The 57671-nt window shown below is 63.4% G+C and carries 50 protein-coding genes and 1 tRNA gene (1 of these 51 running past the window's edge); 6 read left to right on the top strand and 45 right to left on the bottom strand.

The genetic code is table 11. From position 1 onward, the window contains the following. The 10 genes from miaB to glyA all read right to left on the bottom strand — a co-directional run. Positions 1-900 carry the 5' portion of a tRNA (N6-isopentenyl adenosine(37)-C2)-methylthiotransferase MiaB gene (gene miaB / locus CKO15_RS05245; RefSeq protein WP_200193223.1) on the bottom strand. The gene continues 495 nt to the left of window position 1, outside the view, so only the first 900 of its 1395 coding nucleotides appear in the window; the start codon lies at positions 898-900; the stop codon falls past the left edge of the window. 100 nt (positions 901-1000) lie between these two features. Then, positions 1001-1510 carry a phosphatidylglycerophosphatase A family protein gene (locus CKO15_RS05240; RefSeq protein ID WP_200193221.1) on the bottom strand — a complete coding sequence of 170 codons (510 nt, stop codon included), beginning with the start codon at positions 1508-1510 and terminating at the stop codon, positions 1001-1003. 192 nt (positions 1511-1702) lie between these two features. Further along, positions 1703-2680, bottom strand: a complete 978-nt coding sequence (gene thiL, locus CKO15_RS05235; RefSeq protein ID WP_338036001.1) for a thiamine-phosphate kinase — start codon at positions 2678-2680, stop codon at positions 1703-1705. Further along, entirely contained in the window at positions 2680-3132 is a 453-nt protein-coding gene (nusB, locus tag CKO15_RS05230) for a transcription antitermination factor NusB (protein WP_200193219.1), read from the bottom strand. The genes thiL and nusB overlap by 1 nt, the downstream gene beginning before the upstream one ends. A 3-nt stretch (positions 3133-3135) precedes the next feature. Continuing rightward, positions 3136-3606, bottom strand: coding sequence for a 6,7-dimethyl-8-ribityllumazine synthase (ribH, locus tag CKO15_RS05225; RefSeq protein ID WP_200193217.1), 471 nt, complete (start codon positions 3604-3606; stop codon positions 3136-3138). A gap of 173 nt (positions 3607-3779) precedes the next feature. Further along, on the bottom strand, positions 3780-4934 hold the full coding sequence (ribBA, locus tag CKO15_RS05220) for a bifunctional 3,4-dihydroxy-2-butanone-4-phosphate synthase/GTP cyclohydrolase II (RefSeq protein ID WP_200193215.1): 1155 nt from the start codon (positions 4932-4934) through the stop codon (positions 3780-3782). Between the two features lie 22 nt (positions 4935-4956). Further along, positions 4957-5634, bottom strand: coding sequence for a riboflavin synthase (locus CKO15_RS05215; RefSeq protein WP_200193213.1), 678 nt, complete (start codon positions 5632-5634; stop codon positions 4957-4959). A 2-nt stretch (positions 5635-5636) separates the two neighbouring features. Continuing rightward, complete coding sequence (ribD, locus tag CKO15_RS05210) at positions 5637-6785, bottom strand: bifunctional diaminohydroxyphosphoribosylaminopyrimidine deaminase/5-amino-6-(5-phosphoribosylamino)uracil reductase RibD (protein ID WP_242464578.1); 1149 nt, start codon at positions 6783-6785, stop codon at positions 5637-5639. After that, on the bottom strand, positions 6775-7254 hold the full coding sequence (gene nrdR / locus CKO15_RS05205; protein ID WP_200193211.1) for a transcriptional regulator NrdR: 480 nt from the start codon (positions 7252-7254) through the stop codon (positions 6775-6777). The genes ribD and nrdR overlap by 11 nt, the downstream gene beginning before the upstream one ends. Before the next feature lie 167 nt (positions 7255-7421). Beyond that, positions 7422-8675, bottom strand: coding sequence for a serine hydroxymethyltransferase (glyA, locus tag CKO15_RS05200; RefSeq protein WP_200193209.1), 1254 nt, complete (start codon positions 8673-8675; stop codon positions 7422-7424). Positions 8676-8803: 128 nt separating this feature from the next. On the opposite strand from glyA, the gene CKO15_RS05195 reads away from it, so the two are divergent. Then, entirely contained in the window at positions 8804-9757 is a 954-nt protein-coding gene (locus CKO15_RS05195; RefSeq protein ID WP_200193207.1) for a calcium/sodium antiporter, read from the top strand. A gap of 71 nt (positions 9758-9828) precedes the next feature. Here CKO15_RS05195 and CKO15_RS05190 read toward each other — a convergent pair whose 3' ends face one another. The 6 genes from CKO15_RS05190 to CKO15_RS14365 all read right to left on the bottom strand — a co-directional run bounded on the left by CKO15_RS05190 (position 9829) and on the right by CKO15_RS14365 (position 17975). Continuing rightward, a complete protein-coding gene (locus tag CKO15_RS05190; protein WP_200193205.1) occupies positions 9829-10242 on the bottom strand; it encodes a DUF4870 family protein in 414 nt (137 codons plus the stop codon). Positions 10243-10427: 185 nt separating this feature from the next. Beyond that, on the bottom strand, positions 10428-12095 hold the full coding sequence (gene ettA / locus CKO15_RS05185; protein WP_200193203.1) for an energy-dependent translational throttle protein EttA: 1668 nt from the start codon (positions 12093-12095) through the stop codon (positions 10428-10430). A 125-nt stretch (positions 12096-12220) separates the two neighbouring features. Beyond that, positions 12221-13492 carry an O-acetylhomoserine aminocarboxypropyltransferase/cysteine synthase family protein gene (locus CKO15_RS05180; RefSeq protein WP_200193201.1) on the bottom strand — a complete coding sequence of 424 codons (1272 nt, stop codon included), beginning with the start codon at positions 13490-13492 and terminating at the stop codon, positions 12221-12223. Positions 13493-13540: 48 nt separating this feature from the next. Then, entirely contained in the window at positions 13541-15592 is a 2052-nt protein-coding gene (locus CKO15_RS05175) for a methyl-accepting chemotaxis protein (RefSeq protein ID WP_200193199.1), read from the bottom strand. Between the two features lie 70 nt (positions 15593-15662). Next, the gene (gene kaiC, locus CKO15_RS05170; RefSeq protein ID WP_200193197.1) at positions 15663-17159 is read right to left on the bottom strand and encodes a circadian clock protein KaiC; all 1497 of its coding nucleotides are present in this window, start codon (positions 17157-17159) and stop codon (positions 15663-15665) included. 63 nt (positions 17160-17222) lie between these two features. After that, positions 17223-17975 carry a methyl-accepting chemotaxis protein gene (locus CKO15_RS14365; RefSeq protein ID WP_274600118.1) on the bottom strand — a complete coding sequence of 251 codons (753 nt, stop codon included), beginning with the start codon at positions 17973-17975 and terminating at the stop codon, positions 17223-17225. Positions 17976-18415: 440 nt separating this feature from the next. Here CKO15_RS14365 and metH point away from each other — a divergent pair, with 440 nt between their 5' ends. Further along, positions 18416-22102 (top strand): methionine synthase, encoded by a 3687-nt coding sequence (metH, locus tag CKO15_RS05160; RefSeq protein ID WP_200193193.1) that lies wholly within the window; start codon positions 18416-18418, stop codon positions 22100-22102. Between the two features lie 210 nt (positions 22103-22312). Here the strand turns inward: metH and CKO15_RS05155 are convergent, their stop codons facing one another. The 22 genes from CKO15_RS05155 to CKO15_RS05050 form a co-directional block, all read right to left on the bottom strand. Beyond that, positions 22313-22918 carry a superoxide dismutase gene (locus CKO15_RS05155; RefSeq protein WP_200193191.1) on the bottom strand — a complete coding sequence of 202 codons (606 nt, stop codon included), beginning with the start codon at positions 22916-22918 and terminating at the stop codon, positions 22313-22315. 191 nt (positions 22919-23109) lie between these two features. Next, entirely contained in the window at positions 23110-23805 is a 696-nt protein-coding gene (locus tag CKO15_RS05150) for a TVP38/TMEM64 family protein (protein ID WP_200193189.1), read from the bottom strand. Between the two features lie 84 nt (positions 23806-23889). After that, a complete protein-coding gene (locus CKO15_RS14510; RefSeq protein ID WP_200193187.1) occupies positions 23890-25605 on the bottom strand; it encodes a SpoIIE family protein phosphatase in 1716 nt (571 codons plus the stop codon). A gap of 97 nt (positions 25606-25702) precedes the next feature. Further along, positions 25703-26008 carry an STAS domain-containing protein gene (locus CKO15_RS05140; RefSeq protein ID WP_200193185.1) on the bottom strand — a complete coding sequence of 102 codons (306 nt, stop codon included), beginning with the start codon at positions 26006-26008 and terminating at the stop codon, positions 25703-25705. Positions 26009-26103: 95 nt separating this feature from the next. After that, positions 26104-27354 carry a methyl-accepting chemotaxis protein gene (locus tag CKO15_RS05135; protein WP_200193183.1) on the bottom strand — a complete coding sequence of 417 codons (1251 nt, stop codon included), beginning with the start codon at positions 27352-27354 and terminating at the stop codon, positions 26104-26106. 3 nt (positions 27355-27357) lie between these two features. Beyond that, a complete protein-coding gene (locus CKO15_RS05130) occupies positions 27358-28419 on the bottom strand; it encodes a protein-glutamate methylesterase/protein-glutamine glutaminase (RefSeq protein WP_200193182.1) in 1062 nt (353 codons plus the stop codon). A gap of 16 nt (positions 28420-28435) precedes the next feature. Then, positions 28436-29032, bottom strand: a complete 597-nt coding sequence (gene cheD, locus CKO15_RS05125; RefSeq protein ID WP_242464585.1) for a chemoreceptor glutamine deamidase CheD — start codon at positions 29030-29032, stop codon at positions 28436-28438. A 61-nt stretch (positions 29033-29093) separates the two neighbouring features. Beyond that, positions 29094-29912: a CheR family methyltransferase gene (locus CKO15_RS05120; protein ID WP_200193178.1), complete on the bottom strand. Its 819-nt coding sequence runs from the start codon at positions 29910-29912 to the stop codon at positions 29094-29096. A gap of 143 nt (positions 29913-30055) precedes the next feature. Beyond that, positions 30056-32236, bottom strand: a complete 2181-nt coding sequence (locus tag CKO15_RS14505; protein WP_200193176.1) for a methyl-accepting chemotaxis protein — start codon at positions 32234-32236, stop codon at positions 30056-30058. A 14-nt stretch (positions 32237-32250) separates the two neighbouring features. Then, a complete protein-coding gene (locus tag CKO15_RS05110) occupies positions 32251-33033 on the bottom strand; it encodes a ParA family protein (protein ID WP_200193174.1) in 783 nt (260 codons plus the stop codon). Between the two features lie 20 nt (positions 33034-33053). Then, on the bottom strand, positions 33054-34442 hold the full coding sequence (locus CKO15_RS05105; RefSeq protein WP_200193172.1) for a methyl-accepting chemotaxis protein: 1389 nt from the start codon (positions 34440-34442) through the stop codon (positions 33054-33056). After that, complete coding sequence (locus CKO15_RS05100) at positions 34442-34972, bottom strand: chemotaxis protein CheW (protein ID WP_200193237.1); 531 nt, start codon at positions 34970-34972, stop codon at positions 34442-34444. The genes CKO15_RS05105 and CKO15_RS05100 overlap by 1 nt, the downstream gene beginning before the upstream one ends. Before the next feature lie 228 nt (positions 34973-35200). Further along, entirely contained in the window at positions 35201-37456 is a 2256-nt protein-coding gene (locus CKO15_RS05095; RefSeq protein WP_200193171.1) for a chemotaxis protein CheA, read from the bottom strand. 46 nt (positions 37457-37502) lie between these two features. After that, a complete protein-coding gene (locus CKO15_RS05090; protein WP_200193170.1) occupies positions 37503-37865 on the bottom strand; it encodes a response regulator in 363 nt (120 codons plus the stop codon). A gap of 110 nt (positions 37866-37975) precedes the next feature. Next, positions 37976-38272: an STAS domain-containing protein gene (locus CKO15_RS05085; RefSeq protein WP_200193168.1), complete on the bottom strand. Its 297-nt coding sequence runs from the start codon at positions 38270-38272 to the stop codon at positions 37976-37978. Positions 38273-38522: 250 nt separating this feature from the next. After that, positions 38523-38864: an Hpt domain-containing protein gene (locus tag CKO15_RS05080; RefSeq protein ID WP_200193166.1), complete on the bottom strand. Its 342-nt coding sequence runs from the start codon at positions 38862-38864 to the stop codon at positions 38523-38525. Further along, on the bottom strand, positions 38854-39429 hold the full coding sequence (locus CKO15_RS05075) for an isochorismatase family protein (RefSeq protein WP_200193164.1): 576 nt from the start codon (positions 39427-39429) through the stop codon (positions 38854-38856). Before CKO15_RS05075 ends, CKO15_RS05080 begins: the two co-directional genes overlap by 11 nt. 130 nt (positions 39430-39559) lie before the next feature. After that, the gene (locus tag CKO15_RS05070; protein ID WP_200193162.1) at positions 39560-40483 is read right to left on the bottom strand and encodes a metal ABC transporter permease; all 924 of its coding nucleotides are present in this window, start codon (positions 40481-40483) and stop codon (positions 39560-39562) included. After that, complete coding sequence (locus CKO15_RS05065) at positions 40484-41260, bottom strand: ATP-binding cassette domain-containing protein (RefSeq protein ID WP_200193235.1); 777 nt, start codon at positions 41258-41260, stop codon at positions 40484-40486. It lies immediately after the preceding gene. 82 nt (positions 41261-41342) lie between these two features. Continuing rightward, on the bottom strand, positions 41343-42293 hold the full coding sequence (locus CKO15_RS05060) for a metal ABC transporter solute-binding protein, Zn/Mn family (RefSeq protein ID WP_338036000.1): 951 nt from the start codon (positions 42291-42293) through the stop codon (positions 41343-41345). Between the two features lie 64 nt (positions 42294-42357). Then, positions 42358-43959, bottom strand: coding sequence for a glucose-6-phosphate isomerase (pgi, locus tag CKO15_RS05055; RefSeq protein WP_200193160.1), 1602 nt, complete (start codon positions 43957-43959; stop codon positions 42358-42360). After that, positions 43956-45320 (bottom strand): UDP-glucose dehydrogenase family protein, encoded by a 1365-nt coding sequence (locus tag CKO15_RS05050; protein WP_200193158.1) that lies wholly within the window; start codon positions 45318-45320, stop codon positions 43956-43958. Before CKO15_RS05050 ends, pgi begins: the two co-directional genes overlap by 4 nt. A gap of 314 nt (positions 45321-45634) precedes the next feature. Between CKO15_RS05050 and CKO15_RS05045 the strand changes: the two genes are divergently transcribed. Continuing rightward, positions 45635-46267, top strand: a complete 633-nt coding sequence (locus CKO15_RS05045; RefSeq protein ID WP_200193156.1) for a thioredoxin fold domain-containing protein — start codon at positions 45635-45637, stop codon at positions 46265-46267. A 191-nt stretch (positions 46268-46458) separates the two neighbouring features. On the opposite strand, the gene trxB is transcribed toward CKO15_RS05045, so the two are convergent. Beyond that, complete coding sequence (gene trxB / locus CKO15_RS05040; RefSeq protein ID WP_200193154.1) at positions 46459-47448, bottom strand: thioredoxin-disulfide reductase; 990 nt, start codon at positions 47446-47448, stop codon at positions 46459-46461. 402 nt (positions 47449-47850) lie between these two features. On the opposite strand from trxB, the gene CKO15_RS05035 reads away from it, so the two are divergent. Beyond that, a complete protein-coding gene (locus tag CKO15_RS05035) occupies positions 47851-49902 on the top strand; it encodes a S9 family peptidase (protein WP_420842118.1) in 2052 nt (683 codons plus the stop codon). A 3-nt stretch (positions 49903-49905) separates the two neighbouring features. Here CKO15_RS05035 and CKO15_RS05030 read toward each other — a convergent pair whose 3' ends face one another. Further along, complete coding sequence (locus CKO15_RS05030) at positions 49906-50385, bottom strand: RDD family protein (protein WP_200193152.1); 480 nt, start codon at positions 50383-50385, stop codon at positions 49906-49908. Positions 50386-50629: 244 nt separating this feature from the next. Here CKO15_RS05030 and wrbA point away from each other — a divergent pair, with 244 nt between their 5' ends. Together wrbA and CKO15_RS05020 are read left to right on the top strand one after the other, a co-directional pair. Beyond that, positions 50630-51232, top strand: coding sequence for an NAD(P)H:quinone oxidoreductase (gene wrbA, locus CKO15_RS05025; protein WP_338035999.1), 603 nt, complete (start codon positions 50630-50632; stop codon positions 51230-51232). Positions 51233-51303: 71 nt separating this feature from the next. Then, the gene (locus CKO15_RS05020; protein ID WP_207123889.1) at positions 51304-53349 is read left to right on the top strand and encodes a methyl-accepting chemotaxis protein; all 2046 of its coding nucleotides are present in this window, start codon (positions 51304-51306) and stop codon (positions 53347-53349) included. Positions 53350-53587: 238 nt separating this feature from the next. Here the strand turns inward: CKO15_RS05020 and CKO15_RS05015 are convergent. From CKO15_RS05015 to CKO15_RS04995, 5 genes are all read right to left on the bottom strand, one after another. After that, positions 53588-53663 (bottom strand) — tRNA-Lys (locus CKO15_RS05015). 231 nt (positions 53664-53894) lie between these two features. Beyond that, a complete protein-coding gene (gene ybgF, locus CKO15_RS05010; RefSeq protein ID WP_200193148.1) occupies positions 53895-54776 on the bottom strand; it encodes a tol-pal system protein YbgF in 882 nt (293 codons plus the stop codon). Beyond that, on the bottom strand, positions 54769-55356 hold the full coding sequence (gene pal / locus CKO15_RS05005; protein ID WP_420842117.1) for a peptidoglycan-associated lipoprotein Pal: 588 nt from the start codon (positions 55354-55356) through the stop codon (positions 54769-54771). Before pal ends, ybgF begins: the two co-directional genes overlap by 8 nt. A gap of 292 nt (positions 55357-55648) precedes the next feature. Then, positions 55649-56965: a Tol-Pal system beta propeller repeat protein TolB gene (gene tolB / locus CKO15_RS05000; RefSeq protein WP_338035998.1), complete on the bottom strand. Its 1317-nt coding sequence runs from the start codon at positions 56963-56965 to the stop codon at positions 55649-55651. A 153-nt stretch (positions 56966-57118) separates the two neighbouring features. Then, a partial coding sequence (locus CKO15_RS04995) for an energy transducer TonB (RefSeq protein WP_200193142.1) occupies positions 57119-57671 on the bottom strand: 553 nt, incomplete at its 5' end.

Here is a 57671-nt window from a genome sequence, read left to right as displayed (position 1 = left end):
CAGGCTTGGGCGAGCCTTGCGGATCTCGGCAACCAGCGCTTCGTACTCAGCCGCCCGGTGTCCCCGCTTCATCCGCTCCAGGATCGCATCCGAGCCACTCTGTACCGGCAAGTGCAGGAAATCGGCCAACTCGGGAACTTCACGATACGCCTCAATCAACCCGTCGTGAAACTCGACCGGGTGCGAGGTAGTAAAGCGGATTCGGTCGATCCCGCCTACCTGCGCCACCGCCTCAATCAGCAAGCCCAGATCGGCGCTGCTGCCGTCGCGTAGCCGTCCGGCGTAGGCATTGACATTCTGTCCCAGCAAGGTGATCTCGCGCACGCCCTGCACCGCCAACGTCTCCACCTCGGCCACCACATCGGCGAGCGGGCGGCTGATCTCCTCCCCTCGGGTGTAGGGCACGACGCAGAAGGCGCAGTATTTGCTACACCCCTCCATCACCGAGACGTAAGCCGTCGGCCCCAGCGCACGCGGCGCGGGGAGATGGTCGAACTTCTCGATCTCGGGAAACTCGATATCGACCTGCGCCCCGGCACCGGCACGCACCGCCGCGACCAGTTGCGGAAGCCGGTGTAGGGTCTGCGGGCCGAAGACCAGATCGACGTAGGGCGCGCGCTCCAGGATGGCTGCCCCCTCCTGACTCGCCACACACCCTCCGACCCCGATCACCACATCGGGGCGCTGCTCCTTGTAGCGGCGCCAGCGCCCAAGGCGTGAGAAGACCTTCTCCTGCGCCTTCTCGCGCACCGAACAGGTGTTCAGCAGCAGCACATCGGCGCTCTCCGGATCATCGACACGCCGCATACCGGCCTCTGTCACGAGCAGATCCGCGAGCCGCTCGGTATCGTGCTCGTTCATCTGACAGCCTTGCGTCTCGACGTATAACGTATCACTCACCGGAATCTTGTCTCCTCAAGGCAAACATCCCACCTTTGATCGCACAAACTGTGCTCACATCGACCTTCTCGAATTCGTGCCATCCCAGACGGGCCGTGCATCACACCGCCCAGAGCCCGCTGAGCAGCAAAAAGAGCAACGCCGCAGCGACACCCGCAGCGATATCGTCGGCCATGATGCCCAAACCACCCCCAAGGCGCCGATCTAACAGACAGATAGGCCACGGCTTAAGGGCATCAAAGAGACGAAAGAGGACGAAGATCACCGCCACATCGAGCAGCAGTTGACCGCTCCCGAACCCTAAGACCAGCGGCAGCGCTGCGATCAAGAAGCCGGCAATCTCATCCCAGACAATCGCTGGGTGATCGTGCACGCCAACATCGGCCGCCGCCCGCCCGCAGATCCACACTCCGGCCACCACGGCAACGCCGCTCAGCAACAAATAGAGAGGCAGCGGCGCCAGATAGAGCAGCGCGAAGAGCGGCAGTGCCGCTACAGTGCCGAAGGTGCCCGGCGCCCACGGCGCCAAGCCTGAACCGAAACCGACGGCGAGCAAGTGCACCGGATCGCGCAGACGAAAGGAGGCAGCAGTTGCAGGAGAATGGCTCATGGAATCGCGTCGCTCCCCGATCTCATCCGATCTTCAACAAGAGAGAAGCCCCCACCAGGCACCGAGCCTCCCCCTTCACCAAACCTGCCGACGTTGCAGCTATCACCATGCCCGAGGAAGCCTCTAAAACACCCTCGAGAGAGATCAACTCGCGCCCACCACTCCTTAGTAGCGAACATTAGTAGCGAACACTCACACCCCGGCGGCAAAGTGATCATAGCCATCAGCCTGCAGAGCACAGGTATTGCCCGCGCCATCGACTCCACGCAACCCCGGAGTCGACTCCACCGCTCCGATCCGCGTCAGAGTCGTGCCAGCCTGCTCCGCTAGCCGCTCGACTTGCTGAGCACTCAGTGGCGATGTCGTAAAACAGAGTTCGTAATCGTCGCCACCGTGGAGCAGCGCTGCCAACTCACCCCCTTCAGCGATAAAGGCCGCCGAACGCGGCAACGCCTCAAGCTGCAAGGTCGCCCCTACGCCACTCTCCTCAAGCAGCCGCGACAGGTCAACCGCCACGCCGTCAGAGAGGTCGATCGCTGCCGTCGCCACACCTCGCAAAGCGCGCCCGGCGGCAACCCGCGGCTCGGGGCGAAAGAGCCGCGCCGCTAGCACGGCGGCATTCCCCGTAAGCGGTAAGCCGGCACGCTGGCGCCACCGCTCCAACCCTAACGCGGCATCCCCTAGCGTCCCGGTTACCCAGATTTCATCCCCAGGGTGCGCCCCCGCCCGCCGCAACCCTTGACCGTGCGCCACGCAGCCGATCACTGTAACCGTTACCGACAAGGCGCCGCGCGTCGTATCACCTCCGATCAGCGCCACGTTATAGCGGTCAGCCAGGCGCTTAAAGCCTTCAGCGAAACCCTCCAGCCACTCCGGCTCGGCCTGCGGCAAGCTCAGCGAGAGCACCGCCCACAGCGGCTCACCCCCGACCGCGGCAATATCGCTCAGGTTGACCGCCAACACCCGGTGCCCAAGCGCCTCAGCCGGGATATCGGCCGGGAAGTGCACCCCTTCGACCAGGGTGTCGCAGCAGACCGCCAAGCCGCCCTCGGCCGGCGACTCGAGCAGCGCCGAATCGTCACCGATTCCGACCACCACGCCTTCACGGCACGCCGTCAGCCCCTGAAAATAGCGCCGGATCAGCGCCGCCTCGCCGCCCCCTGCAAGCACTAAGCACGCCCCCTCGCCGCACGCTCGACGGCACGCCGCTCGATCTGCCCAGCCAACCGATCCAGCACACCGTGGACGTAGCGGTGCGACTGCTCCGCTCCAAACCGTCGCGCTAACTCGATGGCCTCATCGATCACCACTCCGCACGGCACATCGTAGCGCGCCACCAGCTCATAGGCGCCCAGGCGCAAAACGGAACGCTCGACAGGATCGAGCTGCGCCAATGGCCGATCAAGCAGCATCGCCAAACGCCCATCGAGCTCATTAGCCTGCGCGATCACCGCATGGATCGTCTCGCGAAAGTACGCCACGTCACTCTCACCCAGCCCGTTGTCGATGAACTGCTGTTCGATTTCCGCCGCCCCCTGCCCGGTGACCGCAAACTGATAAAGCGCCTGCACCAGCCTTGAGCGCGCCAGGCTGCGCGCGTGCCGCTCCCGTCCTTTATCCATTGATCAATGCTCGAGTTGTCGCAACAAATCGACCATCTCAAGAACCGAGAGGGCCGCCTCCGCGCCCTTATTCCCTGCCTTCGTGCCAGCACGCTCAATAGCTTGCTCCAGGGTATCGACCGTCAACACCCCGTGTGCAACCGGCACCCCGGTCACCATCATCGCTTGAGCGATCCCCTTTGTGCACTCGTTAGCGATGTGCTGATGGTGATCGGTGCCGCCACGGATCACCGTACCGAGGGCAATGATTCCGTCGGCACGGCCGCTCTCAGCGACTCGTTGCACAGCCAACGGCAACTCAAAAGCACCGGGCACACGAATCACCTCAATCTGCTCTACCGGGACACCGTGGCGCCGTAGGGCGTCGGCCGCCCCGGCGATCAAGCTCTCGACGATAAACTCGTTAAAGCGTGCGGCGACGAGCGCGAAGCGCGCATCCGGCAGCCCGGTCAGATGTCCTTCCGTAATACGCATCAGCCAACCCTTCGATGATTATAGTTTCACGCTACAAACAAGCGCCTCCGGGCGCAAGCGGCGAGCACACCGCCGCGGTGATTGCGCCTCTCTCTCCCGCCTCGGGCGGCCGTTGCGCAACCCGGCCTTACCAGGCGCAGCCGCCGCTAAGACGCCGCCGCTAAGACTAGGCGCTAAAGCTCCGGCGACTCCGGCTGCACATACTCGGTGACTTCCATACCGAACCCTGAGAGCGCGTGCATCCGCTTCGGCGCACTGAGGACCCGCATCCGACGCACCCCTAGATCGGTCAATATCTGTGCACCGATACCGTAGGTGCGCAGATCGGGCGAGGCGGCATGTCCCTCGTCATCACTGCAACGCCCGGCTGCCTCGTCATGATAGCAACGGATGTGCTCAAGAATCGCCGTACTGGGGTCGTGGCTGCGCAACACCACGATCACACCGGACTCGGCCGCTGCGATTTGCCGCAACGCCGAGCGCAGTGGCCAACCGCAGCGCGGCCCCGTCGCACCGAGCAGATCGGCCAACGGGGTCTCGACGTGGACACGCACCAACGCCGGCTCCTCGGCCTGTAACGGCCCTTTGACCAAGGCAAAATGCAACGCCCCACTGACATTGTCGCGGTAGGCGTGGAGCTCGAAGTCACCGTATTCGGTCGGCAGCTCACAGCGATCAGCGTACTCGACCGAGCGCTCATTGCGCACGCGATAGGCAATCAAATCGGCCACGGTGCCGATCTTCAACGCATGCTCACGGGCAAACGCCATTAAATCGTCACGGCGCGCCATACTGCCATCGTCGTTGAGGATCTCGACGATGACAGCGGCCGGCTCGAGCCCAGCCAACCGGGCCAAGTCACAACCGGCCTCGGTATGTCCGGCCCGGGTCAAGACCCCGCCCGGCTGCGCCATCAGCGGAAAGATATGCCCCGGCTGCACCAGGTCTTCAGGCCGCGCTCCCGGGGCCACCGCCGCCTGCACCGTGCGCGCCCGATCAGCGGCGGAGATCCCGGTCGTCACCCCCTCGGCCGCCTCGATCGAAACGGTAAAGCTGGTAAAGCGCTCCTCACTGCCGTTCGGACGCACCATCAGGGGCAATTGCAACTGCTCACAGCGCTCTTGGGTCAGAGTCAGGCAAATCAGCCCACGCCCGTAGCGTGCCATAAAATTGATATCTTCCGGGCGCACCAAGCTCGCTGGCATCACCAGATCGCCCTCGTTCTCCCGGTCCTCATCATCGAGGATCACCGCCATACGCCCGCGGCGCAGATCTTCGACGATCTCCTCGATGCTGTTGAATGTCACCGTCTCTGCCGTAGCGTCCATGGGCACCACTGTGTAGAAAACACTATTTAGAAAGACCGCCAAAACCGGCCCGCTGCAGGCGCTCCAGCGTCAAACCCGAGTCTCCCGCCACCGCGTCACTGTCCGATGCCGCAACAAAGAGCAGCCGCTCGACGTAGCGGGCCACCAGGTCGACCTCGATATTGACCGGATCGCCCACCCGCCGCTGCCCCAGATTGGTCGCCCCCAGGGTATGCGGGATCAGATTGATCTCAAATTCGCGCCCAACGACCGTATTGACCGTTAGACTGACCCCAGCGATGGCTATCGAGCCTTTGACCGCAACGTAACGCTCAAGCCCCTCCGGCAGACGGAATCGCCACCGCTCTGAGCCACCCGCCGGCTGCCGGGCGCTCACCTCGCCGACACCATCGACGTGGCCGGTCACCAAGTGGCCGCCGAGCGGGGTGCTCGGCGTAACCGCGCGCTCCAAGTTGACCTGCGCCCCCTGGCGCAACGTCGCGAGCGTTGTGCAGCGCAGCGTCTCATCGGAGATATCGGCTCGAAACTGCGTCTCGGTTCGCTCGGTGACCGTCAGACAGACCCCATCGACCGCGATGCTGTCGCCACAGCGAACCCGCTCCAGCCCCAAATTCGGCGCGGTGATGGCAACGCTGCACGCCCCGTCGCGCGGCGTCCACTCACTGATCTGTCCGGTCGCTTCGATGATCCCGGTAAACATCTTTACTCTTCTCCAGCAGCGCTCTTCTCCAGCAGCGCACTCACCCGCAGCTCTTCGCCGACTCGACGCACCTCTTGGAAACGCACCCGGCGACGTGCTGCCATATTGGTCAACAACGGCAAGCGCAACAGCGGCTGCGCGCCCTCGCCGAGCAGGCACGGCGCTGTGTAGAGCACCAGCTCATCGACCAGATCGGCCGCCACCCAGGCACCGGCCAAGGTCGCCCCTGCCTCCACCCAGACCTCGTTGACCTGCCGATCACGCAGTAGATCGAGCACATCTCGCAGAGAGAGCTGACCGTCCGGCTGCGCGGCCACCGCGATCACTTCGGCGCCAACGGCTTGCAGCGCCGCGATCCGCTCGGGCGCAGCCGAGCCGTCGTGACAAAGCCATACCGACCCTGGTGCCTGCAACAACGCCGCCTGCGGGGTAACTCTCCGCAGTCGCGGATCGAGCACCACCCGCGGCGGCTGCTGCGCAGCGGTCAGCGGCGGCTCCACGTCACGGGCGGTCAATTGCGGATCGTCGCAGCGGATCGTGCCGGCCCCGGTCACCACCGCCGCCGCCATGGCGCGCTGGCGATGGACATCACGCCGCGCTGCCTCCGAGGTGATCCAGCGGCTCTCCCCGGAGGCTAGTGCAGTACGGGCATCGAGACTGGCCGCGAGCTTAACCCGGACCCACGGATCACCGCCGGCCACCCGGCGCAAAAAACCGCGATTTAAGTCACGCGCCGAGGCCCCTAGGAGGCCTTCGCTCACCTCAATGCCGGCCGCCCGCAGCCGTGCGATACCGGCCCCGGCAACCTGCGGGTGCGGATCGCGATGCGCCACCACAACGCGCCCCACCCCCGCCTCGATCAGGGCGTCGGCACAGGGCGGTGTTCGCCCATAGTGGGCACACGGCTCGAGGGTCACGTAGACCGTCGCCCCCCGCGGCGACTCGGTACAGGAGGCTAAGGCGATGACCTCAGCGTGCGCCTCGCCGGCGCGCCGGTGCGCCCCCTCACCGAGCACCCGCCCAGCACGCACGATGACGCAGCCGACGCGCGGATTAGGATGGGGAGGCGGAAAGGGCGCTGCGGCGAGACGAATGGCCCGCGCCATCCAGTGCGCATCATTTACGGCCGACTCGCCCCCCTCAGCTGCCATCCGCCTCACGCTCCTGCCGGTCTTGCTCCAGACCCTCAATGACTCGGCGGAAGGCACCGACATCTTCAAAGCGCCGATAGACCGATGCGAACCGAACGTAGGCCACGCCGTCGATCTCCCGCAGCGCCTCCATTACGTACTCACCGATTGTGGCCGCGGCAACTTCGCGCTCCCCACGGCTTGCTACACGCTTACAAAGGCGCTGCACCACCGCCTCGACCACCTCGGTGGCCACCGGGCGCTTCTCCAGGGCACGGCGCAAGCCAGCGCGCAGTTTCGCCTGATCGAACGGCTCGCGCCGCCCGTCGGCCTTAACCACGCGGGGCATCACCAGATCCGGCACTTCGTGCGTGGTGAAGCGCTCCCCGCACTCAGGGCACTGCCGGCGCCGGCGGACCTGCTCCCCGTCACCCGCCAGACGAGAGTCGACGACGCGGGTATCCTTATGCCGACAATAGGGACAATGCATCGGACCCAGTCACCGCTCTCGGAAGGCGGTCTCGACCACCCTCATCCCGGCGCGATCTCGCGACCTAGAAGCAACCGGGGCAACCGGGGCAACCGGGGCAACCGGGACGATCCGGTGATCGCGATGGGAGCGGCCACTCCCATCGGCAAACTCACCCACGCGGGCCATTACTGCTCATAGACCGGATAGCGGCGACAGATCTCCTGAACTGCCTCGCGCACCCGCTCAATGACGCACTCATCACCCATGTGATCGAGCACGTCGCAGATCCAGTCGGCCAACTGCTCAGCCTCCGGCTCTTTAAAGCCGCGTGTGGTAATCGCTGGCGTGCCGATCCGCAACCCACTCGTCACAAAAGGCGACTGCGGGTCGTTCGGGACCGTATTCTTATTGACGGTGATATGCGCCCGCCCCAACGCCGCATCGGCCTCTTTCCCGGTCAGTCCCTTCGGGGTCAAATCCATCAAAAAGAGGTGGTTGTCGGTACCACCGGAGACAACGTTGTAGCCGCGCTCAATCACCCGCTTAGCCATCGCTCGGGCGTTGACCACGACCTGCTGCTGATACGCCTTGAACTCAGGAGTCATCGCCTCCTTAAAGGCGACCGCCTTACCGGCGATGGCGTGCATCAACGGCCCGCCCTGCGTGCCTGGAAAGACAAGTGATTGGAATTTCTTCTCCAGCTCCGGATTCGACCGGGCCAGGATCATGCCGCCACGCGGTCCCCGCAGCGTTTTGTGAGTCGTCGTCGTAACGGCATCGGCGTACGGCACCGGATTCGGGTAGAGATCGGCTGCCACCAGCCCCGCAACGTGCGCCATATCGACGACCAGGTAGGCGCCGACCGCATCGGCGATCTCCCGCAACCGCGCCCAATCGACCACCTGCGAATAGGCTGAGAACCCCCCGATGACCAACTTCGGCCGGTGCGTCTGCGCCAGCTGCTCAATCTCGCTATAGTCGAGCTGGCCGCGATCATCGATCCCGTACTGAACGGCATTGAAGAGCTTACCGGAGAAATTGACCTTCGCCCCGTGGGTCAGGTGCCCGCCGTGATCGAGGCTCATCCCCAGGATGGTCTCTCCGGGCTGCAGCAGCGCATGAAAGACCGCGGCGTTGGCCTGCGAACCAGAGTGCGGCTGGACATTGGCGTAATCGGCGCCGAAGAGCGCTTTCGCACGGTCAATTGCCAGTTGCTCGGCGACATCAACGTACTCACATCCGCCATAGTAGCGCTTTCCGGGGTACCCTTCGGCATACTTATTCGTCAGCACACTGCCCTGCGCCTCAAGCACGCGTGGGCTGGCGTAGTTTTCGGAGGCGATCAACTCAATATGGTCTTCCTGACGGCGGCGCTCATCCGCAATGGCAGCAGCCAGTTCGGGGTCGAACTCGGCGATGGTCATCTCTTGGGAGAACATAGCGACTCCTCTGTTGCGGGAACAAAGCACGGCCCAACGCAACGCCCCGAGCATCACTCGCAGCGCAACAAAGGACCGGCAATCCCTCAGTTTGCCTGATTTTACTAAAAAAAGGAAGCTAATTAACCATGCTTGCAGGGCTTTTTTTTGTGATCGGCCTCGCTATGCTACTGGTCGGCGCCGACTGGCTGGTGCGCACAGCCAGCCACGCCGCGGCTCACCTGCGCATCACCCCTCTGGTGATCGGGCTGACGGTCGTCGCCTTCGGCACCAGCGCACCCGAACTGGCGGTCACCCTGCGGGCCGCCTTTACCGAGCACGCCGCTGATATCGCACTCGGCAACATCGTCGGCAGCAACATCGCCAACATCCTGCTGGTCCTCGGAGCATCGGCGGCCATCGCACCGATCACGGTACAGAGCGCCCTGCTGCGGTTCCACGTGCCGGCGATGATCGCTGCCTCGCTGCTGGTCGCCATCATGGCCCTGAACGGTCACTTTGGGGCGGTCAACGGCAGCCTGCTACTCTTCGCCCTGGTGCTCTATCTGCTACTGACGCTGCGCCGGGGGGACCGCGACCTAGTGGCCGCGGAACCGCCTCCAGAACGGCCGTTCGGCTGGGTCGCTGCCGCGGGACTGCTGAGCGGCATCCTGCTGCTCGGCGCCGGCGCCTACATTCTGGTCGAGGCCGCGGTCGTGCTGGCCCGACTGCTCGGTGTCAGTGAATTGGTCATCGGTCTAACCGTCGTCGCCGTCGGCACCGCCGCCCCCGAACTGGCCACCTCGCTGATCGCCGCGCTGCGCGGCGAACGCCAAATCGCCCTAGCGAACATCATCGGCAGCAACCTGTTCAACCTGCTCGCGGTGCTCGGGTGCGCGGCACTGCTCGCCCCCGGCGGGCTCCCTGTAGCAAAACCGGCACTCTTGTTCGACATCCCGGTGATGGTCGCAACAGCCCTCATCTGTCTGCCGCTCTTTTGGCGCGGCATGCGCATATCGCAGCGCGAAGGGCTATTGCTCTTAGGCGGCTACGCCGCCTATTTAGTCATTCTCATCGCAGCCCCCTTCCCGTTCGCCACCTGATGCCAACGGCAAGGGCGAACGGCGAGGGGAGCGAACGAAGGACCCACTCAACGCCCGGTTTAACAACCGGGCTAGCGCCCAAGCCACCACGATTGCGGGTCGGGCATCGGCTCGTTGCGATTGAGCAGCGAGAGCCCTATGACGCAGCGGACGATCACCCAGATCAGCCAAGCGACGTAGATAAGGAAGCCGATGCCGATCATCGCCGTGACCAGGAAGACCAGCAGGACGACCAACGAGATCCAAAAGGTGGTGATCATGTTGGTGTAGTGGCTAGCGATGAACTCACCGCCGACGCTGCGGTTGACGTAGGCGATCACCACGCCGACCAAGGCACTCAAGCCACCGGTGACCGGGCCGGCCAAGTAGAGGATGTAGGCGACCATCGGCAGGGTCTTATCGACCGAGACCGCCGCCCTCTCGCTGCTGCCGACGCCGGGCGAGACCGTCTTCTGTGTGCCGGATGACTCTTTTTCTGAGGCCATAACCACCCCTCCTCTTAGCGATTTGCCAAAAACCACCCACCCTTTGTCCTTCGCAACTCTGTCACACTGCTGAAGCGTGGTGGCGGTCGAGCGCCTTTCCCGGGAACGCCGACGTCCCCGTCGGCAGGCATAGGAAGAATGCCGGCGAGGACGCCGGCGCTCCCAGGAGTCAGCACCCCTTTAGGCTAGGTACCCAACCGCTTGTATTTTATGCGATGCGGCTGTGCCGCCTCATCACCCAAGCGTTTTTTACGATCGGCCTCGTAGTCTTGGTAGTTCCCCTCGACGAAGACCGTACGACTCTCGCCCTCGAAGGCGAGAATATGGGTCGAGATGCGATCGAGGAACCAGCGATCGTGGGAGATCACCATGACCACCCCAGGGAAGGCCAACAAGGCCTCTTCCAGCGCGCGCAACGTCTCGACATCGAGATCGTTAGTTGGCTCATCGAGCAACAGCGTGTTACCGCCGCGCTGCAGCAACTTAGCGAGGTGGACGCGGTTGCGCTCACCGCCGGAGAGATCACCGATATACTTCTGTTGCTCGGAACCACGGAAGTTAAACTTCCCGACGTAGGCGCGCGACGGGGTCTCATACTTACCGACCCGAATGATATCGTGGCCGCCAGAGATCTCCTCCCAGACCGTCTTGCTGCCATCCAAGGCATCGCGGTTCTGATCGACGTAAGCCAACTCGACGGTATCGCCGACGTCGATAGTCCCGGCATCCGGCTGCTCCTCACCGGAGATCATGCGAAAGAGCGTCGTCTTACCGGCGCCATTTGGACCGACGATGCCAACGATGGCGCCCGGCGGCACGTTCATGTCCAAACTCTCATAGAGCAGCTCGCCGCGAAAGGCCTTCTGCACCCCTTCAGCTACGATGACCTTACTGCCGAGCCGCGGTCCAGGTGGAATATAGAGCTGCTGCGTCTCGTTGCGCTGCTGGAACTCCTGCGACTGCAGCTCTTCGAACTGACGGATACGGGCCTTGTTCTTCGCCTGCCGCCCCTTCGGATTCTGCCGCACCCATTCGAGCTCTTGCTGCACGCTCTTACGGTGCGCCTGCTCCTCCCGCGCCTCTTGCTCCAAGCGCTTCTCTTTATATTCAAGCCACGCCGAGTAGTTGCCCTGGAACGGGATGCCGCGCCCACGGTCGAGTTCGAGAATCCAGCCGGCGACATTGTCGAGGAAGTAGCGATCGTGGGTGACCGCCACCACGGTGCCCGGAAACTCGGCTAGGAACTGCTCTAGCCAAGCGACGCTCTCCGCATCGAGGTGGTTCGTCGGCTCATCGAGCAGGAGCATATCGGGCGCTGAGAGCAGCAAACGGCACAGTGCCACTCGCCGGCGCTCGCCCCCTGAGAGGGTGGCGACGTCGGCATCCCACGGCGGCAGCCGCAGCGCATCGGCGGCCTGCTCGAGTTTGCGCTCAAGATCCCAGGCGCCGGCAGCCTCGATTTGATCCTGCAGCTTCGCCTGCTCTGCGATCAGGGCGTCGAAGTCGGCATCCGGCTCTGCAAACTGCGCCGAAACCGCATTGAAGCGATCGACCAGTGCTTTAGTCTCGGCCACCCCATCCTCGACGTTGCCGCGCACATCTTTGCTCTCATCGAGGCGCGGCTCCTGCGGCAGGTAACCGATCTTGATGCCCGGCTGCGGGCGCGCCTCGCCATCGATCTCCTGATCTTCGCCGGCCATGATGCGCAGCAGCGACGACTTCCCTGAGCCGTTGAGGCCGAGGACACCGATCTTGGCGCCCGGGAAGAAGGAGAGCGAGATGTCTTTAAGGATTTGTCGCTTGGGGGGCACCACCTTGGATACCCGATTCATGGTGTAGACGTATTGGGCCATAGCTCCGCCGCATTGCTCAGTATCAGTGAGCGTACAGAGTATCAGATCGGACGAAAAACCCCAGCCTCCACAAACGAGACCACCGCCCTCTCGACCCGGCACCCGGCACCCGGCAAGCCGGCGTATTAAGTCGCCGCCAGGGCCCGGTCGATATCGGCCACCAGATCGTCAATATGCTCCAAGCCGACCGAGAGCCGCACCATATCCTGCGACACCCCGGCGCTCGCTAGCTCCTGCTCGTTAAGCTGACGGTGCGTCGTGCTCGCCGGGTGGCACGCCAGCGATTTGGCATCGCCAATATTGACCAGCCGCGTGACCAGCCGCAGCGCATCGATGAAACGTGCCCCACCGTCGTAACCACCTTTGACCCCGAAGCTCAAGATACTCGAAGCGCGCCCACCCATATAGCGATCGACCCGCTCCCGATAGGGGCTATCCGGCAGACCGGCATACTTAACCCACGTCACCTGCGAGTGGCCCTGCAGGTACTCGGCGAGCCGCTGGGCGTTTTCGCAGTGCCGATCCATGCGCACCGGCAACGTCTCGATGCCTTGAAGCAGCAAAAAGGCGTTAAAGGGCGAGAGCGCTGCTCCCATGTTGCGCAACGGCACGACGCGACACCGGCCAATAAAGGCGGCCGCCCCCATCGCCTCGGTGTAGACGACACCGTGGTAGGAGGGGTCCGGCTCCACCATCATCGGAAAACGCGCCCCGTGTTCGGCCCATGGAAAACGACCCGAGTCGACGATCACCCCACCGACACTCGTACCGTGCCCCCCCATGTACTTGGTCAGGGAGTGGATGACGATATCGGCGCCGTGTTCGATCGGCCGCCACAGATAGGGGGTCGGCACCGTATTGTCGACGATCAGCGGGATGCCGTGGCGATGAGCAAGCGCCGCCAGAGGTTCGACATCGACGACTTCGCCCGAGGGGTTGCCGACGCTCTCGCAGAAGAGCGCCTTGGTGCGTTCGTCGATCTGCGCTGCAATTGCCGCCTCGTCCTCTGGATCGACAAAACGCACCTCGACGCCGTGGACCGGCAGGGAGTGGGCAAAGAGGTTGTACGTCCCGCCGTAGAGCTTCGCGGTCGAGACGATGTTATCACCGGCCCGGGTGATGCACTGAATCGCGTAGGTAATCGCGGCCATGCCCGAGGCCACCGCCAACCCACCCACACCGCCCTCCATTGAGGCGACGCGCTGCTCAAGCACGGCGTTGGTCGGATTCATGATCCGCGTGTAGATGTTGCCCTCGACCTTGAGGTCGAAGAGATCGGCCCCGTGTTGGGTATCGTCGAAGGCGTACGACGTCGTCTGATAGATCGGAACAGCGACCGCCTTGGTCGTTGGATCGGGGAAAAAACCGGCGTGAATAGCCTGGGTCTCGAGTTTCATCTCTATTCTCTCTCCTCTGGCGTGCGGCGAGCTGTGCGCAGTGACGCGCTACAAACGAAAGCGTCGGCTGTGCTGCTGCAGTCGCTCGGCGACCTCACGCAGCGACTCCCCACCGCGACTGAGCTTATCGATCAGATAGCTATTTTCGCTCGCAAGATCGTTCAAGCCCTGGACATTGCGGTTGATCTCCTCCGCCGTAGCACTCTGCTCCTCAGCCGCCGAGGCGATGTGCGAGACCTGATCCTCAAGACCGCTCAGGGCGTTATGCACATTTTCAACAGCTGCCTTGATACGCTCAACCTCCTCGGCACTGCGAATCGCCTGCTCGCGACCCTGGTGAATCGTCTCTGCCGACTCGGCGGCATCTTGCTGCAACCCAGCGATGACTTTGTGAATCTGCTGGGTCATCTCTTGGGTGTTGATCGCCAGCGTGCGCACCTCCTCAGCGACAACGGCAAAACCGCGCCCCTCATCGCCAGCGCGTGCCGCCTCAATCGCAGCATTGAGCGAGAGCAGGTTAGTCTGATCGGCGATCTCTTGGATATTCGCAGTCATCTTGCCGACCTCGGTCGAACGTTCGACGAGCCGATCGACGACGGCCTTCGACCCTTCCATGGTGGTCGAGAGACGCCCCATCTCCTGCACCCCGGACTCGGCAATCTCGCGGATCTCCAGCCCTTGCTCGGCAGCCTGCGTGGTGTGCTGGTGCGCGACCTGGGTATTGCTCGAGACCTCTTGCACCGTCGAAGCCATCTGGTTCATCGCGGTAGCGATCTGATCGGTCTGCTCACCTTGCGTACGAGCCATATCGCGTGAGCGCTGCGTCGATTCGCCGATCTGTGCGGCCTGATCATCGACCGCCTGCACCGCCCCAACGACCTCACGCAGAGCATCGCGAACCGTATCGAGCACCTCGTTAAAAGAGCCCGCCAGACTACTCAATTCATCCAGCCCGGTCACAGTCAGGGGACGAGAGAGATCGATGGTGGATCGATCGATGCGCATGGCCCCGACCTCATCGCGCAGCCGGGCGATCCGGCTGTGCAAACGGCGCGACACCCAATAGAGCGGTCCAGCCATCATAATGCCGACCAGCACTCCGGCGCCGATAAAGAGCAGCAAATCGCGTCGCGCCTGCGCCTCCGCGATCGCCATGCGGTCGTTGACCACCGCATCGACACGCTCGGCAAACCGCCCGGCGGCCTCCCATAGCGCCTCGTGGTGGCGCTCGTTCTCGGCGACCCGTTCGGCAATGCGCTCAGCAGCCGCGACCTCTCGCTCTTTGGCCACCATCACCGAACCTTGCTCGGCGAACATCCACGCATCAAACGCCCCGAGTGCGGCCTGCATATCGCGCGCTGAACGGGCCATCCCACCACCGGTGACCGCCTCGAAAGACTCGAGGTGATCGGTCAAGGCGCTGAAAGCCGGCTCAAGATCCTCGGTATGGATTCGCTCCAATTCGTCGAGTGTTTGCGCCTCCAGTACATCGCGCATTGCCCGCGAGACCTCAATCGCGCGCGCCCAGGCGCGAGCCGAGTGATCAACCTGAGCGATCGGCGCTGCCCAGCGGCGGCGCTCGTAGTCATCCAGCGCCTCTTTGAACAAGCCTTCGATATCGCTCTCAACGACTGCGAAAAACTCGACGATTCCACGCACCTGCCGGACAAGATCCTCACGCTGACTCAGCGCCGTCTCCAATTCCGGTCGGATGCGCTCGAAGCTTTCGGTAAAGGCAGAAAAACGCTCGCGTAGAACGCTCAGATCGTCACCGTAGCGCGCGGTAAAGAGAGCCGCATCAGCGATCACCGCGATCTGTTCAGCAAACCGATCACGATAGGGGTCTGCGGGCTCAATCTGTTGCAGCGCCTCAACACTCTCAGCACCGAGCATGCCGCCGCGCAACTGCGAAAAGCCATCCAGGGACTCAGCGATTGTCCTTCCAGCCTCGTCGAGCGGGCGCACCTCCGCCTGCAAGAGGCGCTGATTGGAGAGCGCTGAAGTCACCGCAACACCGCCGATGAGAAGTACCAAGAAGACACCGACAAGCGCCAATGCAACCAAGATACGCAGCTGAGCCGCAATCGATAGTTTATTCATGATCATCGCCTTAGCTAACAATCCGACCCGCTCACCGGTCCGCGCGAATCACCGCGGCGTTACCAGCCGATCATCCGACATGGCCGATCACCCGGTTCGGGTGCCCCTCCAGAATGCCTTCTACCCCCCGAAAGGGCTCACCAATGTGCATCCCCTTCTGATCGATCGTGAACTGCCGAATGCTCTTTTCATGTGCCGCACCGCGCATTTTGAGAACAGTCAATCCGCGCTGTACTTCACCACCCATTTCGACGTAACGCAAGAGGATAATGGAGTCGGTCAACGTCGAAATGTGCGCCTCGGTCACCGAAGCCCCACCCATCAGCGACGGCGTACTGGCGGTAAAGAGTCCGGCAGTCTCGCGCTCCTTGATGAAGGAAGTCAGCCCAATGACAAACTCGCGAAAGCCGCGCGCAGTCGCGACCCGCTCCAGCGCGGTCAGGCTATCGAGAACCACACGATGAGGCCGAAACGTATCGATCGCCTGCTTGATGCGCACCAGGTGGTCCTCAAGCCCCGCCGCCTCAGGGTATTCACAGCGGATCAACAAATCCCCGCGCTGCTCGGCAGGCTCGTACTCCACATCCCAGCCACGTGCGTTGCGAATCAACTGATCGCGGCTCTCTTCGAAGGCAAGGAGCAGACAGCGCTCGCCGGCCACCAATCCGCCCGAAGTAAACTCCGTCGCCATAAGGGTCTTACCAGTCCCGGTCGCCCCCGAGACGAGCACAATCGAGTCGCGGTAAATGCCGCCACCGCACATCGCATCGAGTTTTTCATTGCCCGAAGTGATCCGCACTTGCGATGAGCGCTGCGTTAGCTCCATGGCGGAGAGTGGAATGACCACCACCCCCCCCTCTGGCAGGATTGTAAAGGGGTACTCACCTTTCTGGTGGCCAGCACCGCGGAACTTGAGAATTTCCACCGTGCGGCGGCGCGTCTCAGCCTCCAGGATATTCCGCAAGATAACGACGTTATCGGCGACAAACTCCTCGACCCCGTGGCGAGCCACCATCCCGTACTCTGACTCGCGCTCGGCGGTCATCACCGAGGTCACCCTCAGCCGCTTCATCTGCGCGGCGATACGAAAGAGATCCCAGCGCACCTGCCGCACATCGGGAAAGCGGGAAAAGATAGCCCCGAGGGAGTCGATCGCCAGGCGCTTGGCGCCGGTGCGCTCGACCGCTCCCTTGACACGGGCGATCAATCCGCCTAGGTCGTACGGTCCCGCCTCCACCGCATCCAGCTCGATAGCGGGCGAGGCATCCACGAAGGTCCAGTACCCCTCCTGCTCCCAGCGCGCGATATCCCAACCAAAAGCTTGGAAATTACGCCGCAGATCGTCGGGCGACTCCTCACAGGTAACCAAGACCCCAGGTTCCCGGGGCCCTGTAATGCCGGCCGCAAGAAACTGACCGGCGAAGACCGTCTTCGCGCTCCCTGGGGTTCCCGCGATCAGCGTCGACCGCCCTTGTGGCACCCCTCCCTGAGCGATGGAGTCAAAGCCCGCGATCCCTGTCGCCAGCTTGGGAACCGAGACCGCAGCCGCAGCCCGATCAGCGCTCATAAAGGTCTCCTCAGATTGCCTAGGCCTCGCCTAGCCCCCCCTTTTTTAGCGGGTTAGCGAAGGCTAAGCGGCCCGGTCGCCACCATCTGCGCTCTGGTGTGTGCGCTCATCGCCGCGGGCGGCCTGTAACTCGGTCTCAAGCTCTTCCATCAACTCGCCGATCGACTGGGCCGCTTTGCCGCTCTCATCGGCCAGTTTTTTGACCTCGTCGGCGACCACCCCGAAGCCGCGCCCAGTCTCCCCGATACGGGCCGCCTCAACGCTCGCATTAAGACTCAAAATGCGCAGCTTTTTTAAGGTCTTAAGGATGTTTCTTGAGGATTTGCCGATCTCGCGCCCAATCTCGCCGACACGCTCCATGCGTTTGCGCCGCTGCGCCTCCTCAAGGCGCTCGCCGATATCCAACACCACGCCTTCAAGATGGCTAACCTCTCCCCCCCCATCAATCACAGCCCCGCCGGTCTCGTTCACCCAGCGGATCTGACGCTTCGCAGTGCGAATGCGGTAGTCGACCGTCCACCGATCACCGAGGCGGATCGCCTGCTGAATGGCCCGCTCGACCTGCGGGGCATCCTCTTCGTGAATCAGCTTCATGTAGGATTGACGGCGGTTGGCGATAAGATCCTGGGCTCGATAGCCCGTCAGTTCACTGACCGCCCCCGCCATAACCTGCATGGTGTAGTGTTGATCGTTGCGGCAACGATAGAGAAAGCCGTTCATCTTGGCAGCGATACTCTCATACGCCACCGCCTTGGCCTCCTCTTCCGAGGCCTCTGCCCCTTGCATCACCGTGTCGCTGATCGCACGCTCGACCATTGAGCCCCCGCACTCTCTCTCGCCAACGTTTAAAAGTCGCATCGGTGTAACCGTCCTAGCCACAAGGGTACCCGCCTTAGCCATCCAAGCGCTAGGCATATCCCTCTGAGCGCACTATCAACGCATGCGGCCTCCTCGCCCCTTCCCGCCGCGAGTGATCCACCTCTTTGCCGCCCCCCCCGCCCAAAAGACTCTCAGCATAGCAGCTGCGCCGACACTGCACAGGTTGAGTATCTACGCAGAATGTGTGAGAATTCCGCCGGTATTTAGCAAATTCGGCGCCCTGCGCGCTGCCCGTCTTCATCCGCCCGCCTCCCTGTCCGCTCCCGATCCAAAGCCCGGGCCCATCAGCTGCACGGCGGTCGCTGGCATTATGACGGTCGATATTGTCGCAGCGTCGGCGCCACCGCATCCGTAAGCCACAGAGTGTAAGCAAACCGATGACCGATCGCAGTGAACGTATCCGTAGACAGCTCGCCGAACGCATCCTCTTCCTCGACTGCGGCATGGGGACCGAAATCCAAAAATACCCCCTTGAGGAGGGCGACTTCCGCGGCGAGCGCTTCCAGGAGCACCCCTGCGAACTCAAGGGCAATAACGATCTGCTCACCCTGACCCGCCCCGATGTGATTGGCGAGATCACGCGCGCCAACCTCGAAGCGGGGGCCGATATTGTCGAGACCAACACCTTTAACTCGCAAATCCTATCTCAGGCCGACTACCAGACCGAATCCCTCGTCGATGAGCTGAATATCGAAGGCGCTCGACTCGCCCGCGCCCTCTGCGATGAGTTCGAAGAGGCAACCGGGATCCCGCGCTTCGTCGCCGGCACCATGGGTCCGACCGGTAAGACCGCGTCGATCTCGCCCGATGTCAACAACCCAGGGTTCCGCGACATCACCTTCGATCAGCTCTTCAACGCCTATGCGCAGCAGGCCCGCGGCCTGATTGAGGGCGGCGCCGATCTGATCCTCATCGAGACGATCTTCGATACGCTGAACGCCAAGGCGGCCATTTACGCCCTCCACACGGTCTTCGCTGAGGTCGGCCGGGAGTTGCCGATCATGATCTCCGGGACGATCACCGACGCCTCGGGGCGGACCCTTTCGGGGCAGACCGCTGCCGCCTTCTGGAACTCGGTCCGACACGCCAAACCCCTTTCGATCGGCCTGAACTGCGCCCTCGGTGCGGAAGATCTGCGCCCGCACTTGCAAGAGCTCTCGAAGATCGCCGATACCCACGTCTCGGCCCACCCCAACGCCGGCCTACCCAACGAGTTCGGTGAGTACGATCAGAGCCCGGAAGAGATGGCGGCGATCATCCGCTCCTTCGCCGAAGAGGGGCTGATCAACATCATCGGCGGCTGCTGCGGCACCACACCCGGGCACATCGCCGCAATCCGTGAGGCGATCCAAGCGCATGCTCCGCGCCCTGTGCCGAATGCCGATCCCGATGTGCTTCACCTCTCCGGGCTGGAGCCGTGCAACATCGATCGCCACTCACTCTTTGTCAACATCGGTGAACGTGCCAACGTCACTGGCTCGGCGCGCTTTCGCCGCCTGATCAAGGAGGGCGACTACGAGACGGCCCTTGAGGTCGCTCGCGATCAGGTCGAGAACGGCGCCCAGATCATCGATATCAACATGGACGAGGGGATGCTCGACTCGCGTGAGGCGATGATCAAGTTCCTCAATTTGATCGGCTCTGAGCCCGACATCTCGCGGGTGCCGATCATGATCGACTCCTCGAAGTGGGAGATCATCGAGGAGGGGCTGAAACGCATCCAGGGTAAGGGGCTGGTCAACTCGATCTCGCTCAAAGAGGGGGAGGAGGCGTTCCTACAGCAGGCGCGCACCCTCCTGCACTACGGCGCCGCCCCGGTCGTCATGCTCTTCGATGAGCGGGGACAGGCCGATACCTTCGAGCGTCGCCAAGAGATCGCCAAGCGCGCCTACGATCTGCTCGTCGACAACGGCTTCCCGCCCGGCGAGATCGTCTTCGATCTCAATATCTTCGCTGTCGCCACCGGCATGGCCGAGCACAACAACTACGCGGTCGACTTCATCGAGGCCACCCGCTGGGTCAAGGAGAACCTTCCGCACGCGAAGATCTCCGGCGGCCTCTCTAACCTCTCGTTCTCGTTCCGCGGCAACGAGGCGGTGCGCGAGGCGATGCACTCGGTCTTTCTCTATCACGCCATCGACGCCGGGCTCGATATGGCGATCGTCAACGCCGGGCAGATCGAGGTCTACGATGAGATCGACGCCGAACTGCGCGAGCTGTGCGAGGATGTCATCCTCAACCGCCGCGACGACGCCACCGAACGGCTGCTCGATCTGGCCGATCGCTACAAAGGTCAGGGCGGTAAGAAGAAGGAGGAGGATCTGGCCTGGCGCGAGGCTCCGGTCGCCAAACGCCTGGAACACGCCCTGATCAAGGGCATCACCGAGTACATCGAGCAAGACGTCGAGGAGGCGCGGCAGCAACACGAGCGCCCCATCCACGTCATCGAAGGCCCGCTGATGGACGGCATGAATGCCGTCGGCGATCTCTTTGGTGAGGGGAAGATGTTCCTGCCGCAGGTCGTCAAATCGGCCCGCGTCATGAAACAGGCGGTCGCCCACCTGCTGCCCTATATCGAGGCGGAGAAGTCGGGACAGGATGAGCCGGCTGGGCGCTTTTTGATCGCGACCGTCAAGGGCGACGTCCACGATATCGGCAAGAACATCGTCGCCGTGGTTCTGCAGTGCAACAACTTCGAGGTCCACGACATCGGCGTGATGGTGCCGACGGAGAAGATCATCGCCGAAGCGAAGGCGAAAAAGGTCGACATGATCGGCCTTTCCGGACTGATCACCCCATCGCTCGATGAGATGGTCAATGTCGCCAAAGAGATGGAGCGCCAAGGGCTGCAGCTGCCGCTGCTGATCGGTGGCGCGACGACCTCACGCGTGCATACGGCGGTCAAGATCGCCCCGCACCTCTCCACCCCGAGCATCTACGTCAAAGACGCCTCGCGTGCCGTCGGTGTCGCCTCTAAGCTGGTCAGTGAGGCGCACGCGGCCAACTATAAGCGCGAGATCGCCGCCGAGTACGAGCAGGTGCGCGAGCAGTACGCGGCACGGCAACAGAAGATCGACTGGGTGACGCTGGAGCAGGCGCGCACCAACCGCACACCGATCGATTGGTCGGCCTTTACCCCCATGCGCCCAGAGCAACCCGGAGTTCACGTCTTCGACGACTACCCGCTCAGCGACCTCGTCGAGCGCATCGACTGGACGCCTTTTTTCAAGGCGTGGGAGCTAGCCGGCCGCTTCCCACAGATCCTCGACGATGAGATCGTCGGCAAGGAGGCTACGGAGCTCTTTCACGATGCCAAGCAGATGCTTGAGCGCATCGTAGCCGAGCAGTGGCTGACGGCGCGTGCGGTCTGTGGCTTCTTCCCCGCCAACGGCGTCGGCGACGACACCGAGCTCTATACCGATGAGCAGCGCCGCGAGGTGCTAGCCACACTGCACCACCTGCGCCAGCAGACCGCCAAACCGGAGGGCAAACCGCACCAGTCGTTGGGCGACTTCATCGCGCCGCGCGAGAGCGGCCTTGAGGACTGGATCGGCGCCTTCGCCGTGACCACCGGTATCGGCATCGATGAGCACCTGGAGCGCTTTGAGGCCGCCAACGACACCTACAGCTCGATCATGCTCAAGGCACTGGCCGATCGGCTCGCCGAGGCCTTTGCCGAGCGGCTGCACGAGCAGGTGCGTAAGGTCTTATGGGGCTATGCCAGCACCGAGGCGCTGAGCAACGAGGAGCTGATCAAGGAGCGCTATCAGGGCATTCGCCCCGCGCCTGGCTATCCAGCCTGCCCCGACCACACCGAAAAGGATCAAATCTGGCAGTTGCTGGATGTGGAGGAGAAGATCGGGCTGTCACTGACCGAATCGCGGGCGATGTGGCCGAGTGCGGCGGTCTCGGGGTGGTACTTTGCCCATCCGCAGGCGCGCTACTTCGCCGTCGGCAAGATCTTCCGTGATCAGGTCGAGGACTACGCTCAGCGCAAGGGGCTATCGTACAAGGAGGCTGAGCGCTGGCTCTCGCCGAATCTCGGCTACGAGCCGGAGGATTGAGGATATTAACGGGCCACCATCGGTCGCGGGTTCGCGGGCGGGCAGCACGCTCGCCTCCTACCCCGACACCGCCAGCGGCCCCTCTACCTCTGCGCAGAGGGGCGCTGGCGCCGGCATCCAGGCCCCGCCAGCCGGCTATTGACCGCCGGTTCGTCGAGGTCGGCGACGGTGTCGCGAACAGATAACGACAGCGGTTACGAGTCGGGGCATCTACTCCGCTGCCGCAAAGCGACGCGCCACCTCCGGCCAATTAACGACATCCCACCACGCCTCGATGTAGTCGGGACGGCGGTTTTGATAACGCAGATAGTAGGCGTGCTCCCAAACGTCGAGCGTCAGGAGTGGCGTTCCCCGCCGCGCAGCGACATCCATAAGCGGGTTGTCCTGATTCGGTGTGTCGGTGATCTCGAGCCCCCGCTCGGTCTTGATCAGCCACGCCCAGCCCGAACCAAAGCGCGCAATCGCGGCCTGGGTAAACTGCTCGCGCAGCTGCTCAAAAGAGCCGAAGGCTTGATCGATCGCCTCCGCTAGGGTGCCTTCCGGCTTGCCGCCGCCATCGGGGGACATCACCTGCCAAAAGAGGGCGTGGTTCCAGTGACCACCACCGTTGTTGCGCAGGGCAACCGGCAGTTGCGAGATCTTCGGAAAGAGCTGTTCAAGCGGCGTCTCTTCGTGCTCCGTTCCACCAATCGCATCGTTGAGCTTGGTGACGTAAGTGTTGTGGTGTTTGCTGTGATGGAGTTCCATCGTCTGTGCATCGATAGAGCGCTCCAGTTCACCGTAGTCGTAAGGCAGATCGGGTAGTTGGTAGGGCATTGTACTCTCCCCCTTCGATTCAGGGTTGTCGTCTCAAGGCGCTCGCGGCCAGATCGGCAACCGCGCACCTGCCGTCAGTGCACACGATACGCGCCGAAGGTACGCTGGGCTAGGACCTGGCTGCACTTTATAAAGAATTTAAACAATAATTGTTCTCAATACAACCCTTGCCCCTCTCCGGCTCTCACCGTTCACGACTCCCGATCATTGCCGCCAGCGGCGCCGCGCAGCCAGTAACGCAGCAGCGCACCGGCGGCAAAGAGGAGAAAGAGCAGGAAGAGGACCACGACGGCGCCGCGATCGACCTGACCCGCCTCGGCGGCCTCAACGGCCTCGTAAATCGCAAAGCTGTAGATCCCGCTTTTCAGCCCTAAACCGACCAGTGCAGCCAACGCAAAGGGGAGCAGCGGCAGACGCAGCAGACCGGCGGCATAATTGATCGGTGCATGCGGAAATCCGGGCAACGCTCGTAACGCACACTGACTCAGCAGATCGCTGTGGCGCCCTAGCAGACGCACCCAACGGCCCTCGATTGAGACGACACCGCCTCCCAAGAGCCGTGACAGGCCGTAGGCGCCGAGTGCACCCAGGGTGCTACCGAGGGTCAACGCCAGCGTACTCCACCACGGCGGGTAGAAGGGCGCCACCACCCAAAACGCGAGACTCCCAGGCAACGCCAAAGCGAACAGCGTCGCCTGTACCAGCACGATGACGACCAACAGCCACGGATGCTCGGCCATCGCTCGCCCGAGGGCAACAACGTCTGCGATCTCCCACGGCCCCCACAGGGAGATCGCACCTCCGGCAAGCAGCAACAGCGCCACCAAGACCAGGCGCCAAGCCCGCTGCCGGCGAAGGCGATAGCCCTCAGCCGCCGCATCGTCCATCACTACAGCCCCCTGTAACCGTAGCGGAACGCAGAGCAGAGAGCGCTGCGGTGGACCGCAGTCAGGGGCACAACAGCAACCGTTTCAACCCGCCAGCGTACCCGAGTAGCGCACGCGAACGCGATTGCCCGGCGGAAAATACTCAATCTCCTCGCACAACGACCGCACCAACATGATCCCGCGTCCGGCCGCCAGTGCCCCAGCAACATCACCGTGCTTAGCGGCCTCCAGAATGCGTTGATACTCGAAGCCCGGCCCAGAATCTTCGACCTCGATCACCACCCCCCGTGAATCGGGACGCGGATCGTAGTGCACCCGCAGCCGCACCTCGCCTTCGGTCAGCTGCGCCAACGCCTCCCGGCGACGCTCGTAGTACTTTTCAAACCCCTCTTCACTGCGCTTGATCTTCGACTCCAGACCGAGCACCCCGTGCTCTAGGGCATTAGTGAATAGCTCAGCGATCACCACATAGAGGCTTTGGCGATCCTCTTCCATCGCCCCAAGATCGGAGAGCAAGTTCATAATCGGTGGCACCGGATTGACGTGGACCAAGGTACAGGCGTCAAGAACCAATTCGGTCCGCCAATGCACCGCCTCTGCCGCCCCATACCCACCGCCGTCATTGGCAAAGGCCTGATCGAGATCGATCTCGACCAGGGTTGCATCGTCGCTCGCCTGCGCGGCCGCGCGAAACGCCTCGACCTGCCGCAGCAAGTCGTCGAAGCCTGCGCCTTGGCAAGCCGCCCTCAGTACCGCTTCAACGCGCTCATCGCCGTAGAGCGCACCGCCCTCTCCGGCCACCTCGACGATGCCATCGGAGCAGGCGTAGAGGAAACAATCATCCGGTACATCGACGTAAGTCAGCCGGCGACGGCCGGGTGCGGTATTGCGCTCAACACCGAGGGGCAAGTCACTAGAGACGAAGCGGTGCCGAATCTCCTCGCCCTGCACCAACCACACCGGAGGCATGCCGGCATTCCACACGCCGAGACGCCGCCCCCGACCATCAACCTCGATCAGTGCCGCCGTCAAAAACATATCCGACGGCAAACTGCGAAAGAGCTTTTCGTTGATCGCATCGAGCATCTCGGCCGGATGGGCACCACGGGATACCAAGTCGTAGTAGACAGCAGCGAGCCCCGGCACGCCGACCGCAGCCCCGATGCCGTGACCAGTAAAATCACCAACCAAGAGCAGCAGATTGCCATTCGGGCGCCGTCCCGCAAGCAGGATATCGCCGCTCAAGATGGCCGCCGGCTGATAGAAATAACGCAGCCCCGGGGTCTCCAGTGCATTCGAGGCCGTCGCCCGGGCAACGATCCGCTCGGCCGTCTCCTGCTCATGCTCAAGGCGCAGCTGATGGCTGCGCAGCCTGTCCCGCTGCGCAACCACGGTGCGGTAGAGCTCACGCGTGCGCAACCAGGCATCGATCTTGGCGTTGAGCTGCACGCGGCTGATCGGCTTCGTGACGAAATCGTCACCACCGGCCTCAATGCACTGCGCCAAACGCTGCTCATCGGTCAACGCCGTAACAAAGAGCACCGGGACAAAACCGCCGCGATCGAGCGCCTTGATCCGCCGGGTCGCCTCGTAGCCGTCGACGCCCGGCATCATGATGTCCATTAGCACCATGTCGACGGCGTGCTCTTGGAAGCGGGCGACGGCTTCCTCGCCGTCCGCTGCCGTGACGACGCGAAAGCCGCGGGCAGAGAGCACCGTCTCTAGCAACATCGCGTTCACTGGTTCATCATCGACGACTAAAAAAGTCGACGTCTCCGCAGCGTCCTGCCCGTCATCCACGCAAACTGCCCCCTCTCACACCCTCAATCGCACGACCTACGCACGCTCCTAGCCAACTATGCCGCGCCACGACACCAGCACTCGGTACTGCTGATGCTCACTCCTCGATCCGAAAGAGGCGCTGGAAGTTGGCGATCTCAAGGATCTTACGCACCTCGCGCGAGCTGTTACGCAGCACGACCTCGCCACCTTGATCGGTCGCATGCTCACGCAACAGCAACAGCATCCCGAGCGCCGAGCTGTCCATGTACTCGGTCTCGCGCAAATCGACCACAAAGCGACGAATCCCCTCCGCTCCCTTGTAGGCTTGGCGAAAATCCTTATGGAGACTGAAGTCAAAGTAGCCACGCACGTTGACCACCAGGGTCTTACCGCCGTCCTCGGCCGTCGTATGTATACTCATAGTCTTACTCCTTACACAGGTAGCCAATTGCCTGAATGTAAAATTCAAAACAGGGCAGACGGGCGAATCATACCAAAAAAACCCGCCTGCCCCGCTCAAAATAGCTCGATGTCCCCCTGATCCATCGATGCCTGCTCGACCTTGCGCTGCTGCGCCCGCTCCGCTTGCCGGGCCTCACGCTGCTGTGCCAAACGCTCACGCGCCTCACGCAAGCGGGCGGCGTACTCGCTGCCGTGGACGTTCTCTTGCGCGATCGCCTGCAGGACGCCGCGCACCCCCTCCAGGTAGCTGTTCAGCCCGCTGACACCGACGCGCGAGCTCTCAACCAGTTGGGTGACGATATCCTCGAACTGCAGCGCCCGCACAGCATCGGCGACGTGCTGATCGATCTGCCGACTGACACCCGAGATGCGCAAGACCTGCTGCTCGACCTCGCGGTCCAAGCTTTTGAGCTTCTCCATCATCTGCGAGATCTGCTCTTTGGTCGACAGCGTAGCATTCATGTCGGTCGAGGCCATCTCGCCGACCTCGCGCCGCGTCACCGTAACCATGCCGCTGATCTCATCGACCTCGTCGGCAATCTGCTGATTGAAGTGGTTCGCCTTCTCCGAGAGCTTGCGCACCTCATCGGCAACGACGGCAAACCCACGTCCCGACTCACCGGCGTGCGCCGCCTCAATGCTGGCGTTGAGGGCCAACAAATCCGTCTGGTCGGCAATCCCCTTCAGATCGGCCAGTAAGCTGTCGATATGGCGCATTTCAGTAACAATGTCATCAATCCGCTCAACGGTCTTGACGCTCCGTCGACTCATATCGACGATCATATCGACGTAACCGTTCAAAAACTCCTCAGTCTCAACGACAAATTCGGCGATGCCGAAATCTTCCATTGCAGTATCACCGCCAGTCCGCTGAATCACCGTCCGCGCTAAGCGCTCCTGCTCATCAGTTGCCTGATCCATGCCGTTAAAACTACTGTGCAGCGACTGCACCGCATCGCGCACCAGACCATGAATCTGCTCAAGATCTCCCGAGACGGTACGAAACTCGGCGTTCAGACTATCGTCGATATCGTGCAGCAGATCGCGCAGTGCCTCCTCAAGCTCGGTAGCCGTTTGCTCCGCCTGCTCGCGGCCCGACTGATGCTCGGCGACCACGCCGACAGCCCCCCACGCCGCTGCAACGACTAAGACTGCCAGGGACCCGAACGACGGCCAGACATAGGCCACCACAGCGGCAACCAGGGTTACCACGAAGAGGGGGATCGCGTAGCGCCATAACCTTGAGATCAGATAGGCGGCGGTAAAACTGTCACGAAATCCTTGCGCCTTGTCGGAAGTAGCCATAGCCTACGTCACTCCCTGCCCATCGGTGGATGGCGCCGCACTCGCGGCATCCAGAATCGCCCCGGCGATACGATCGAGCGGCAGTATCCGTGCGGCAGCGCCCGCCTTGACCGCTGCCCCCGGCATCCCCCACACCACGCTGCTCGCCTCGTCTTGAGCAATCGTCAGCGCGCCTGCTGCGTGCATACGCCCCATGCCATCGGCACCATCCGTACCCATACCGGTCAGCAGCACACCGATCGCCTCGGCCCCCGCGCTCCGCACCACCGACTCGAAGAGCACCTCAACCGAAGGACGGTGGCGTTTCACCGGCGCCCCCGCGCGCAGCCGACAAAGGTAACGAGTACCCTGGCGGTAGACCTCCAGATGGCGCTCACCGCCGGGTGCGATATAGGCGTGCCCCGGTAAGATGCGCTGTCCATCTTGCGCCTCACAGACCGAAATCGTGCACAGTCCGTCGAGCCGCTGCGCAAAGGCCGCTGAGAAACCTTCGGGCATGTGCTGCGTAATAACAATGGCAGGCGCATTCGGCGGCATCTCTTCCAGCACGCGCTGAATGGCGACCGTACCGCCTGTCGAGGCACCGATCGCTACGATCTTGTTGCTGTTTGGACGTACCACCCGCTGTGTAGCCTTACCGGAGCGGGGCGCATCGGCGAGCGGGTGCACACGGGCACGCGCCGCGGCCCGCACTTTGGAGACGATCTGCTCAGCGTACTCCTCAAGTCCGTGCGCAACGTCCATGCGCGGCTTGGCGACAAAATCGACCGCACCGAGGGCAAGCGCCTCAATCGTCTCCTCTGCTCCTTCGTGGGTCAAGGTCGACACCATGACCACCGGCATCGGCCGCAACCGCATCAAATTGCGGAGGAATGTGATGCCGTCCATGCGCGGCATCTCGACATCTAAGGTCAAGACGTCGGGATTGAGCTGCTTGATCTTATCGCGTGCATCGTACGGGTCCCGCGCCGTGCCAACGACTTCGATGTCATCGGCCTGCTCCAGAATCTCCGTTAGCAATCGCCGGATCAACGACGAGTCATCGACGATCAGCACACGTATCATGGGCCCGCCTTCTCACTCAAAATAGGTCGACGCCACCGGAGGTCGGCTTCTCGTCGATCTCGTGGAGATAGTGCTCCTCGCGCCGCACCACGGTGTCGTTGCGGGTGCGGTACAGCTTCTTCGATCGGGCACGCCCACTCTCCGGAAAATACTGCACCTTGCGCGGGTACTCGTCACCAAGATCCTCGCTCAGCAGCCGCAGCCCTTCAGTTGCGACGTATTCGCGGGCAAACTCGATGTTGCGCTTGCCGATATCCGTCACCGCCGCCAGCACCCGGCCCCCACCAAAGAGCTTAACTTCTAGGTCTTGACGGCGCCCCCCCAGGGCCATAATACGGTTAATCAACTGCTCCATGGCGTAGTTGCCGTAGCGGGCCGATTCGCTGAGGGGATCGTCGATCCGTGTATGCTTACCGCTTAGCGGCAACATAAAGTGGTTCATGCCGCCGACCGCCAACCGCCGGTCGCGAACACAGGCCGAGACACACGACCCCAGGGTCGTCACGACCATCTCGCCACCGCGGGTGACATAAAATTCGCCGGGCAAGATCTTGGCCGCAAAGACGGCATGCTGCGGGTCCCAGTAGCGGTTGATATGCTCGAAGCCAGGCAGGCACGGCGGCGGCTCTGCGGCTCGGTTGCCGTTGCCATTGGCGGCGAATCGCAACCGCTCGCTACTTTGACTTCTGGTAGATAGTCCGGCCATGGGGCTCAAAGCGGTCGCTGACCTTCCATAACGTCTCCGAGTGTCCGATGTACAGCCAACCGGCCGGCACCATGATCTCGGCAACGCGCTCGAAGAGCCGACGCTGGATCTCCTTGTTGAAGTATATGATGACGTTGCGGCAAAAGACGACACTGAAGCGCTCACGAAACGGCCAATCGTGGAGCAGATTGAGCTGCTCGAAGTGCACCAGGCGACGCAGTTCGGGGCGCACCCGCACCAGACCGTCGTTTTTGCCGGTCCCCCGCAAAAAGTTTTCACGCAGCGAGGCTGTACTCAGCCCCGCCACCCGCCGCTGATCGTAGACCCCAGCAGCGGCCTGCTCAAGCACACTGCTATCAAGGTCGGTTCCGATGATCCGCACCCGCTCGGCAGCCCGCCCACCGAAGACGTCGCGTGCGGTCATGGCGATCGAATAGACCTCCTCCCCGGTCGAGCAGCCAGCCGACCAGATGCGCACCAGCCCCTTGGCCTGCTCCAGGACTTGTGCCAAATGCTCGAAGTGGTGCGCCTCGCGATAAAAGGCCGTTAGGTTCGTGGTCAAGGCGTTGACGAACTGCGCCATCTCCTGGCGCTGCGGATCGTTGACCAGCAGCTTGCGGTAGCTGGCGAAGTCACGCAGACCGAGCGCGCGCAGCCGGCGCGCCAGGCGTGAGTAGACCATATCGCCCTTCGCCTCACTGAGCTGGATGCCGGTCTCGCGCCCAACCGTCTCACGAATCCATTCGAAGTCTTCGCGGGTGAAGCGAAACTCGCGTTCACCCTCCACCGCGCGCTCCCATACCGCAGCTCACCATAAGGCTACCCGTCTCACCACTGCTACCGATGCCGATGGCTTCGTCCTGACGCTTAAAGACGAACCCCCCATCGCGGCCGGGCTGCTGCGCACGGCCGCCCCCCGCGCGGAGCGCTCTAGAACTCCTCCCAGTCGCTATCCTCTTGCTGCGCCGCCGACTGCGATCCTTGTCGCGTATTCGCCGCTGCTGTGGTGCGCCCCCCCGTGCCTCCGCGACTCGCTGCGGCCGTACCACTGCCCGTCTTGCCCAGCCCGCTGCCGCTGCTACCCGCTCCGCGGGTGGCACCGCTTGTGGTGGTCGGCTTATGGGCAGTTGTACCGGCTCCTCCCGGTCCGTGCCGACTCGCACCATGGCCCGACGCACCCTTGCCGGCGCCGCCGCCACTTCGGCGAACGACCGAGCCGCCAGAACCGCCATTGCGGCCGGCGGTGGTACCGTTGCTGCCGCGACGCGACTTACTGCCTACGCTCTGCTGCGCCCCGCCGAAGAAGCCCATTACCTCCACCAGCGAGGTGGCCTGCTCATCCAGAGACTCGGCCGCCGAGGCCATCTCTTCGACCAGCGCGGCGTTTTGCTGGGTAACCTCGTCGAGCTGGCTAACGGCCTTATTGATCTCGTCGATCCCCGTCGATTGCTCCTCACTCGCGGATGCGATCTCGGCTATCTTATCATTCACAGATTGGAATGCGTCAACGATCTGCTGCAGCGTCTCACTCGATTCGCTGACCAGCTGAGTGCCGTCCTCGACCTTCTTGCTGCTATCTTTGATCAAGCGTTTGATATCTTTCGCCGCCGTCGCGCTGCGCTGAGCTAGGTTGCGCACCTCCGCGGCGACGACGCCAAAGCCGCGCCCGTGCTCGCCGGCGCGCGCCGCCTCGACCGCAGCATTGAGCGCGAGCAGGTTGGTCTGGAAGGCGATCTCATCGATCACCGTGATGATGTCAGAGATCTCCCGGCTCGACTGCTTGATCGCCCCCATCGCCTCGACGACCTGATTGGAGATCTCGCCACCACGCTCCGCCCGCTCTTGCGCCGCCGAGGCAAGCTGCTGCGACTCACGGGCGTTCTCCGCCGTCTGCCGCACCGTACTGGTCAGCTCTTCGATGCTTGAGGCGGTCTCTTCTAGCGAGCTTGCCTGCTCCTCGGTGCGCTGCGACAGGTCCTGGTTGCCCTGGGAGATCTCAGAGGAGGCCGAATCGAGGCTATCGGCCGTCTCACGCACCTCGTTGACGGTCCGTTGTAAGATATCGATGGTGCGGTTGACGTGATCCTGCAACTCGCCGAAGTCGCCCTTAAAGGCGCCCTCCATCTTCTGGTTCAAGTCGCCTTGGGCGACCTGCTTCATCACCCGCACCACCTCGCGGACCGGCGCTTGGGTGACGTCAAGAACCAAGTTGATGTCTTCACTCAGCGTGCGGATAAAGCCCTTTCTCATGTGCTCGGTCGAGACGCGCTCACTGAGTTCGCCGGCTTGGATCTTCTCGATCAGCTCCTCGACATCGGCCTGGGCCTTCTTTTCATCCTCGCGCCGATGCCACTCCTCGGTGATATCGAAGACCTCCAGGGTATTACCGAGAAAGTCACCCTCCTGGTTCTCCTCGCCGGTGATGTGAACATCGATACGCAGCTCACCGATATCGAGACGCTCGTGCAGGGCCTGATCACGCACCTGCTGCATCGCCTCGGCGTGGGGGCGCAGTTGCGGGAAGAGCTCAAGCAGCGATCGCCCCTCAAGCTGCTGAGCCGAGAAACCGGGATTGACCGCAGCGATTTCGCGCTCACGGCGTGCGAGCAGCGTGCGCATCGGATCGTTGACGTAGCTGATGACCCCTTGTGGGTCGGTCATTAAAAACGCCGTTGTACACGTCTGCATCGCCAGCATGAAGCGGTGATACCGCACGAACTCGGCCCGGCTGACGGTGATCTGATCGCTGCGCTCGCTGCTCGCCATGGTGGTCTCGCTCCCGCTCGGTTGAGTACTCGGTGCCGACTGCTGTGCCGCCGCAGGGGGCTCATCAGAGGCCGCTGCGGTCTTGGGGGGTTCTGAGGGCGGAGGGGAGGCGGCAGGCTCGACCGGTTCAGCTGGCTCGGCCGATGGTGCCGATTCAGCCGCCTCCGGCAATTCGCTCTCCTCGTCCGACTGCCCCGCTACCGCGGGCTGCTCTTCCGACTGCTCCTCTGGCCGCTGCTGCGCCTGCGGCGGGTCATCCCGCATCCACGCCAGCGGGTCACGGCCGAGCTTCTTACCGTTGCCGCTGCCCTTCTTATCGCCACTCGAGCCACCGCTCTTTGCCACGGCTCCCTCCTCCCTTAACCGGCTGCAGGCGCCTCAAGCACCCGCCGCAAGCGGATATCTTCAGCCAGCGCCGCATAGTCTTTGGCCCCGTTGCTCTCGGGGCGATACTCGAAGACCGTCTGACCAAACCCGGGGGCCTCCGCCAACGCGACATTATCGCGAATGGGGGTATAGAGCACCTGTCCGGGAAAGTACTCCTCCAGCTTACCGCGCACCTCACGCGGCAAGCGCCGCTGGCCATTGAAGCGGGTCACCAAGACATACTTGCGTGTTGAGATGTTCAGCCCCTGCTCAACTCGCATCAGGGTTCGCATCAAGCCGGCGAGCCCCTCCAAGGCCAAGTAGTCACACGAGACCGGCATGATGACATCGTCGGTCGCCAGCAAAGCATTGATGGCCAACAGCCCCGATGAGGGCGGGCAGTCGATCACCACGTAGTCGAACGGCTGCTTGAGCTGCGTCAGGGCCCGCTGCAAGATCCAGCCACGCTCACGTCCCCCGGCCATCTGCTCGACCTCCGGAAGACGCGGCCCCGGCGGCACCAGACGCAGCCGCTCACGCGCCGGCTGCGCCCGCTCCAGCAGCCCGACCCCCTCGAAAAAGATCTCATCGAGCCCTGGATCCAACCCCTCCAAACCCAGACTGGCAGCGAAGTGCCCCTGTGGGTCGAGATCGAGCCCAAGCACCTCGTAGCCACTCAGGGCGAGGGCGTGCGCTACATTCACCGACGAGGTCGTCTTGCCCACCCCGCCCTTCTGGTTGAGAAAGATCAGGGTTCGCGGCGGCTGCGTACTCATGGAGTGCCCTTTCTTCCCGATTATTTGCGACTTGCCGAATCCATTTCGGTGCCCAGTCGTTCCAGCAGCTCAACGACCCGTTGCGAGTTCTCCGCCAAGTGCTCCAACTCTGCCGCAGCCGCATCGACATCGCCGCGCTGGTAGAGCGCTGCGGCCTTCTTACCGTGCTGGTGGACCGCCGCGTGCGGCTCCTCCAACTCGCGGAAGGCAGGCAGCTGACGAATCTGCCGATCGTCGATGCCGTCGTACCACTTGCCGAGGTTACACTGGTGGTGATCGGCCAACTCACGGCTGTCAACCTCCTCACGCCCGGCCAACATCGCGGCGATGCGCAGCTTCCACATGATGTGGTCGAACTTGCTGCGGTAGAGAAAGACCTTCGGCAGGTTGCAGCCACTTAGATGCTCTACCTTAGCTGTCAAGATCTGGCGCGAATCACCGAGCACATCAAGGGTGGTTTCGACGTCATTGACGTTGCGCTCGGTGCGGTCGGTCACCGCGCTGATCGCCTCTGCGACCTGCGTAACCGCCCCCTTCTGCTCGTTGATCACCGAGGAGACGTTTTGGATGTGCTCGGTCACCCCGCGCATCCGGTCGGCGACCTGCTGCATCGTCTTGCTCGTCTCGGTGGTCGCCTCCTGACCGCGCTGCACGGCACTGCCCATCTCGGCGACCGAGTGCGAGATGCCCTCCGTCTCATCGCGCAAGGTCCGAATGCGTTGGGCGATATCAACCGTGGCGTTCTTGGTCTGATCGGCGAGCCGGCGCACCTCCTGAGCGACTACGGAGAATCCAGCCCCTGCTTGCCCGGCGCGCGCCGCCTCGACCGAGGCGTTCAGTGCCAGCATGTTGGTCTGGAAGGCGATCTCCTCGATCAACTCGATAATGGAGCTGATCTCCTCGGAGGCCTGATTGAGCTGTTTGACCTTCTGCGACGCCGTCTCGGCCAACCCGGCGATCTCGACGACCGTCTCGTTGGTGCGCCGGGAGGCCTGATCGCCCGCATCGACCAGCTGCTGCACCGCCACCGTCTCGGAGGCCACGGCACTGCTGTTCTCGGCGACGGTATCGATACTCGCCGCCAACTCCTCCGAGGTCGAGGCGATGGTCTGACTGCGCTCACTCGTCTCCCGAATCGTCATCCGCATCTCGGAGGTCGCCACGAAGCTATCGGCGATGTTACCGGTCAGCCTGACCACCGACTGCAGGTTTTGCGTCTCGCTATCCATGACCGTCATCGCCAGGTCGTAGAGCCCGCGTGAGAGCTTACAATCGCCGCGCGCGACACTCAGGTAGTCGCCCTGAGCGATCTGCTGCATCATGCCCAACAATTCATCAACCCGATCTGGACTCACCCAGCCCTGGCTTTCCAACTCGGCTGCACTGGGTTGTGTCTGTTCATTGTCCATCACTCACTCTCCTTACTGACGCGGGCGGCGGTGCGCACCGCCTCAGCCACTCGGCTCTGATCGTCGGCAATCGCCAAATCTTCATCACTGAGCAGCTCGTCGACATCAAGCACGATGACCATCTTCGAGTCGTCGACGGTCGCCAGGCCACGGATAAAGTCGGTCCGAATGTGGGCCCCGAACTCCGGCGCCGGGCGAATCTGCTCCGTTTGAAACGTGTAGACCTCGGAGAGGGCATCGACAACGAGCCCCATGATCCGCTCACGCACCCCACTGATCACCTTGACCATCACCACCACAGTAAACTTGCTGTACTCCTGCGCCGCCATGCCGAAACGCTCGCGCAGGTCGATCACTGGGACAATGGTACCGCGTAGGTTGATCACCCCCTTAACGTAGTGCGGGGTATTCGGGATCGGTGTCGCCCGCTGCCACCCCTTAATCTCTTGTACGCGCAGGATATCGACCCCGTACTCCTCATCGCCGAGGGTAAAGGTGAGATACTGCTCGCCATCAGCGGTTGCCTGCATCGCGTCGACGGTGTCGGCACCGGTGCCGAGTGCCGCCGTGCGATCGTCAGCCAGGTTCTGTCGCTCGCTCTGTTCTGCCATGTTCGCTCCTGCGCTCGCTACTCAAGCCATCCGTCCACACCAGAAACCCTGCTCCCTCGCACCACGCCTCTTAGCACGGTCTCACGCCCCCTCCCGCACGCTCCACTTCGGCCCCACCAAAGAGGACCGACCCTTCGTATCGAGCCCCTACGCCGCCTCGTCGCTCTCCTCTCGCTCAGGAATCAGTGGCTGCCGCGATCCGCCGCGACTCATCTCAACCAATCCGGCGATGTCGAGGATCAGGGCCACCGTACCGTCACCCAGAATTGTCGCGCCAGCAATCCCCGGGACTCGCAAGTAGTTCGCCTCCAGGCTCTTGATGACGACCTGCTGCTGATCGAGTAAGTCGTCGACAAAGACCCCGAGGTAGGTCTCCTCGTCTTCAACGATCACCATCAGGCCGCCGCTGAGTTCGTGACGCATCGGCTCGGTATCGAAGAGTTCATGAAGACGGACGATCGGCACATAGGCCTCGCGCCAGTGGTAGACCTCACCCCGTCCGGTGACCCCGCTGACCTTGGCACCATCGACCTGCAGCGACTCGATAACCGAGACCAGGGGCACGATGTAGGTCTGATCACCGACCCGAAAGAGCTGACCGTCGAGGATCGAGAGCGTCAGCGGCAGCGAGATGGTGATGGTCGTCCCCTGCCCCGGTGCCGAGCGGACGTTCAAGCTGCCCGAGAGCGAGCGGATGTTGCGTTTGACCACGTCCATGCCGACGCCGCGCCCGGAGTACTCGGTCGCCTCGTCGTGCGTCGATAAGCCGGGGTGGAAGATCAGATCGTAGACCTCGGCATCGCTCAACTCTTCGCCCTCTTCGACCAGGCCCGCCGCCCGCGCCTTCCCGAGCAGCTTATCGCGGTTGATGCCGCGGCCATCGTCGACAATCTCGATGATGATGTTGCCACCCTTGTGGTAGGCCTCGATAGAGATCTTGCCCTTGCCCGGTTTGCCGGCGGCCTGCCGCTCGGCCGGGTCCTCGATACCGTGATCGACGCTGTTGCGCACCAAGTGAACCAGCGGGTCGATGATCTTCTCCATCACCGTCTTATCGAGCTCGGTCTGCTCACCCTCCATGGTGAACTCGACCTCCTTACCGAGCGCCCGGCTGGTGTCGTGGACGATCCGCGGCAGCCGTGAGTAGGCGAAGCTGATCGGCACCATGCGGATGCGCATGATGCTCTCTTGCAGCTCACGGGTATTGCGCTCAAGCTGCGCCAGCCCGTCTTGCAACTCCTCGAGCCGATCGGCCGAGAACTCCTTGCCGATCTGACTGAGCATCGACTGCGTGATGACGAGCTCACCGACCATGTCGATCAAGACGTCGATCTTCTCGGTGTCGACCCGGATCGAGCTGCTGCTCTTCTTCGCGGCCTCTTTGCGCGCCCCGGCTTTGGCGGGCTTGGACTTGGTCGCTGCAGCGGTGCCGCCGCTGCTCGCCGTTGCGGCAGGGCGCGCTGCAGCACCCGCCGCTGCAGCGGCTTCGGCTCCCTCTTCTACCTCAGCCGTTGCCGACGCGGCAACGGGGGCCGACTCGGGTGCCGGTTCAGCGGCGGCACCGTGGTCCTCCGCCGCTGGCGCTGCCGACCCGCTCAGCGGGGTGATCTCAATCACAGCATCATCTTCGACCCACTCAAAGACCTCACGCACCGCCGCCTCAGTGGCACCGGTAACCAACTCGAGATCCCAAGAGAGGCAGCAAGACTCCGGATCGAGCGCTTCAAACGCCGGCAACTCACCGCTCTCACAGTGAACCGTCAACGCCCCCAGATCGCTCAAGGCGCGGAAGAGACGAGCCGGATCGTTCCCCGTCGTCAGTAGATGGGCCTCGGGCTCGAAACGGATATGCCAGCCGCCGCCCTGCTCGCCCTCCCCCGCCTCAGGCCCAGCGCCCGCAGGAGCCGATCCAGAGCCGCTCGAACCGGCGTTAGCACCGCGACGGCCAAGGCCGCCGCTGCCCGCCGGGGCCGACTGCTCCGCCCCTGGTCTCCCACCCTTCGCCCCGTTATCGCGCAACGCCAGTTGCTCATCAAGGGCTTGCTGAGCCGCACTGAGTGCTTCGCTGTCGAGCTCCTGCTCCGCCTTGATCGCCTCCAACATGCCGCGCAAACAATCGACCGCAGATAACAGCGCGCTGACTACTTCGGGCGTTACGGTCTGCTCACCGGCACGCAACCGATCGAGCAGGGTCTCCATGCGGTGAGTAAAGTCCGAGATCGCGCTGAGGCCGAAGGTCCCCGCGCCGCCCTTAATCGAGTGCGCCGCCCGAAAGACAGTGTGCAGCACCTCGGTGTCGGGGTGCTGCGGGTCGAGCTCAAGCAGCCCCGACTCCATGATATCGAGCCCCTCGAAGCTCTCCTCGAAAAAGGTCTGCAGAAATTGACTGAGGTCGACGCTCATACTCCTCCCCCGGCGGCTGCAGGCGTTTACCCCCGACAGCCCGCTGCTAGTTCACCACCTTCTTGATCGTATTGATGAGCTGATCAGGATCAAACGGCTTGACCAGCCAGCCAGTCGCCCCCGCCTGCTTACCTTCCTGCTTTTTCTCCGGGGCCGATTCGGTCGTCAACAGCAGAATCGGAGTGAACTTGAACGCCGGCAGAGCACGCAGCTCTCTAACCAGTGTGATGCCGTCCATCTTCGGCATGTTCACATCGGTAATGACTAGATCGAACTGCCCTCCTTTAGCCTTGGCCAAGGCATCGGCCCCATCGACGGCCTCGGTCACCTCGTAGCCACCCTGCTTAAGGGTGTAGGTCACCATCTGTCGCATCGAAGCGGAATCGTCCACCGCAAGGATCTTAACCATGTTGGCTCACGCCTATTTTGCATCTGTTGATAACCAGCCCGGCGGCGCAGCGGCGCCCCCTTCGTCAAACCGCAGCAAAGCGACAGCCGCCTGGCCGCCCCCGCCGAACGCTAGACGGAGTGACCTTGAAGTTCGCGCTCGACCCCCAGCATCTGCGCCGCCGTCCGCACAGCCTCCGGCACCTCACCACCGTGCCAGCCCCACCCCGGACCATCCGCCGCTGCGCGTGCAAAGGCGAGCAGCAACTGCACTCCGGCTGTATCGACACGCTGCAGTCGGTCGCCTTTGAGTTCGATCGGTTGCCCGCCGCCGAGCGCTTCGTTCAAGCGCTGCTTACAGGCTGCCGCGACCGTGATATCAAGCTGCTCGCCAAGATCGAGTAGCTCATCCAGTGTCTCGCTCCCCATGCGCCATTACCCCACTGCCAGTATGCCTATCACTTGCCGCATTAGCGATGCCACGATATGCGGCAACATGTCAACACCCGACGCGGCTGTCACGCGGCTGTCACGCGGCTGTCAATTGTTCTCACTTCCGACGCAACCGTCTCTCTTCCCCCCGACTCGGTGCCACCCATCCCGGCCCGTTCAAGATTCACCGAGCAGCCCGCCGCTTTGACCTGCTGCTCGGCACAGCACAAACTCGGTACGACACGGCCTAGGCCAAGCGCTGATCGATATACTGCTGCAGGCGTCCAGCTGCTTGCTCAAGCTGCGGCAAGACGGCAGCGGCGGTCTCAAGGTCGCCGTCCCGTGCCGCATCATCGATCTGTCGCGCTAACTCTCCTGCCTCCAACGCCCGCACACTGGTCAGCGCCCCCTTGAGCGGGTGAGATGCCTGATGTGCCACCTCGGCATCGGCGCGCTCGAGCGCTTCGCGCAGCTGCGTCAAGCGCACCGGCAGATCCTCACGCATGCGTGCCAGCAACAGATCGGCCAGCGCCTCGTCGCCACCGACGTTCGCTAGCAGCTGCTGCAGGTCAAGGACATTATCCGTCATGATCGCCGCCTACCTCCCAGCCGGCTCGCAGGCGCGGCAGAACGCGTCGGAAAGTCTCGGTGCCCGCACGCTGCAGCCACTCGAAGGCGACCATCTCGGCGCCCACCACAACGACCCCGGCAGCGCGCATCCTCGCCATCGCCAACTCGCGGTCTTGCGGCCGTCGCGAACCGAGCGCATCGGCCACTGCATAGACCTCATGGCCCACCGCTGCCAGCCCGAGAGCGGTCTGCAACACGCAGACGTGGGCCTCGGTCCCAGCGATCACAACTTGTCGGGGCAGACCGGCTGCCGCCGCCTCCGGCTCACGCATCCAGCCAAAAGACATCTTTGTGTAACAGCGGGCCGAATCGATCCACTGCGCCACCGGATCGACCGTAGAACCTAAACGCTCAGGGTACTGCTCGGTGAAGAAGATTGGCACCCCAAGATCGCTGGCCACACCTGCCAGCCAATTGGCAGCAGCCACGACATTTTGCGCGTTATCAATTTTAGGGAGCAGTTGCTCCTGCAAATCGATAAGCAGCAGAGCACTACACTGGGGGTCGATAAGTTGATTGGTCATTATCGGTGCACGCGCTAGCTCGGGTTTGTCTGCCCAGTATACAGACTAAGCCGACGCGGTTAAGGGGGCATTAATAGAAAAGGGTGGAGCGTTGTCGCGGGCGCCGCGACCCAAGCGCCCCGGAGGCACGCTAGCCCCCTTCGACCGCGCGCCGGCGCTGCCATAATTGGGCCAGCAGGCCGTGACGGGGCGCCAGCAAAAAAGCCAACAAAAAAAGCGCCGCAGCCACCAAGACCATCGCTCCCCCGGAGGCCAGATCGAAATAGTAGGCCAAATAGAGCCCGCTGACAGTAGCAGTGACGCCACACATGGCCGACCAAACGATCATGCGCGCCAGCCGATCACTGAGCAAATACGCCGTGGCGCCGGGAATGATCAACATCGCTACGACCAGGATGATGCCGACGGTCTCCAAGCTCGCCACGATCGTCAGGGTCAACAGCAGAATCAAGCCGTAGTGAATCGCCGCGGTATTCAACCCCAACGCCTGCGCGTGCACCTCGTCGAAGGTGTAGGCGAAGAGCGCCTTATATCCTAAGGCGACGGTCAGCAGCGCCACCGCGCCGGCGACCAATGTCAGCAGCAGCGCCGCTCGATCGACCCCGAGGACGTTGCCGAAGAGGACATGCATCAGGTGGGTCGAGGTCGCAATCTGCCCAATGATCACCACCCCGAGGGCAAAAGCCGCGGTAAACATAATGCCAATCGCCGTATCCGACTTCAGCCGCGTCGTCCGCTCGATAAAGCCGATCCCGAGGGAGGTCAGCGCGCCTGCGATGAAGGCGCCGATAAAAAACGGCCAGCCCAACAGGTAAGCGATCGCCACACCGGGCAACACCGCATGCGAGATCGCATCGCCAAGCAGCGCCCATCGTTTTAAGACCACAAAGCAGGAGAGCACCCCACAGACGAGCCCGACCACGATGGAGGTCAACAGCGCCCGCTGCATAAACTGATACTCGAAAGGCTCGGCTAGCACCTCCGGGAGCAGTCCGATGAGCACCATCAGCACACCCAAAAGGAAGTCGATCACCCCCTCGAAACGCTCCACCATTCAGAGGTACTCCTGCAGGCTACGGGCAAAGTGCGGGTCGGCCGTCTCCAGCAACAGCTCCTGCCGAAGCACTTGGTCGGGCGCCCCCATAGCGATCACCCGCCGATTAAACAGGATGATACGATCGGCGTGCCGCCGCGCCCCGGCAACGTCGTGAGTCACCAAAACCACGGTCCGCCCAGCCGCGCGTAGATCGCGCAGCACCTCAAAAATCATGGCTTCACTAGCGCTGTCGACGCCGACGAGCGGCTCATCGAGCAGGAGCAATTCGGCCCCTTGGGCGAGCGCCCGGGCGAGCAGCACACGCTTACGCTGTCCGCCTGAGAGCGCGCTGATATGGCGCCCAGCGTATGCCTCGACGCCGGTCGCAGCGAGGGCTTCAGCGACGGCGTGATGGTGGTGCCGCGCACACCAGCCCTGCGGCACAAAACGGCACCACCCGGCGCGCCGCAGCCGGGTGTAGCGCGCCGAAAAGACCACATCGTGCACCGAGGCGGGGAAGTCCCAATCGAGCGTCTCCTGCTGCGGCATGTAGGCGATCTCGCCGGCGCGCCGAGCAGCCTGTGCGGGGCGGCCGCGAATGGTCAACCAGCCGCGGCGCGGACGTAACAGGCCCATGATTAGCTTAAGCAGCGTCGATTTACCGGCACCGTTGGGGCCGACCAAGGCGACGAGCTCACCCCGCGGGATGGCAAACTCGGCCCCGGCAACCGCATCGACCCCGTGGTAGCCGGCGTAGAGATCGTGCGCTGTAATCGCCTCGGTTTCCGTACCCACCCCCGCTGTCACACCCGCTGTCACACCCGCTGTCACACCCGCTGTCACACCCGCTGTCACACTGCTCGTCTCCTTTTTGCTGCTACGGCGCCAACGCCTCGACAATGCGCTGAACGTTGTAGCGCATCATGGCCGGGTAGGTCGCCGCCGGCCCGTCCGGCTCGCTGAGCGAGTCGACGTAGAGCGGACCGACGACCTCCACCCCCGTTTCGGCGGCCACCGAACGGACATAGCGCGGCGAGATGGTGCTCTCCCAGAAGAGCGCCCCCGGCTGCCTCTCGTTCACCACGTCGATCACTCGCATCAGCTGCCGTGGCGAACCCTCCTCTTCGGCATTACTCCCCCAGATGCCGTCGTGGCGAAAACCGTAGGCGGCGGCGAAGTAGTGCAGCGCCGCCTCGCTCGTGATCAACAAGCGGCGCGCCTCGGGCACAGCCGCGAGCTGTTCGGTCAGCTCCTCGTGGAGCGCAGCGAGCCGCTCTTGATAGGCCGCCGCCCGCTCTTCATACCACGCCTCGCCGGCCGGATCGACCCGACCGAGCGCCGCTGCCACCACCTCGGCGTAGGCGGCCACCGCCTGCGGATCCATCCACAGGTGTGGATCAGGGGCGCCGCTGAACTCACCGATGCGAATCGGCTGCGTCGGATAGCCACTCGCTTCGGCAACAGCGACCATAGGGACGTCCTCGCCGAGCGTCGCGCGCACTTGACGCAGCCACTGCTCCAGCCCGTAACCGTTGTAGAAGAAGAGTGCGGCACGCTCCAGGTCGCGAAAATTGCGCGGGCGCAGCTCCCACTCGTGGACCTCGGCCCCGGCCGGGGTCATGCTGACGACATCGACGCGCTCACCACCGACCTCGCGGACCACATCGGCGAGCACTGTAAAGGAGACCGCCACCGGAACACGCTCCCGCTCCTCGGCCAGCGCCGTCGGCACCATCCCGACCAAGAGCCCAATCAATCCGACCAACACAGCGAATCGGGCGAATCCGACCATGCCCAGCAAACGCCGCGCCCGCCAAACCGACCCCACTCGCCAAGGTGTGGCTCCGCCCCCCCATCTAGGCTTTGCTCCGCCGACACTATCGACCATCGCGCTACTCTCCCATACCCGCTCGGACCCAAGTCAGCACGCCGCGCGTTGCCGGATCGCTGCTGGTATCGAGCGCCGCCTCCCCTCGCACCAACGGCACCAACCCCTTAGCCAACTGCTTGCCGAGCTCCACCCCCCACTGATCGAAGGGGTTGATCCCCCAGAGGTGAGCCTGCACAAAGACCCGGTGCTCGTGCAGCGCGATCAACTGCCCCAAGGTGTAGGGATCGAGGCGCCGGAAGAGCACCAGCGTCACCGGACGATTGCCGGTGTAGTGACGATGCGCAGCGGCAGGAGCGGCAGGGTCTGGGCGCTGGCCACGTGCTAAGGCCTCGGCTTGGCCGAGCGCATTGGCGAGCGTCAGCCCGCGATGCGCCTCCGGGCACTCCGCCTCGTCGACCGGAGCGAGGAGTTCGACGATCACTCGCCCCGTCCCCTGGTGCAACCACTGGAAGAAGGAGTGCTGGGCGTTGCCACCGACCTCGCCCCACAAGATCGCCCCGCTCGGCACCGTAACCGCCTCGCCCGACTGGGTCACCGACTTCCCGAGGCTCTCCATATCGAGCTGCTGAAGATAGGCCGGGAACCGGCGCAGGCCCGGGTGGTAGGGCAACACGGCATGGCCACACGCACCGCCTAAACTGAACTCCCACAGCCCGAGCAGACCGAGGCGCACGGGGATGTTGTTTGCCCAGGGGCTCTCACGAAAGTGGCGATCCATCGCGTGCATGCCGCGCAGCAGTTCGCAAAAGGGCGCCATCCCCAAGGTCGCTGCCACCGGGAAACCAACGGCCGATGGCAGCGAGTAGCGGCCACCGACCCAATCCCAAATCTGCAGCCGCTGCGCCTCGGGAATGCCGAAGTCGGCCATCGCCTGCTCGTCCGCCGAGACCCCGACAAACTGCTCCGGCACCGGCCGCCCAGCGGCCTGCTCCAGCCACTGCCACGCCGTGCGAGCGTTGGTCAGTGTCTCTTGCGTCGTAAACGACTTCGAGGCCACGACAAAGAGCGTGGTGGCCGGATCGATCTGCTGCCATACGGCGCTAAGTTCTCGCCCATCGACCGCCGCTACCGTATGCAACCGCAGCGGCTGTTCAACCGTCGCAGCCAGCGCCTCGTAGGCCATGGTGACGCCGCACTCAGAACCACCGATGCCGATATTGACGACATCCTGGAGGGGCCGCCCGTCGTAGCCGTGGAGCTGTCCGCTGCGCAGCCGCTCCACGAGTGACGCCATGCGCTCTAGCTGCTGCTGCACCGCGGTCGCAACCTCGATACCGGCGCCTTGCGCGGCGAGCTCTGGCGGCTCGCGCAGCGCCGTATGCAGCGCCGCCCGCCCCTCCGACTCATTCACTATGGCTCCGGTAAAAAGACGCTCGATCGCTCCGGAGAGATCGCGCTCACTGGCTAGCTGAAAGAGATCGGTCCACGTCTGCTCAGCCACCGGGTGACGCGACACGTCGACTAGGACGTCGTCGAGAGCCAAACTGTGGCGCTGAAAACGCTCCGACTCTGCGGCGAAGAGCGCCTCCATCGTCGGCGGCGGCGCGGCCGCCTGCGCCACCAGCCGCTGCCAAGCCGAACACCGTTCCAGCGGCGCCGTCATACCGACTCCTCCCCGCTGCGCTGCCCTGTATAAACGCTCGCGCCCCGCCCGATGCCGTAGTAGGTGAAGCCAAGCGCTTCTATAACGGCCGGCGGGTAGAGATTGCGGCCATCGAAGATCAAGGGAGTGCGCAGTGCATCTTTGATCCGCTCGAAATCGGGGCTACGAAAGACCTGCCACTCCGTGCAGATCACCAAGGCATCGGCATCCTCGACGGCGTCGTAGAGCGTGTCACACAGCTCAAGATCGGCGCGCGGGCCGTAGATACGCTCGACCTCGTCCATCGCCTCAGGGTCGTAAGCCTGCACTCGCGCCCCCGCCGCCCACAACGCCTCCATCAAGACCCGACTCGGCGCCTCGCGCATATCGTCGGTATTCGGCTTAAAGGCCAACCCCCACACAGCGAAGATACGGCCATTGAGCTCGCCGTCGAAATGCTCGCAAATACGCTCGAACAACACCTGCTTTTGCCGATCATTAACCCGCTGCACGGCCTCAACCAACACCGGCTGATAGCTATGCTCATGCGCGGTGCGCGCCAGCGCCTGCACATCTTTAGGAAAGCAGGAGCCACCGAAGCCGCAACCGGGGTAGATAAAGTGGTAGCCGATGCGCGGGTCGGAGCCAATGCCGATGCGGACCTGCTCAATGTCGGCACCGAGGCGCTCAGCAAGACCGGCCAGCTCGTTCATGAAACTGATCTTGGTGGCCAGCATGGCGTTTGCGGCGTACTTTGTTAGCTCCGCCGAGCGAATATCCATGCTGATCAGGCGATCGTGATTGCGGTTAAAGGGCGCGTAGAGCGCCTTCATCAGCTCGGCCGTGCGCGGATTGTCGACCCCGATGATGATGCGATCCGGCTTGACGAAGTCGTCGATCGCCGCCCCCTCCTTGAGGAACTCGGGATTCGAGACGACATCGAACTCGATCTGCTCGCCGCGCGCCCGCAACTGCTCCGTGATCGCTGCGCGCACCTGATCGGCCGTGCCGACCGGCACCGTCGACTTGTCGACCACCACGCGGTACTCATCAATATGCTCGCCAATGGAGCGGGCGACCGCCAGCACATACTGCAGATCGGCCGAGCCATCCTCATCGGCCGGCGTCCCAACCGCGATGAATTGGAAGAGCCCATGACGCACCCCCTCGGCCGCATCACAGGTAAAGCGCAGCCGTCCCTCCTCTTGGTTGAAGGTCAGCAGATCGTCGAGCCCGGGCTCGTAGATCGGCACCTCGCCGCGCTGCAGTTGCGCCACCCGATCGACATTGACATCGACACAGACGACATCGTTGCCAGCATCGGCAAGGCAGGCGCCGGTGACGAGCCCGACGTAGCCACTCCCGAAGATCGTGACCTTCATGATCCACCCCGTCCCATAGAATTGAAGATTTCGAAAAGATTGACACGAAACACGGCACCTTGAACAGCCGACGCCAGCGACTCAACAGAACACTGAACCCGCAGCGCACAGCCGAGTATAGCGCGCCACCCGCGGAACCGGCTATGTTAGCGTGGCACCATCCGCGGGGAAGCGGCGGGATCAAACTGTGGAGAGCCCACCCTAAAGGCACATGCCGTAGCCACCGGGGCCTCACCATAGCCCGCGGCACCGCTCCCACATAAGCGCGATCCCCACATGACCACAACCACTATCTCCACTTAAGCAACGAACCGATGAGACAACAGACAAGCGGACAGATGACGGAGGAGCCCCCCATGCCGCAGCAACGCACTTTCCCGACCCACCCCGTGACCGCGGGCAAGAGCTGGAGCGCCGCGGGACGCAGCCTCGGCGTTGCCCTGATCGCCCTGCTGCTGCTCCTGCTGGCCACTGGCTGTTCGAATAACGACGACGACAGCAGCACGACGCAGACCCCAGGGAACAGCGAGTCCCGCTCGTGGGCTGAACTCGAACGCTTTCAAGGCAGCCACTTCATTCGCGAAGGCGAAGGCGCGCTGATTGCTTACGCGATCACCGACCCGCAATGCCCCGCCTGCACCCGCCTGCACGAGCGCATCAGTCAGGGGGCCACCCCCAACGTCGAGTGGCGCTGGATCCCAGTTGGCTTTCTTGGGCCACAATCGCGCAATGACGCCGCAGCCCTCCTCGGAGAGGCCCACGCCGACATCGACGCCCCGCAAGCAGTCGACGACAACACTCGACTCGCATCTGGCCTCGGGGTACGCAGTGTCCCAACCGTCTTTTACCGCGACCGCAACGGCGCGGTCCGCGCCTTTACCGGCGGCAGCCCGGAACAGCTTGAGGCGCTTGAGCGCATTGCGCAAAACTACCCGACGCGCGACTAACCGACGCGCAACGGGCCGATGCGCAACCGGGAAACGCGCGAGCGGCTGGCGCACGGCTGGACCACTTAGCGACTGGCTAGAGCGCGACTGGCTAGCTGGAGAGACCGGGTCAGCGGCGGCCTTGGGCAGATCAGCGCTCAGGGCCGCCGCTACGCACCGGGGAACAGCGCGCTACCTACCTCACCGCCCCCTCACACCCCTTCTGGAGCCGGGACGGTTGCACCCTGCGACCGCTGCTGCTGCAAAAACCGCTCGGCATCGAGTGCAGCCATACAGCCCGTGCCCGCCGAGGTCACCGCCTGTCGGTAGACCGAGTCCATGACATCGCCGGCGGCGAAGACCCCAGGGATGTTCGTCGCGGTCGCCTGCCCCCCCTGCCCGCCTCGCACGCGGATGAATCCTCCGTCCATCTCAAGCTGTCCGGTGAAGAGCTCTGTGTTCGGCTTATGGCCGATGGCGATGAAGATCCCGGCCACGGCCAGCTCCCGCTCCCCACCATCGGTGGTGCTGCGCAGACGCGCGCCGGTCACCCCTGAGTCGTCACCGAGGACCGCCTCTAAGGTGTGATTCCAAACAATCTCGACCTTACCGCTCTGCGCTTGCCGAAAGAGTTCATCCTGCATGATCGCCTCGGCGCGCAGCTGATCGCGGCGGTGAATCAGCGTCACCTTGGAGGCGATATTCGCCAGGTAAAGCGCCTCCTCAACCGCGGTATTGCCGCCGCCGACCACTGCGACCTCGCGGCCACGATAGAAAAAGCCGTCACACGTTGCACACGCCGAGACACCGCGCCCGCGGAAGGCCTCTTCGGACTCCAGCCCTAAGTACATCGCCGAGGCCCCTGTCGCCACGATCAAGGCATCGCACGTATACGCCCCGGCATCTCCGGTCAGCCGCAACGGCCGCTCTTCGAGTTGTGCGGTGTGGATATGATCGAAAATCACCTCGGTGCCGAAGCGCTCAGCGTGCCGCCGCATCCGCTCCATCAACTCCGGACCGCGGACGCCGTCGACCTCGCCCGGCCAGTTATCGACATCCGTTGTCGTCGTCAACTGCCCCCCTTGCTCAATCCCGGTGATTAGAACCGGCTGTAAGTTAGCCCGTGCCGCGTAGACCGCGGCGGTGTACCCGGCCGGCCCAGAGCCGAGGATCAACAAAGGCGTGTGGCGCGCGGTAGCCATAGCGAGTGCTCTCCTTAAGATGAGGTTTTCGCCCGTTCAAGCCTACGACCCAAATCGAGCACAGGTGCGATAGAATCAGGCCGCAGAGTAGGCTACAAGACGACCGTCTAGGCTATAAATGGAGAGGACCTCGTGCAACTCTTGGCTCGTTCCGCTCGCACCGACCACTGCACCGACCGCGCTGCTGCCTGGCACCTGCCGGCTCGCTTACTGACGGCTCGCTTACTGACTGGCTCACTGCTCGGCTCGCTAGCCCGCCAGCACGATCGGCGCCTGTCGGCAGCTGGCAGCACGGTCACGCTCCTCTTCGCAGCACTGCTGCTGGTGCTGATCAGCGCCTGCAGCCCGGGATCGAGCCCCGCAGAGCCGACCACCGAGACGAAGAGCGAAGGCGTACCGCCACTGCTCCCCCTGGAGCTCTTTTTCGAGGATCCGCGCTATAGCGCTGCGCGACTCTCGCCCGACGGCGAGCAGATCGCCTTCATGAGTCCGCACCGGGGTGCGCGCAACATCTGGATTAAGGGCGTCGATGAACCGCTCGAGGCGGCGCGACCGGTAACCGCCTATCCACGCTCGGTCCCCTCCTTCTTCTGGAGCCGCGACGGTCGCGCCCTGCTCTATCTACAAGATCGCGACGGCGATGAGAACTACCGAATCTATGCGCTCGATCCACGCGCCCCAACGGCTGCCAGCAATGGCGATGGCAGTGGCAATGGCGATGGCGATAGCAGTGGCAGTGGCAGTGGCGACCGTCGTAGCCACGACGACAGCGATAGCGATGGCAGCCCCACGGCGGCCGAGACCCTGCCCCCGTCGTGGCGCGTTGCTGGCGGCGACGGAGTGCGGGCCTTCATCTACCATCTGCCGCGTCAGCAGCCCGACGTCCTCTTCGTCGGCCTGAACGAGCGCGACCCGCGTTTCCACGACGTCTACCGGGTCGACATCGCCAGCGGCGAGCGTGAGTTGATCGCCCGCAACGACGACCAGATCGAGGGGTGGCATTTTCACGAGGGCGAGCTGCGCAAGGCGGTGCGCACCACCGCCACGGGCGGCACGGAGATCCTCGCTGTTACCGAGGACGGCTTCGAGCGCGTCTACCACTGCGAGTTTGAAGAGAGCTGCCGGCTGAGCCGCTTTCACCCCGACGGCCAGCGCTTCTACCTGCGGACCAACGCCGGGGCCGATCGCGACATCACCGAACTGGTGCTCTTCGATCCGCAAAGCGGCAAGAGTGAGCGCGTCCACGTCGACCCCAAAGGCGAGGTCGACCTCGGGCATGCGCTCTTCTCCGAGGTCGACGACCGACTGCTCGCGACCTTTTACGAGGGCGATAAGCAGCGCATCTACCCCCACGATGAGGCGTTCGCCGCGCAGCTTGAGTGGCTGCGTGCCGAACTCGGCAGTGATAATCTCCACTGGACTTCGCGCACCGCCGATGAGCGACTCTGGACCGTAGCCCGCAGCAGCGACGTCGACCCCGGCACGGTCTACCTAGCCGACGTCGAGGCGCACGAACTGACCCAGCTCTACGCCAGCCGCCCGAATCTGCCCAGCGAAGACTTAGCCCCGATGGTGCCGATCCGCTATAAGGCGCGCGATGGCGTCGAAATCCCCGCCTATCTGACCCTGCCGCCGGGGCATGAGCCGCGCAACCTGCCGCTTATCGTCAACCCCCACGGCGGCCCGTGGCTGCGCGATACGTGGGGCTATCGCGGCACGGTGCAGTTTCTGGCCAACCGCGGCTACGCGGTGCTACAGCCGAACTTCCGCGGCTCGGCCGGCTACGGCAAGGCGTTTTTGAACGCCGGCAACCGCGAGTGGGGCACCGGCACCATGCAGCACGACATCACCGACGGCGTTAAGCACCTCATTGAAGAGGGCATCGCCGACCCGGAGCGGATCGCCATCTACGGCGGCTCCTACGGCGGTTTTGCCGCCCTGGCGGGACTGGCCTTCACCCCTGAGCTCTACGCTGCGGGCATCTCGGTGGTCGGCCCCTCGAACATCATCACCCTGGTCGAGACCTTCCCACCCTACTGGAAACCGGGGCTACAGCGCTGGCAGCGCCGCGTCGGCAACCCCGACGACCCCGAAGATCGTCAACGCCTCAAGGCGCAATCGCCGCTCTTCTCCGTCGATCAGATGCGAGCCCCGCTGCTCGTAGTACACGGCGCGAACGACCCACGCGTTAAGCAGCAAGAGTCGGATCAGATCGTCGCCGCCCTGCGCGATGCCGGCCATCCGGTCGAGTACCTACTCGCCCCCGACGAGGGACACGGCTTCGTCGACGAGCTCAACCGCCTTGCCTACCTTGCCGCCGCCGAGCAGTTCTTAGCCAAGCACATCGGCGGACGTACGCAGCAGGAGCACTCCGCAGCGACCCGCGAGCGGCTCGCGCAGCTGCGGGTCGACATCGAGACAGTCGAAAGCCAGCAAGAGCTGGAGGGGCCGTAGCGCTCAGAATAGCCCCTTCTCTTCGGTGCGCACCACGTAGGTACTCGCCACCTTGTCGTGCAGCCCCTGCTTGCGCTCGGTCAGTGCGACCATGATGTAGCCTATGCCGAGGGTCAGGAGGTTCAGAAACTCCGCCAGATAGCGGCCCGTAGCACGGGCAAAGCTGATGCGGTTGCCGTCGAGGTCGGTGACCTTTAGACCGAGGGCGCGTTTACCGACCGTGGCCTGCCAACTGGAGGAGTGAAGTCCAGCGGTGTAGACCAACCACAGGGCGAAGCCGAGCAGCGAATCAACCACATCGTAGATCAGCTGCTCCTCATGCGTAGTCGGAGAGATCACCACGAGCAACAGGAAGGAGAGCAACAGGATTGGAACCAGCATGACCACCAGGTCGATGAGGGCGGCCCCGACGCGGACCCAAAATCCGCCGTACGTTGTGCGATTGGATTCGGCGATTGACTGCTTGCTCGGCTCTTCAGTCATAGCAGACTCCTCCGTGGGTTTTCTCTGTGCTTGCTCACTCTCTCAAAGGTAAAGCCAACCACTTAGCGCCACCATAAACGCTCAGGCCGGTTCGTGCGACTGCCTTTGCTTGTGCGAGCGGTAGTAACCGGACCTTTGGTACCCTTCCAGGTTGCGGTCACTCTCCGTTTGTAGGCATCCTCAACCGCTGATGCTCTCTTCGGCACATCTTCGAGACACACTGACGATAACTAGACGAGGTGGCTTGATGAGCAAGATCCTGGTTCTCTATTACTCGACATACGGCCACGTAGAGACGCTCGCGCGAGCTGTTGCAGAGGGCGCGCAGAGCACAGGCGCTCAGGTGACGGTTAAGCGCGTCCCCGAGACGATGCCGGAGGAGACGGCCCGAAAGGCCGGCGTCAAACTCGATCAGGAGGCCCCGCTGGCGAGCCCTGAGGAACTTGCCGATTACGATGCGATCCTCTTTGGCACACCGACGCGCTTCGGCAATATGGCTGCACAGATGCGCAACTTTCTCGACCAAACGGGATCGCTGTGGTTTAACGGCAAGCTCATCGGCAAGGTCGGCAGCGTCTTTACTTCGACCGGCACCGGCGGGGGGAATGAGACCACGATCACCTCGTTTTGGCACACCTTGGCTCATCACGGCATGGTAATTGTCGGACTGCCCTACGCGGCTGCGGAGCTTACCGATCTCTCGGTCGTCAAGGGCGGCAGCCCGTATGGCGCAGGTACGATTGCCGGTGGCGACGGTTCTCGGCAGCCGAACGAGCAAGAGCTCGCGCTTGCCCGCTATCAGGGTCAGCACGTCGCGCAAATCGCCCAGCGTTTACACGGTCGATAACTTGCGACTGAAGTCGCAGACTGTACACTTCCTCCCGCGATTGAAGTCGCGGGCTGTCTTGCGGAGATTCTATGAAGATCGGAACGCTTTTTGCGCCCGCCACGGCGCTCATGGATCGACTGCGCTTTCCCTTCAAGTTCGGCCTGATCTTTGTGGTCGTCATGGTGCCGCTGGGTGCACTAAGCGTGCTGAGTTTGCAAGAGGTCGGCGATCGGGCTCAGTTTCTCGAAGGTGAACGCCGTGGCCTGGAGTACATCAGCGCCGCCCGCCTTCCTATAGAGCATTTGCAGCGCCACCGCGGCTCGATGGCCGCCGTCCTCGCCGGCGACCGCCAGGCTGAACGCCTCGCTCAAGAGGCACGTGCGGCTACCGACCGCGCGCTGCAACAGCTCGCCGCCGTGGACGAGCGCTTGGGTGGGCGCCTAGAGACTGGCGACCGCCTGCAGCGCATCCACAGGGAGTGGAGTCGGCTCCAGGGCGATCTTCGCAACCTATCTGGCGCCGAGAGTTTTCGGCGCCATACCGACCTGATCGACGAGACGTTGAGCCTTATCTCGCATGTTGCTGACACCTCGCAGATTACTTTCGACCCCTACCCGGACAGCTATTACCAAGGAGACGCCCTAGTCAATCGCCTGCTCAGCCTGACTGAAGCGATGGGGCAGACGCGGGCCATCGGCTCCGCGGCGGCGGCGGCCGGCAACCTGGATGGGACGCAAGCACTGCGTCTCGCGGTCCTGATGAACGAGATGGAGCTTCATAACGACGCCCTCACTCGCGGTCTAGAGCAGGCCTTTGATGCAAACCCCGCACTGCGTGAGTCCCTGAGCAACGAACTCGGCAACACCGCTCGCGGTATTGAGGCACTCTCAACGCTGGTGCACACTGAGTTACTGGAGGCGGACTCGATTACCGTCGATGCAGAGAGTCTCTTCAACGCAGCAACGGCCACCATTGAGGAGATCTACGTCCTCTACGACGCCATGGTGCCGACCCTCGATGCGCTCTTTGCAGAACGCTTGCAGAGTACCGCACGGACCAGCTACCTCGCCTGGGCGCTCGTCATCGGCGTACTGTTGATCATCGCCTACCTCTTCGTAGGTCTCTACCGTTCGATCGCGGTCAGCGTCGATCGCATTGCCGCCGTCAGCCGGTCACTGAGTGCCGGCGACTTGACCGCACGGGTCGAGGTCGCCAGCCGCGACGAGATGCGCGATATTGCTGGATACTTTAACGAGGTCACGGCCACCTTAGAGGGTCTGATCCGCCAAATCACCAGCGCCACCAGCCAGATCGCTTCCGCCTCCGAAGAGCTCGCGACAACCGCACGCTCTAGCGCCGATAATATCGAGCGCCAACGCCAAGAGACCGATCAGGTCGCGACGGCGATGAATGAGATGACCGCAACAGTACAGGAGGTCGCACGCAACGCCGCCGGCGCCGCCGAAGCCACCCGCAACAGCGACAGAGAGGCCAACAGCGGCCTTGATGTGGTCAACGAAACGGCGCAAACGATCGCGGCACTGGCCGACGAAATCGAAAACGCCGCCGCCGTCATTCGTCGCGTCTCTGCCGATAGCGAAGACATCAGCACAGTCCTCAACGTGATCAATGAGATCGCCGACCAGACCAATCTGCTCGCACTCAACGCTGCGATCGAGGCCGCACGAGCCGGTGAAGCTGGGCGCGGTTTTACGATCGTCGCCGACGAAGTTCGCAAGCTAGCTCAGCGCACCCAGGACTCGACCCGCGAGATTAAAGAGACGATCGAGCGCCTCCAGGGGAGCGCCAGCGAGTCGGTCCACGTCATGGAGAGCAGCCGCGAACGCGCCCAAAGCGGTGTCGATCAGGCTCACAGCGCCGCCGAAGCACTGGATGCGATCGCCCGTTCGGTCGGCCACGTCGACGAGATGAACACACAAATCGCATCAGCAGCGGAGGAACAGAGCAGCACTGCCGAGGAGATGAACCGCAGCATCACCAGCATTCGTGAACTCGCTGAGGACGCGGCCTCTAGTGCTGAACAAGTCACCGGCGCCAGTGACGAGTTAGCCCGGCTCGCCGCCGATTTGCAGGGGCAAACGAACCGGTTTACCGTCTCGCACCACGAGCCATAATCGGCGTTTGTGAACTGGTGACTGCTCCCCGCCCTAAGCGCTGACGCGCCATGGGCGAGGCTTCCCTCTGCTCAGGCAGCTGCCGGCGACATACCTTACCTGCTCGCCCGAGTGGGCGAAGGTTCACGCGGATTATTTGACAAGGGACGGCCTTGGACAACCGCGGAGTAAAAAGGCTTCAATTCCGAGCGTTTAGGTGGGTTTGTCGGTTGTAAGTGGACGCTACTGGAAGGGGAAGTGGTGGGCCGTGTAGGATTCGAACCTACGACCAGCGGATTAAAAGTCCGATGCTCTACCGACTGAGCTAACGGCCCACGCAGCGTCGCATTCTACCGAAGAAGTCGCCGGCTGAAAACCTCTCTTGCTTCGTTCCGAGTTGTCGATAGCCCACTCGCGGAAAGAGGACGGCTACGCTCTGCGCGCGCCACCGCTCTCCGAGCTCAACTGAGAAGCCATCCCCGGAACCATCACAAGATCAAGGCAAAGGGGCCAAGGCGAGCAGATCAAGGTCGAGGCCGAGGCCGAAACCGAAGTCGAAGTCGAAGTCACGGCGAAAGTCGGCGGATCTCGCCGATGCGCCGCTGCGCCAGTTCCGCGGCGGTACTCTCTGGGTAAGCGGCACGCACCTGTTCAAGCCGTTCGAGGGCTTCGTCGTAGTCGCCCTCTTCAAAGGCGACGTAGCCAAGCTTCAACAAAGCATCGCCGGCCTTCTCGCTCTCTGGGTGATCGATCACGACTTGCTTGAACCTCTCCCGGGCGGCAGAGAATTCGCGCTCGGCATAATAGGTCTCGGCAATCCAGTAGAGCGCATTCGGCGCGTAACGGCCCTCCGGGAAGTGCTCGACAACACGGGCAAAACCCTCCCGAGCGGCGCCGAAGTCGCCATCACTGAGTCGTTCGAAGGCCCCCTGGTAGAGCGAGCGCTCATCCACTTCCGTCGCGTTGGTCTCATCCCCGCTTGCGGCTCCTGGAACGTGAGCGCCCATGGGACCCTCGAGATCGGGCACCGGCCCGTCGGCTGGCCGCCAACCCGCAGGGGGCTCGGCTTCAGGCGGGGACGATGCAGCAGGACGGTCTTGGGCGTGTAGCTCCATGATGCGCTCATCCAGATCCTCGTAGAGCGAACGCTGCTGCTGCTCCAGGCGGCGCAGCTGGTGCTCGAGTCCTTCGAGTTCGCCACGCAACTCGCGATTCTCCTGTTTGATGCGCTCCAGATCGCGCACCAGGGCCGTCAAGCCGTGCCGCTCCGAGGCCGACTCGCCGGCCTCCTCCTCGCTGGCCGCAGCGACACCGACGAGCGGCATGCCAGACGGCAGCGGGCAGAATCCGGCGAACAAAACCACCAGCCCTGCCGCCGCGATAACCGCGCGCCGCAGCGTAATCTGCCTGGTAAACGGCGCTGCAAAAAAATGTACACTTTTAGTCATAAAGCAACTCGGCGCGGCGGTTCTGCGCCCACGCCTCCTCGTTCGACTCACTAACCAACGGATCCTCCTCACCGTAGCTGACAACTTCTAGCTGCCGGCGTTCAGCGCCGTTCGCGAGCAGCAAGCGCATCACCGATTCGGCACGCCGCTCACCAAGGGCGAGGTTGTACTCGCGGGATCCGCGCTCGTCGGTGTGCCCCTCGATGGTCATGCGGCGCTGCGGATGCTCGGCAAGATAGCGACCGTGCGCCTCCAGCACCGGAAGGTACTCATCGCGAACCTCGCTCGAATCGAAGGCGAAGTGGACGCGCCGGACCGCAAGGGGGTTATCGATCTCGTGCGGCTCATCGAGCAGCGCTGCCTCGAGCGGGTCGTCGAGATCGAGACCACGCGCACGCGCCTCCTCCACGCGACGGCGCTCGACAGCCCGCGGGTCTTCAGTGGCGTCCGGATCGTCGGCGGCAATGGGTCGCTCATCGACCTCCTCGGTCTCCCAGTCGTCGTCCGGCTGCTCTTCGAACCAGCTCGCACAGCCGCCGAGCAGGAGTGCTGCGACAGTGACCAGCAGCACGTTTCGCAGCGCGAACGGCGGCCAGTAACGCTGTTTCGCCCCCTGCGCTGTGGCTTGGCGGGATGCGCCCGCTTGGCGGAATCCATCCGCCGGTCGTGGCATCGGCGCTGCAGGATGTGCAGGGGTGTCCGCCAGCCCCTTCGAGACGGAGGGCTTATCCAGTCCTATGGGTTCTGTCGGTGTTGCAAAACGAGTTGCCATAGCGGTCTTCGACTCCAGAACAGAACGAGTTTCTCTTGACGGCGCGGTCGCGGCAGCAGCGGGCGGCTGGCGATGGCGGTATCGGCATGAGTCCGGCCTCTTACCACGCCGGTTCACGGACCCGTATCCCCGGCTCCTCGGTCGGTTCCAAGGGTACGGAGGCATTCCCAAGCAGCGATGCCGTGCGCAGCTGGGTCCCCTCGAGACCACCGGCGGTGTGAATGAGCAAATCGCCATTGGGGGCGAAGCTCGGCGACTCATCGGCGGGCCCCTCACTGACCCGACGCACACTCCCCGTCTCTAAGTCCTTCACCGCAATATAGTACTGCCCATCGTGCTGGTGCACCATGGCCAACTTCTGACCATCGGGTGAGAGGCTTGGGCGGGCGTTGTAGCGACCTTCGTGGGTCACCCGCTGGAGATTGCTGCCGTCGCTGTTAATGCGGTAGATCTGCGGGCGACCGCCGCGATCAGAGGTAAAGTAGAGGTGCTCGCCATTGGGCGCCCACGTCGCCTCGGTGTCGATCGCCCAGTGGTTGGTCAGCGCCCTGACCTCACCGCTAGCCAGTTCGATAACGTAGATATTGGCCGCCCCGTCGCGCGAGAGGGTGACCGCCAGGCGGTCGCCGTCGGGAGACCAGGCGGGGGCGCTGTTGATGCCGCGAAAGTCGGCGACGCGCTGCCGCGTACCGCTGCCCAGATCCTGGACAAAGATCTGCGAGCGGCGCCCTTCAAACGAGACGTAGGCCAGACGGTCGCGCTCCGGCGACCACGCGGGCGAGAGGATCGGCTCGCGCGAGGTCAGAATGGTCTGGCCGCGGTGGCCGTCGGCATCGGCCACCACCAACCGGTGGCGCCGTCCCTCGCCCTCGCCGAGCTCTTCGACCGCAACGTAGGCGATGCGGCTATTGAATACGCCGGCACGACCGGTGATCTCGTGGTAGATGCGATCGGAGATGACGTGTGCCGCAGAGCGCAGGTTCTGCTCCGCAACCTGGAGACGGCGGCCCTGGGTGCGCTCGCCACGAAAGACATCGAGCAACTCGAAGCGCACCTCGTAACGTCCCGGTTCGCTCGGCCGTACGGCGCCGACGACCAAGTGGTCGATGCCCTGCGCCCGCCAAGTAGCGAAGTCGACATCGGCAAAGCGCGCGGGGTGGGCAAGCAACTGCTCTTCGGTCAGCAAGTCGAAGCGCCCGGTCCGGCCCAGATTGCTGCGGATGATGGCAGCGATGTCGACATCGGCAGCGGCGCCTTCTCGATCTTCGGCGTCGACCTCAGCCCCCTCGTCGCCCCCCTCATAGGCGAAGGGGACGATGGCGATCGGGGTCGCACCCTCAATTCCGCCGATGATGTCGATCACGACCTCATCATCGGCGAGCCCACTCTTGAGCGGGGCCAGCAAGAGGCCGATCACAAGAGCCCAACTCAGACCAAAACGGCCCACGGCCCGATGCCGGCCTCGGACCGAACGCCGTGGTCGCCAGGGCGGTGCGGGAGTCTTTAGCTGCTGCCTTTGCGGCGCGCAAGTTGTCAGAAGAGGCATAGGCGCTACCCTGTTCAGCGGTTGTTAGCTTCGATCCGGTGCAAACCGAAAAGTGATGGTCTGCATGCGCTGCTGTAAGGCCGGCTCATCCGGGAAAGGGACCGGGGAGGCGCGCTGTACGGCCTGCTCCACCGAGCGATCGAAGGCGCCGTGGCCGCTGCTGCTGATGATCTCGACCCGGCGAACGGCACCGCTACGGGTAAACGAGACCCGAATCACGGCCTCTAGCCCTTCCGGGGTGCCTTGTGGCCGCCGCCAAGCCCGCTCGACGGCATCGGCGATCGCGGCAGTATAACGCTGTTGCAGACCGGCGAGGCGCTGCTGCTCTTCGGCCTCTTGCCGCTCCTCCTGCAAACGGCGCCGCTCGGCCTCGAGCTCCTGTTGCCGGCGCGTCTCGCGCTCCTGCTCCATGGCTTGCCGCATCTCCTCGCGCAGCCGCTCGCGTTCGGCCGCCGGGTCGGGCTGGGGTTCGGGCTCCGGTTCTGGCTCCGGCTCTGGCTCTGGCTCCGGCTCCGGCTCCGGCTCTGGTTCTGGCTCCGGCTCCGGTTCCGGCTCGGGTTCTGGCTCGGGCTCTGGC

Source organism: Halorhodospira abdelmalekii, from assembly GCF_016583625.1.
Taxonomy (GTDB): Bacteria; Pseudomonadota; Gammaproteobacteria; order Nitrococcales; family Halorhodospiraceae; genus Halorhodospira; species Halorhodospira abdelmalekii.
The sequence above is the reverse complement of the archived record's forward strand: the minus strand, read 5'-3'. Positions and strand labels throughout refer to the sequence as shown.

Bases quoted from the DNA above. Each gene is read 5' to 3' on its own strand.
- CKO15_RS05095 (WP_200193171.1), bottom strand. From the start codon at position 37,456: ATGAGCGTCGACCTCAGTCAATTTCTGCAGACCTTTTTCGAGGAGAGC.
- nrdR (WP_200193211.1), bottom strand. From the start codon at position 7,254: ATGCATTGTCCCTATTGTCGGCATAAGGATACCCGCGTCGTCGACTCT.
- CKO15_RS05075 (WP_200193164.1), bottom strand. From the start codon at position 39,429: ATGACCAATCAACTTATCGACCCCCAGTGTAGTGCTCTGCTGCTTATC.
- CKO15_RS14365 (WP_274600118.1), bottom strand. From the start codon at position 17,975: ATGGTCGAGCGTGCGATCAGCGACACGGTGATGCAAGGGGCAGAGGCC.
- CKO15_RS05080 (WP_200193166.1), bottom strand. From the start codon at position 38,864: ATGACGGATAATGTCCTTGACCTGCAGCAGCTGCTAGCGAACGTCGGT.
- metH (WP_200193193.1), top strand. From the start codon at position 18,416: ATGACCGATCGCAGTGAACGTATCCGTAGACAGCTCGCCGAACGCATC.
- CKO15_RS05105 (WP_200193172.1), bottom strand. From the start codon at position 34,442: ATGGACAATGAACAGACACAACCCAGTGCAGCCGAGTTGGAAAGCCAG.
- CKO15_RS05215 (WP_200193213.1), bottom strand. From the start codon at position 5,634: ATGTTTACCGGGATCATCGAAGCGACCGGACAGATCAGTGAGTGGACG.
- ribD (WP_242464578.1), bottom strand. From the start codon at position 6,785: ATGGCAGCTGAGGGGGGCGAGTCGGCCGTAAATGATGCGCACTGGATG.
- CKO15_RS05090 (WP_200193170.1), bottom strand. From the start codon at position 37,865: ATGGTTAAGATCCTTGCGGTGGACGATTCCGCTTCGATGCGACAGATG.
- CKO15_RS05240 (WP_200193221.1), bottom strand. From the start codon at position 1,510: ATGAGCCATTCTCCTGCAACTGCTGCCTCCTTTCGTCTGCGCGATCCG.
- CKO15_RS05140 (WP_200193185.1), bottom strand. From the start codon at position 26,008: ATGAGTATACATACGACGGCCGAGGACGGCGGTAAGACCCTGGTGGTC.
- CKO15_RS05085 (WP_200193168.1), bottom strand. From the start codon at position 38,272: ATGGGGAGCGAGACACTGGATGAGCTACTCGATCTTGGCGAGCAGCTT.
- CKO15_RS05190 (WP_200193205.1), bottom strand. From the start codon at position 10,242: ATGGCCTCAGAAAAAGAGTCATCCGGCACACAGAAGACGGTCTCGCCC.
- pgi (WP_200193160.1), bottom strand. From the start codon at position 43,959: ATGACGGCGCCGCTGGAACGGTGTTCGGCTTGGCAGCGGCTGGTGGCG.
- ribBA (WP_200193215.1), bottom strand. From the start codon at position 4,934: ATGGACGCTACGGCAGAGACGGTGACATTCAACAGCATCGAGGAGATC.
- ybgF (WP_200193148.1), bottom strand. From the start codon at position 54,776: ATGACTAAAAGTGTACATTTTTTTGCAGCGCCGTTTACCAGGCAGATT.
- ettA (WP_200193203.1), bottom strand. From the start codon at position 12,095: ATGGCCCAATACGTCTACACCATGAATCGGGTATCCAAGGTGGTGCCC.
- CKO15_RS05110 (WP_200193174.1), bottom strand. From the start codon at position 33,033: ATGAGTACGCAGCCGCCGCGAACCCTGATCTTTCTCAACCAGAAGGGC.
- CKO15_RS05175 (WP_200193199.1), bottom strand. From the start codon at position 15,592: ATGAATAAACTATCGATTGCGGCTCAGCTGCGTATCTTGGTTGCATTG.
- CKO15_RS05020 (WP_207123889.1), top strand. From the start codon at position 51,304: ATGAAGATCGGAACGCTTTTTGCGCCCGCCACGGCGCTCATGGATCGA.
- CKO15_RS05030 (WP_200193152.1), bottom strand. From the start codon at position 50,385: ATGACTGAAGAGCCGAGCAAGCAGTCAATCGCCGAATCCAATCGCACA.
- CKO15_RS05070 (WP_200193162.1), bottom strand. From the start codon at position 40,483: ATGGTGGAGCGTTTCGAGGGGGTGATCGACTTCCTTTTGGGTGTGCTG.
- CKO15_RS05130 (WP_200193182.1), bottom strand. From the start codon at position 28,419: ATGATACGTGTGCTGATCGTCGATGACTCGTCGTTGATCCGGCGATTG.
- CKO15_RS05050 (WP_200193158.1), bottom strand. From the start codon at position 45,320: ATGAAGGTCACGATCTTCGGGAGTGGCTACGTCGGGCTCGTCACCGGC.
- CKO15_RS05180 (WP_200193201.1), bottom strand. From the start codon at position 13,492: ATGAAACTCGAGACCCAGGCTATTCACGCCGGTTTTTTCCCCGATCCA.
- CKO15_RS05100 (WP_200193237.1), bottom strand. From the start codon at position 34,972: ATGCAGGCAACCGCTGATGGCGAGCAGTATCTCACCTTTACCCTCGGC.
- CKO15_RS05150 (WP_200193189.1), bottom strand. From the start codon at position 23,805: ATGGACGATGCGGCGGCTGAGGGCTATCGCCTTCGCCGGCAGCGGGCT.
- trxB (WP_200193154.1), bottom strand. From the start codon at position 47,448: ATGGCTACCGCGCGCCACACGCCTTTGTTGATCCTCGGCTCTGGGCCG.
- ribH (WP_200193217.1), bottom strand. From the start codon at position 3,606: ATGCGTATTACGGAAGGACATCTGACCGGGCTGCCGGATGCGCGCTTC.
- glyA (WP_200193209.1), bottom strand. From the start codon at position 8,675: ATGTTCTCCCAAGAGATGACCATCGCCGAGTTCGACCCCGAACTGGCT.
- CKO15_RS05135 (WP_200193183.1), bottom strand. From the start codon at position 27,354: ATGGCTACTTCCGACAAGGCGCAAGGATTTCGTGACAGTTTTACCGCC.
- CKO15_RS05045 (WP_200193156.1), top strand. From the start codon at position 45,635: ATGAGACAACAGACAAGCGGACAGATGACGGAGGAGCCCCCCATGCCG.
- nusB (WP_200193219.1), bottom strand. From the start codon at position 3,132: ATGGATAAAGGACGGGAGCGGCACGCGCGCAGCCTGGCGCGCTCAAGG.
- kaiC (WP_200193197.1), bottom strand. From the start codon at position 17,159: ATGAGCGCTGATCGGGCTGCGGCTGCGGTCTCGGTTCCCAAGCTGGCG.
- CKO15_RS05195 (WP_200193207.1), top strand. From the start codon at position 8,804: ATGCTTGCAGGGCTTTTTTTTGTGATCGGCCTCGCTATGCTACTGGTC.
- CKO15_RS05155 (WP_200193191.1), bottom strand. From the start codon at position 22,918: ATGCCCTACCAACTACCCGATCTGCCTTACGACTACGGTGAACTGGAG.